This is a genomic window from Thermostichus sp. OS-CIW-20 (genome assembly GCF_054061455.1).
In genome coordinates, this window is sequence record NZ_JBSSEF010000019.1 from 1 (window position 1) to 49,587 (window position 49,587).

Genomic DNA, 49,587 nt, shown 5'->3' on the forward strand with positions numbered 1-49,587 from the left:
CGTCAGCATCGCGTAGTGACAACGGAAACGGACAGAATGCTATCGCTTCACCGCTGAGCAGTAATGCTCAGCAGTGTTCAGCGTAAATGTATCAGTTGCCTCAGCAGGAGCAGCCCTCAGGCCAGGACGGCTTGAGGGTGAGGTCAGAACAAATCATCTTCGTACTCGTCTGGCTCCGCCTCTTGCACTTCCACCGATTCCACCTCGACAACACGGCGGGAAGGACGACGAGGTTTTTCCTCAACGTAGCTCTCACCCTGGTCTTGAGGCAGACGGGGGGGACGACGGCGGGTGACTGTGCCTCGTTCTTCCTGCACATCCTCGGGATAGTCCTCGGCAGCCGAGCGGCGAGAGGGATCCGGCTCATCGTCCTCGGTGTTCCGACGGAAGCGGGTCTCTTGCTCCTCGTAATACTCCTCCGCTGCCGGGCGAGGGCGGGGGCGCACACGGGTATCGCTGGTCAGTTGGGGCCGCGGGCGACGAGCTGGCTCCTCGCTGCGTTCAGGAATGGAGCGGCTGGCGGAGGAGGTGTCGCGAATGCGGGATCCGCTAGGCCGCGTGGAAACGCTGCGCGTCTGGGCATAGCCATCGGGTGGATAGGTGCGGCTAAAGCCCCGGGGCCCCACGACCGGACGCACTCCACCCCCCTGCCGTACCTTTTCGTTCAAGAGGATCCGCAATCGGAAGGTTTCGAAGGCAAACCAGCCAGCTATCACCGCCAGCAGCACCTGGGCAAAAAACAGCAACGGGATGAGCCGCTGACCCTCCAGAAGCAAACTGATGGAATAGATCAGGCCCATCGTGGCGAAAATCACATCCGACTCTGCGGAAGCCTCTCGCTTGATGAACCGAACCGCAAAGATGGCCCCACTGGCAATTGCCACCAGCGCTGCCATCAAAAAATAGGGGCTTTGGGTGAGAAACATGCCAGGGATCCCTAAACTGCTGAAAACAGGAAGGCGTCAGGCCTTACCCATTTCGCAGCCGATCTTAACATCGATCCTCCCAGGGACAACCATCCCGGTTTTAGGGCAGGATCCCTCAAAGGAAGGGGATCGGTGCTAGGATGGCCTGTACATTCCAGTAGGCTTCATGCTGTATCTGGCGCGGGTAGACAAGAAAAGTCTTTTTGGCCAGGCGGAGCTGCAGCTCTTGGCCCAGCAAGCCGAGGGTGGGGTTTGGGCGCCGCTTCGCCAGCCAGAACGGGTTACCTCTAAGGAGGCAGCCTCCTACAACGTGGGGGTATTGCTGCTGGTTGAGCTTGCGGAAAATCGGCAGGTGCAGCGGGTGGAAGAGGCGGCGATGAAGTTGGTGGAGATGTTGCACAGCCTCTCGCAGGCCCGCAGCCTGGCCGACCTGGCGGAGATCGAAAGCTGGCGTCAATCTTTGACCCGGCAAAGTCAAGAGCTGAGCCGTCGCGAAGCGGAGATGGCCGCTCTCCAGGAGCAACTGCAACAGTGGGAGGCTCGGCTGCGCGAGAAGCTATCCTCCTAAACTGGGCTGAGATCAGGCCGTAGCTCGCGGGCACCTCGCAGATAGACGTGGTGCATCTCAGCCTGGGCCAGCGGGGTGTTCAGTTGGATCAAAACGCGGATACAACGGGGCAGAGCGCCGTTGACGTCCATTTGTTGCACGTCCAACAGAGGCACCAACTCCCAGCCGGGGCGGCGGCGGGCAAATTGGGCAGGAAAGGCCGCGTTGAGATCGGGGGTAACGGAGAAAATGACGCTCACCAACTCCGCCGGATTGATGGCGTTGCGATGTTCCAGGGCGTCCAGTAGCTCGTTCACCGCAGCGCCAATGGCCTCGGCAGTGTTTGCCGGAACGGTGATGGCCCCTCGGATTGCTCTGACCCGCCACCCCAATGGCTACACCCTCAAGCGCTTGAGCTCGTCCTGCTTCCAGAGAATTATACAGACTCGTCCCGACGGGATCCCATCCCGCTGCTGGATCTGGTTACGGGGCGGGCTGTAACAACTTCTCCAGGATCTGGTCGTGGCTGAGGCCGGAGTCCACCCAGGCCTCTCCTTCCTTGAGGCGGGCGGCAGCGGTCAAGATAAACAAGTTGCTCTTCGCTCCCAAAGCCTCGCTGGTGGTTTGCACACAGCCCAGATCCTGGCCGGTCAGCTGGCTAAACCAGGTGGCCAACAGCCCTGCCTCCAAAAAGCCCATCGGGCGCTTGAAGTGGGGGGGTGTGGCAGCGGCAAAGGGAGAGTTGCGGATCGACACCACCAGCACCCCCTGATTTTTGTAGGTCCAGTCGATGTCGATCAGCCCCCAGCCGTGGGTCTTCCAGGCTTGTTTGAGATTTTGTAAAAAGAGCCCCATCTCCAGCTCGGACAAAGGCTTCTGGTAGTAGTCGGAGAGCTCCTGGGCAAAGCGGCGGAAAAACTCTTTGCCCCACATACGGCCACAGTTGCGCAATACCAGGCGGGCGGCCTGCCCTGTCTCGTATTCCAAGCCGGTGTAGATGCCTCGTAGCAATGCTTCTGGAAGGGCCAAGAGCCGGTCGCCGTGGCGACTTTCCAGCAAACCGGACTCCAGATCGCCTTGCAGATAGGCGCTGGGCGCGTAATAGTTGGCCAAAACAGGCGTGTAGGGGTCAAAGTCGGCGAGGCTGCTGGGGATGGGGGGGGTGCTGGCCATAGGGGATCCCTGGGTTATCAGTATCGGTAAGTTACCAAAAGGCGGTGGGGAAGGTTCTAGGCGGATTTGAGGCCGTTTAAAGAGAGCAAAGCTGCCTGCACTTGGGTGATCCAGGGGCGGATGAACTCCAGTTCGCCGGGAGTTAGGTGATCCCTAAGCTCTTGCTGAAAAGTCCGATGGACTACCTCATAAACGCTCTGCAGCTCGTACAGGCGCACCTCCTCTTCCATCCACTCGATCAGCCGCTCCTTCAAGAGGTTTTCGTCCTGCAGCAACATGGCCAGGGCGCTCTGACGCAGCAACAGGAGCAGGTGCCGCCGGCACAGGTTTACCGTTTGCGGAGAAAGATTGGGCATCTCCTTTTGAAGGGTGTCTAGGGTGCGGCTCACCATCTGGCTCTCCCCTTCCCGTACGACCCGGTACACGTGCAGCCGCTTTGGCCAGCCGAGCACATAGGCTTTGAGCTGCTCCAGTTGCTCCGGCGTGAGGTAGCGGGCCTCGGCCTCAATTAGCATCTGCTCCAGTGGGCTCACCATCTCACTTCTCCAAAGTGTTGGTGGGTGCTCAGCGGGTGTCGGCGTTCAAAACAGGCTGAATAAATCGGCCAAAGTAATCGGTTCCTCTTCAGGCTGGGGCGGCAGCGCTGCCGAGAGGGATCCCAAGGAACGGGCCGCCAAAGCCAGGGGATCCCCCGTCCAGGGGATGGAGGCAAAATGCTCTCGCACCCGTACAAAAGGCATGGGCAGCGAGGGGTCTTGCAGAGGGCGGTTATCCCAATTCAGGCGAGCAAAAAAGCTCTGCACCGATTCTTCCAGAAAAACCTCTGCTGTCATGGCTTGGTCACTCCTTGACCGGAGCGCAACTTTTGGGCAATTTCGCTGGCGCTGGCCCCTTCGTTGAGCCAAAAGGCAGCCGCATCGATGCGATCTTTGCTGCCGAGCAAAAACTTACAGTAGCTTTCTCCCATGGAGTAGCACTGGATCTCGATGCAGTTGAGCTGCCGTTCCACCATGGCGCTGAAAAACCCGGCAAATAAGCCAGCGTAGAGATGGCAAACCGGCTTGCCCACATCCCCCAGGGTGCGGGCCACGGCGGAGTCAAAGAGGTTGATAAAAATAAACCCCTGCCGCCGGCTCTCGGTCTCCACCTCCCAGCGCCCCCAGCCTTGCGAGGTCAAGGGCCACCACCAGGTTTCCAAGAGGAACATCAGGTGGCTCTGCTTGGGTTTGCGCCGATACTCTTCCTCAAACCAGTGGGAGAAGTGGATTGCATCGTTGCGGCCCCACTCGCGGCCAATGGTGTACATCAAGGAGGCCGAGGCATCCCCCACTTCTTCTTCCAGGCCCTGTTGCAAACCTAGGATAAAATCCTCGCTTACCAAGACGTTGCGCGCGCCCGTCCAGTCTACTAGGGATCCCTGGGAGCGGTCGAAGCGAAAAAAATCCTCGCGGCTGTAGTGGTTATGCCGCTGGGCGACAGGTTGCAGGGCAAGCTCGATGGGGCCGGTTGACATGGCTAGAGGGGAGGAGGGTAAATTTTTTCACACTTCTTGCTGAATCATAGCCTTTTCGCCGGGGGCTTTGGCCAGAGCTGTCGATAGGTGCGCCAAAGAAACCCTTGCCGCCGGGAAGCCAGCGACGGCCAAGGGCTGCAGGGGTTTGGGTTTAGGAGGGAGGTCTGACTTTGACGAAGGCGATGGCGGAGCGCCACAGCAGCGATTCTTGTCCCTCAGCGTCGGCCAAACAAAGGCAGTCGGGATCCTGCCAGCGCAACTGGCCGACGAAGACATCGCCGGTATTGAGCTTAACCTCAACGATTTCCCGATCCCGGATCACCCGCTGCAGGCGACGCACGCTTGGGATCCCGGTGTTGAACTCGGTCACAGCAGCCCTCTTGGCCAGCGGAAGGACGGCATGTCGGCAAGCGCACTGCTCTCAGTATAGGGGATCCCTGCCGGCCCGCACCCTGACTTGAGGGCCTCTCCCCGGGACGCTCTCACCCTTTGACCCATTTTCTCTACCAGCGGGTACTATGAAGGCGGGGTGGCGCTCGGAGGAGACGGCGACTCTTGTCAGCCCGTCACGTTTTTTAAGCGAATCTACGGGTGTTCTCCCCGAAAAAAGCCAGCACAATGGGGCTGGGGTGATACAAGGGGCGGGTGTTACCCCAGGGGGCCGATCCAAGGTTAGGATCCCTTCCAACCTGCAATTTTGCCGCCGATTCGTCTTCAACCATCCAACCATCATCAGTGCAGGAGAGATCGTCATGGCAGTTGAGAAAGTGAACTCTTCTTCCAGCCTGGCCGAAGTGATCGACCGCATTTTGGACAAAGGGATCGTGGTCGATGCCTGGGTGCGGGTTTCTCTGGTGGGGATCGAGCTGTTGGCCATTGAAGCTCGCGTTGTCGTGGCTTCGGTGGAAACCTACCTGAAATACGCCGAGGCGGTGGGCCTGACGGCTACTGCTGCTGCCCCTGCCGTCTAAGTCTGGCCGTCTTCAGCCACTTGTAAAGAGGCGGCAGCTGCCTCCCGCAGCCGCTATGGCTTGGCAGTCCTGTCGAAGCAGGTGGCTAGTGAGGCAGGGACCAGGGTAGAGTCTCTGCCTCGCTTTGCTCAGTTCTGGCCAACTTTGACCGACCAACAGCCCGGCTATTCCCGCTCCCAGGTGGAGGACTTGTGCGGCCTGCCGGTTTGCATTGCCACGCAAGTGCCGAAGCCAGCTATCTGGGAGAAGGGAAAAAGGCCGTAGTGCCCCTGACCCACACAAAAGGGTAGTCAGCATTATGGCATTGAATTTATTGAGGTAGAGGAGGCGTACAGCTCGCAGGCAAGCTTCCTAGATGGAGATGGGCTACCTAGTTATGGTGAAAAACCCGACGGGTGGAGACCCTCTGGAAAGCGTGTCAAGCGGGGCCTGTACCAAACGGCAAAGGGGTGGTTGGTCAACGCTGAGGCAAATGCTGCCGCCAACCTGCTTAAGAAAGTCAGCAGAACCTTGGGGCTTTGCGTGAAGGAACTGTCTAGAGGCGCTTTGACAACGCCATTACGGGTTCTTTTGTGGACTGCGTAAGAATCCCCCGCCTTTAGGCGGTGGGAGTGTCAAAGTAAAAACCAACAGGAGAGAGGGAGCGCCATGAGTTTGCGGGAACAGTGGGCCATGGCCCACAACCAACGGGTGGCCCAGAATCAAAGTTTGTTCAGTCAATCCCGGCAGCAGCGTCTGGAGCAGCACCGAGCTCTGATAGCCGAGCTGGAGCAACGCCGCCGGGAACGACAAGAGGCAATCCGGCAACAGAGGGAGCAAACCCGTAGGCAACTGAAGAGCTTCAACCAGAGCCGGGCGGCGCAGCGGGCCTTGGACGAGCATTCTCGCATGGAGGCTGTGGCCCAGCGGGTCAAAGCGGTGGCGGAGCTTCTCTCCCGCATGGCTCAAGAGCGAGCCGCCCAATCGCAGGCCCAGCAGCAGGAGCTGCAGACTTTTCAAGCCAACTTGACAGCGACGGTGGGGAGATTGCTGAGCACCTGTGCACAGGCCCGGCAGACCATGGCCGGCCAAACTCGACAAGCTCGCCAGTCTTTTTATGCTGAGTTGCGGCAGCGGGTACAGGCTTTGCAGCAGCTCGCGCGGCAGGAGCTGGCTCAGGTCGCTCAGGATCAGCGGGCAGAGGCCCAGGCTCTGCGGCAAGCTTTGGCGGCTTTCCGCAGGGCGTTGCACGAGCAGGTCTGGGGGAATGGGATCCCAGAGGCCCAACCCATCATCCCTTCTGAGGGCTTGGAAGGTGAAAAGTCTGAGAGCTCGGCCAATGCCTCGAAAACGGTTTCGGCTGAGGTTTCCCTGCCAAAGCCTGTGGTTGCGGTCTCAGAAGAGGCGGCTCCTCCTCCCCCTCAGCCTGTGGTGACTCCGCCACCACCTGAACCTGCTCCAGTTCGGCCCGCGCCCCCGCAGGAGGCAAGTTCGGATCGCATCATGGCCTACGTCAACAACTATGTAACCAACCTGCAAGCGCAGGCTCCCGATCTAACTTTGCTGCAGGTGATCGGGGATCGGGAGCGGGTGCGGGATCTGCTGGCCCGCGGTGCGGTGGATCTGGGGGTGGATCCCTCCGAGATCCTGGCCACCTTGCGGCGTATGGTGTCAGCGACGGTTGCCATCTGATCCCGGCCTAACACCTGTGAGCGCAAGAAGACCGTTGCCGCTATAGTCGAGGCAAGAGCGTCAAGGCAATTGAGAGTTGGGTATTGCTATGGCCACGGTTCTGCAGGCGCGTCCCCGCCAGTTCGTAAACACTCCTTACATCGAGCGGATTACCCGCCGCGCTTTGCGCTATCTGCAATCGGGTTTTGCGGTGCATCTGCGGGGCCCTTCGGGCACGGGCAAGACTACCCTGGCGATGCATCTGGCTAGCCTGCTGGGCCGTCCCATCATGCTGATCTACGGCGACGATCGCTTCGATTCTTCCGACCTGATCGGGGGGCGCACCGGCTTTACCCATCGGCGGGTGGTGGACAACTTTATCCACTCGGTGGTGAAGACGGAGGAGGATGTGCAGCAGCGCTGGGTGGATGCCCGCCTCACCTTGGCCTGCCGCGAGGGGTTCACCCTCATCTACGACGAGTTCAACCGCTCCCGCCCGGAGGCCAACAACGCCCTCCTGAGCGCTTTGGAAGAGAGGCTGCTGGTGTTGCCGCCGGACAGCAACCGCTCGGAGTATCTGCGGGTGCATCCCCAGTTCCGGGCCATCTTCACCTCCAACCCAGAGGAATACACCGGAGTTCACAAGGCCCAGGATGCGCTGCTGGATCGGATGATCACCATCGATATCGGCGAGCCGGATATCGAGACCGAAAAGGAGATCCTCACCGCGCGCATCGGTCTCTCTGCCCCTGATGCGCTCAAGATCGTCCACATCGTCCGCGCTTTTCGCCGCAAATTGGATCTGACCCGCCACCCCAGCCTGCGCAGTTGTCTGATGATCGGACGCATTGTCAAGGAGCACGAGCTGGCGGTGAGCAAGGACAATGCCGATTTTCGCGCTCTGTGCGCCGACGTGCTGTTGCCCAGGGCCGGCAAGCGCTACGAGGAAGGAGCCCAGGTGCTCAACTATTTGCTGGATCAACTGCCCGGCTGATATTTGTATGCTTTCGCACACTTTGGAGGGAAATTCTCTGTGCCTATTACCTCTCAACCCCTGGCCACGGCAACGCATGGCTCCTCTCTGGCCGATGTCTTGGAGCGGGTTTTGGACAAGGGGATTGTCATCGCCGGGGATATCACCGTTTCGGTGGGCAATGTGGAGCTGCTCAATGTGCGCATTCGGCTGCTGATCGCTTCGGTGGACAAGGCCAAGGAGATTGGGATCAACTGGTGGGAATCGGATCCCTATCTCAGCAGCCAAGCCCGCGAGCTGCTGGAAACCAACCGCCAGTTACTGCAGCGGGTCAGCGAGCTGGAAAAGCAACTGGCCCAAGGCCTGCCCAAGGGAGGAAATGGTAAGGACTAACGCGCTGCCCCGCCAGCGGGGCCAGGGATCCCGGGCTAGACTGGCAGGTGGGGTGGTTTGATTGGGGTGATGCGCATGGCGGTCGGGATCGACCTTGAGCAGAAAAACAGGTGCCAGCTAAGGGGGGTAGCCTGGGCGGTGGGGGTGGCGCTGCTGCTGGCAATCCCCAGCCTGGCTTGGGGGCAAAACCCGCGTGCCCTCAGCATCAGCGCCGATGTCCAGGAGGCCAATGCCAACACGGGGGTGTTTGTAGCCACCGGCAATGTCACCCTCAGCTTTCCCGCCGAGCGCCTCACGGCCCGCGCCCAGAGAGCGGTGTACTACAGCCGGGAGCAGCGGATCGAGCTGGAGGGCCAGGTCACCATCCGCCAAGGGGAAAATCAGTTGCAAGCAGAAAAAGTCGTCTATCACATCGAAAAAGGCACCATCCAGGCCGTGCCAGCAGCAGGAGGCCAGGTGGAGTCCGTTTATGTGCTACCAGAACCCACTGCGAGCCCCTAGCTAAGGCTTAGATCCAGATCCTGCTGAGAGAAGTGCTGATACATTTACGCTGAACACTGCTGAACATCACTGTTCAACTATGCAGCGATAGCATTCTGCTTGTTTCCATTCGCGTTAGCGGGACGGAGTCCAAACAGAATGGCGGTATCCCGCAAAGCTTTGAGTAGAATACCCAAAGCGCAGTTTCCGTGTCGTCTTACTACCAATTTTCTGCTTTGCTTTGGCTACCATGTTGGCAGACTCGAAAGTAAACAGAAAGATCAACTGGTAGTAATCCGTACTGAACATATTATACATTATTTTCAGTATAGTTGAGCTTATTATTGACTAGAGTCATGCTCCTTCGCTGTCTGCTTCTGGAAGAAACGCCCACGAAAGGATTCGAACCTCCGACCCCTGGGACCGGAACCCAGTGCTCTAGTCCGCTGAGCTACGTGGGCAGTACGTGGACTCTATCCTACCCTCCAATTTCGCCTGCCTGCAAGTCTCGCAGGGGGGCAAAGCTACGGCGGTGCTGGGGGCTTGGCCCCAAGCGCTGCAGCGCCAGTCGGTGCTCCTGCGTGCCATAGCCGACGTTGGTGCGCCAGCCGTAGCCGGGGTACTGGTGATCCCAGCTCTGCATCAGGGTATCCCGCCAGACTTTGGCCACGATGGAAGCGGCGGCGATGGAGAGGCTAAGCTGATCCCCTTTGACCAGGGCCGTCTGCCGGGATCCCAGCTCTGCCAACGGCAACCCATCCAGCAGGATGTGCTCCACTTCCCCCACCTGCGCCAGAGCTCGTTGCATGGCCAGCAGCGTGGCCTGGCGAATGTTGAGCTGGTCGATCTCGGCGGCAGAGGCGCTGCCAATGCCTACGGCCAGGGCTACTTGGGCAATCCGCTCCGCCCAGTGGGCGCGCTGCGGCGGGCGCAGTTGTTTGCAGTCTCTCACCCCTGACAGCGCCTCCGGATCCAGATGGGCCGGCAAAATCACCGCCGCCGCCACCACCGGCCCCGCCAGGGCCCCCCGCCCCACCTCATCCACGCCTGCCACCCGCCGCATCCCCTGTTGCCACAGGGATCCCTCCCACTTCAGGCTGGGCTGCACCACCTTGTCCACACCCCCAACTCCGGAGCCAACCATCCTCTTGACCGAGCCAACCGACCAACGGCGAGGTTTGCTCCCGGGCTCAGCGGGCCGGCTAGCTGCTGCGGGAGCGCCGTCGTCTGGAGGCCGCCGGAGATTGCTGAGACGGGTCGATGACTACCTCCTGGGGCGTCACCGTTGCCGGCGGCTCCGCCATCGATGATACAGGCGGAGGAGTTTGCGGCTCGGAGGGTGCTGGCGGGGGAAGAGTATTTACCGGCTCCTGCTCCGGCAAAGCTGCGGCTTCAGGGGCAACCGTCTCCGCCGTGCCGTTGGCAGAAGTTGCACCGGCCTCCGCCTCTTCCGGGCTGGCCATCTTTACAGTGCCCGGCAGGGCCACCATAACCACCGTGTCGCGGCCCGAGGGCGGTGGCTGATCCAGAAGCAACAGCGGCGACAGCCCTAACTCTGAGTAGACCCGCTGTTGCAAGGGGGTCATCTCCACAGTAATGGCTTGCCGGGCTGGACGGCTTTCTGAGGACTCCACCCCACCGGCGCGAGCGGATCGCCCCGCGGTAGGCTGGTCTCTGTGGGAGCCCTGCTCTTCCCCATCTTCTCCCCGGCTGGGACGCCGGGATTCTTTGCGCTTCTGCTCCGCCCCGCCCCCTGCCGGCTGCAAGAGATCTTCCCCAGGCACCTCCAGACTGCCCCCTTCTGCCTCTCCGCTCCGGGAAACCGGGCGCTGGCCTACGCGGGGATCCACCCACTCGTCGCGGGAGCGTTTGCGCCCCACCTCAATTCGCGATTCCTCCAGATCCGGTCGCTGTTCTGGGGCAGTACGGGAGCGGCTCAGGGAGACACGGCCTTCGGTTCGCGACACCCCATTGCTCCCCAGCCGCAGGCCCGCCCGCTGCGAGTCGCCCTCCTGGAGCAGGCTTGGGCTGGAACCGTCCTCCCCCTCAGTGGGCAACGTTACCGGCAGGCCACTTTCGACCGTCAACAGCCGTCCTGGCTCAGCTCCTGGCAGGCGGGCCAGGATCCCTAGCCCCTCACAAGTAGGACAAGAGTGGCCGAAGATCTCGTAAAGGCTTTGCCCCTGCCGCTTGCGGGTGAGCTCCACCAGCCCCAATTCCGACAACTGAACCACCTGGGGGCGAGCTTTGTCGCTGGAGAGGGCCTTGTTGAAGTGCTCCAAAACCAGCAACTGGTCGCGGCGGGAATCCATGTCGATGAAATCCACCACGATCACGCCGGCAATGTTGCGCAGCCTCAGTTGACGGGCAATCTCGGTAGCCGCCTCACAGTTGGTCCACAGCACTGTCTCGCGAGAGGTGGCCGATTGGGTGAAAGAGCCAGAGTTGACATCGATCACCGTCAGGGCTTCGGTGGGCTCAATGACGATGTAGCCGCCGGAGGGGAGATCCACCCGGGGTCGCAGCGCCTGCCGGATGACTGCATTGACCCGGAAATACTCCAGGATGGGGGTGGGTTCGCGGTGGGCATCGACCACAACACCGGGCGGCATCTGGCCCTTGTTCCAACCTTGCAAATAGCTACGCACCCGCTTCGCCCCTGCCGGCGAGTCGGTAACGATGCGGTTGACGTCCTCCGAGTAGACATCCCGCAGCACTCGCTGGATAAAATCGTCATCTCGGCTGAGCAGCCCCGGACCCCGTGCCGCCTGATACTGCTGTTGAATATCCTCCCAGAGCTTTTTCAATTGCTCCAGGTCTTCGATCATCGCCTCTTCAGACACCCCCTCGGCCTCGGTGCGCACCAACAGGCCCATCTGGGGGGGTTTGATCAAAATAGCCAGCGACTTGAGGCGATTGCGTTCTTCCCGATCCTCGATGCGGCGGGACAGATGAACCCCTTTGCCGTAGGGTCGCAGCACCAAGTACCGCCCTGGAAAGGCCAGATCGCCGGTGAGGCGTGGCCCTTTGTTGCCGGTGGGCTCCTTCATAACCTGCACCAGCACCTTTTGCTGTGGCAGAACCAGCTCCGAGATGGAGGCATGGTTGCGCTTGAGGCGTAGCGGGCCTAGGTCGCTGACGTGAATAAACCCGTTGCGTTCGCCGGAGCCAATGTTGACAAAGGCAGCGTCGATGCTGGGCAGGACGTTCTCGACGATCCCGACGTAGACGTCTCCCACCTGGTAGGTGCCACTGGCAACGATCAGCTCTTGGACTTGGTCTTCGGCAAAAACAGCAGCGACGCGGTGTTGCTCATCAATTACAATCTGCCTGGGCATTAACGTTCCTCCCCGCCCCCAGGGCCTGCGGTTGTGGATTGAACCCTCCTTGCGGCGAGGCGCTGTCCTTTTGGCGGGATCCGCTCAAGTTTTTTTAGCCAGAATCGATTCATCATGAGGCTGTCCATTACCCTAAGCTCTGCTTTGACGGAGGATGACCGATTTGCTGGGCTTCCACTCCACCATTGATGAGGTGAGTCCAAGCTCATCGGATCCTTAGGATTGGGTGGGATTTGCATGGGGATTGATGGATAGGCTCAGGAGGCAAGATGACACCCCTCCGCCTCAGACATCCCAGAAGAGATTAGACGATGGTTCGTGGCAGAACCCCAATCGTGCCAGCCTAGATCCACAGAAAGACAGGGTTTGCACGCGGAAAGAAACACCTTCTCAGGAGAAAAAATATAGTGCTAGAGCCAGGCCACAGGGGCACACCTCTCTGTACCGCCTATCGACTGGGCCCTGTTGCGCCCGTTACCTGCCCTGGGTACTGAGTTAGGGTTGACACTCCCTCCGCCTGAAAGCGGGGGATTCTTACGCAGTCCACAGACGAACTCGTAAAGGCGTTGTCAAGCCGCCTCTGGACAGTTCCTTGGGGCAAAGTTCCAAGGTTCTGCTTACCTTTTCTGATCAGGTTGGTTGAGACGTTGACATCTCCTCGGCGCTTGCCACCGGTCGGGTTTTTCACCGTGATTAGGTGCTCGCCTGGAAACGGTACGCCTCATCAACAAGTATACTAACTCCCTGAGCACCATTGGCGAGCAACCGAAGTTGCTTGCGGGCTTTTCCGCACCGTACTAACTAAAGTACAGGGCCGCCAAGCTATCCTTCTGGGTCTCCATTTCAGAATCCGATCAAACTGTTGCCTGCTGCCTGCCCTGCCTTTGGCCAAGTTGATCCCGGCAAGCTCCGCAGCGGCAGAAGCCAGCAATAGACAACATAGCGCCTGTCGGATCCCCCCCTCCAGACAGGGGCAGAGCCCAGCCTTGGTCTCCTTTTTGTCCGGTCGATCCTGAGGCCGCTCCTCAGTCGGGATCGGAGGTGCCGTCTTGCCACAGCAGACGCAGCCGCCTGGCCATCTGTAGCGTCCAGCGGGGCAAGCCCAAGGACTCGGCCATTTGCACGAGTTGATTGGGCCGCAGGTAAGTGCCGTCGTTGCGGCAACTGCCGCGGTAGAGGAGGCGGGCGCTGCCGTCGGGGGCCAGGCCCTGAAACTCCAGGTAGTAGAGCAGGGGGCGAGCGTTGAAGCGACAGGGTTTGCCGGATTTGGTGGATTTTTCAATCCAAATTTCCCGCGCATCCAGGATCTGGGTAACCCAGGTCGGCCAGTCGGCTTCGGGCAACTCGCAGCTCACGCTGAGTTGATATTCGGCGGCGTAAACCGCTTCGGTAGCCGAGGGATCCCGCAGGCCGATCTCTTGAATGGCCTGGATGGGAATTTCGGGGGGCAGTTGCTCGGCCAGCAGGGCGCGCAGCTCCTCCGGGGTAAAGGGAGCCCCGGGGCGGGCCAGGAGTTCCAGATCGAGGATCTCCCCATAGCCTTCCTGGCCGATGGGCAGGGCGTTGGCGTTAGCCAGGCGGGGCATGGGGTGGTAACCGCCGCTAAAGGCCAGAGGCAGCCCCGCTCGCCGACAGGCCCGTTCCCACAGCCGCATCAGATCCAGGTGGCCCAGCCAGCGCAGATCCCCAGTTTTGCCGTAGGTGATGCGGAAGCGCTGGGCGGGCGGCTGCGGCTCCAGGGGATCTGGGGTGGGGGTGGGCCGGCTTTGCAGGGGTGGGACGGGCGGGGGCGGGATGACAATGTTGTGGCCAAAGCCGGGGCCGCAGATGCCGCAGGCGGAGCACTTCTCAAAGGAGCAGTCTTCCACCGTGATGGCTTCCAGGGCGCGGCGGTAGTCTTTCTGCAGCCATTTTTTGTCGATGCCGGTATCGATGTGATCCCAGGGCAAGGGATCCTCTAGGCCCAATTCGCGCATGGGGAGATGGGCGCAGAGGGCAACCGGATCGGCGCTGGGATCCACCGCTTCGCCGCAGTAGGCCTTGACCCAGGCGGCATAGGCGGCGTCGATGTTTTCCCACCAGGCGTCCAGGCCGGCGCCGGCCCGCCAGGCCTGCTCGATCATGCGGCCCAGGGAGCGATCCCCCTTGCCAATAAAGTCTTCCAGGATGCTGAAGCGGATGTCGGTGAAGTGGGCTTTGACCCCCCGCAGCCGCCGCAGCTCCTTTTGCAGCAAGGCCTGCTTGCGCTGCACGTCGGCGTAGTCCACCCGGTGCCACTGGAAGGGGGTGTGGGGCTTGGGGACAAAGTTGGAGACCGTGAGGGTAAACTCCACCTTCTTGTGACCCAAGGCCGCACATTCTCGCTGCAGCATCTCAACCGTGCGGGCAATCCCAATGACATCGGCGTCAGTCTCTCCCGGCAGGCCGATCATGAAATAGAGCTTGATCTTGTCCCAGCCCTCCTGGACGGCGGTGCGAATGCCGCGAATGAGGTCAACATCGCTAAGACCCTTGTTGATGATGTCCCGCAGCCGTTGCGTGCCGGCTTCTGGGGCAAAGGTCAGCCCCGAGCGGCGGGATCCCTTCATGATGGCGGCAATTTGCTCATCGAAGCGATCCACCCGCTGGCTGGGCAGCGAGAGGGCGACGTGCTCCCCCAGCAGGCGGTTGTGCAGCTCGGCCCCCACCGCCGGCAGGGAGAGGTAGTCGGAGCAACTGAGGGAAGAAAGGGAAAATTCGCTGTAGCCGGTTTTGCGCAGGCCCTGCACCACCGCCTCCACCACCGCTTGCGGATCCACATCGCGAGCCGGGCGGGTGAGCATGCCGGGTTGGCAAAAGCGACAGCCGCGGGTACAGCCGCGCCGCACTTCCATGACCAGGCGGTCGTGGACGGTTGCCACCAGCGGTACTAGGCCAATGGAGTACTGCGGTTGGGGCAGGGCCACGCGGCGGCGGATGCGCTCCGGCACGCCGGGCACGATGGGGCGGGGCGGGATCCCCTCGTAAAACTGGGGCACATACACCCCCGGCACCTGGGCCAGCTCCAAGAGCACCTCGCGGCGGGGCTTGGCTAGAGATTGAGCCAGCACCTGGCCGATCTCCGGCAGCACCTCTTCCCCATCCCCGAAGACAAAGAAATCGAAAAAGTCGGCAAAGGGCTCTGGGTTGGAGGTGGCGGTGGGCCCGCCGGCAAAGATCAGGGGACACTCTTGCGGGGTAAAGGGCTGGCGCTCCCACCATTTGAGGGGGATCCCGGCCAGATCCAGCATCTCTAAGATGTTGGTGCCCCCCAGCTCGTAGGCCAGGCTGAAGCCGATGATGTGGAAAGCGCGCAAGGGGCGGCGCGATTCTACGGCAAACAGCGGGATCTGCAACTGCCGCATCCGGGCCGCCAGATCCGGTCCCGGCAGGTAGGTGCGGTCGCACAACTGGTCTGGCTGGGCGTTGAGGATGTTGTAGAGGATGAGGTGGCCCAGGTTGGAGGCCCCCACCTCGTACAGCTCCGGGTAGCTCAGCACCCACCGCACCCGCCCCGACTCCCAGGGGCGGTGGGCGGCGCCGAACTCTTTCCCCAGGTAGCGGGCTGGCCGCTGGATCTCAGGCGTGAGCAGGCGATCCAGATCGATCGGGCCTAGATGGGCTTGCGTGGCAGCCAGAGAGAGCATGAGGATCCGAGCAAGAAGTGAACGCAGCTACTGATCTGACTCTAGCCGAACTTTCCCGGCAACCCAAACCCAAGACGGGGGTGGCGAGACCGTTCCATCTCCCCTCTCCCGGAGGGAGAGGGGTTGGGGGTGAGGGCGCACATCACTCCGGCAGCCGCTGCAAGGCTAGCGCCAACTGTTCGTACTCAGCCAGGTGGTTGTAGACCTGGGCCGAGATGCGCACCCAAAGCTGCCCGGCAAAGGGAAGGATGGGAACCTCGATGCGGTGCACCTGCCAGAGGTAGTCGTGCAGGCGGCGGGCCCGCTCCGCCAAAGGCAGCTCCGGGATCCACTGTTGCCAGAAGGGTGGCAGGGGCAGGGTGGCCATAAAGCCCAGCATCCGCTCCGGGGCAGGTGGGATCCCTTCCAATTGTTCCAAGAGCACCTGCCGCGCCTGCAGCAGCAGCGTGTGGTTGTGCTGGCGCAGCCTCTCCACCCCCAGCTCCTGGATAAAGGCCAGGGCTGCCGAGATGGCCAGCCAGGCGCTGGGATCGCGGGTGCCCACCCAGTCGAACTCGGCTGTGAACCCTTGCCCGTAGCCGTGGGAGATGGCCAGGGGATGGGTTTGGGCCTGGCGGTGGGGGGCCACCCACAGGAAGGCACAGCCCTTGGGGGCAAACAGCCACTTGTGGGCGTTGCCGGTGTACCAATCGGCTCCTAAGCTTTCCAACTCCAACGGGAGAACCCCCGGCGCATGGGCCCCGTCCACCAAGACTGGGATCCCGCGCTCTCGACAGAGGCCAATCAGCTCCGCCAAGGGGTAGACCAGAGCCGTGGGCGAGGTGAGGTGATCCAGCACCGCCAGCCGAGTCTGGGGGGTGAGAATGGCCGCAAACGCCGCCAAAACCTGCTCCGGCCCCGCAATCGGAAAGGGAACCTGGGCTTCCGCCAGCACCGCCCCCCAGCGTTCACAGACATAGCGCAACGCCTGGCGGACGGCCCCATAGCTGTGGCTGGTGTAGGCGATCTGATCCCCTGGCCGAAACGACAGGGAGCGCAGCACGGCATTGACGCCGCCGGTGGCATTTTCCACAAACACAAGGTTTTCAGGCTCAGCCCCAACAAACTGGGCCAGCTCTGCCGCCGCGGCCCGCAAAGCCCGCGGCAGCTCTTCCCCCATAAACTGTACCGGCTGGGCCTCTAGGCGCTCTTGCCAGGCTCGCTGGGCCTGCAGCACCGTTTTCGGGGTCGCGCCGTAGGAGCCGTGATTCAAAAAAATAGCCTGCGGATCCAGCCCCCACAACGAGCGGTCGCAAAGCGGTTTATCGACTGCCATGGGTTTGCCTTGGAAATAAGACCTGGCAAGCATGACCCAAAAAAGAAGAAAAAGAAATTGCTGGGATCTACAAAAACGAGATTGCCAGGCAGCGAGAAGATGTCAACCCCGATCCCAGACAGCAGCAAAGCTTTGGTCAGGTAGCGGAACTTGCAGGTTCCCGGAGAAGGTTGCTCTGAGTGGCCTTAGGAGCCGTCCTTGGATTCGGGGCCAAGATCCGCGATGGGAGCAATTTTGCTCAGCTTAATTTTGGGGTTGCTGCTGATAAATTGCTGCAAGGTCCACTCGTTTTTAAAGAGGAGAACCGGCCTATCTTGAATGTCTTTGACAATGAGGGTGTTAAACAGGCTGGGGAAATTCTGGAGGACTTCCCAGCCGTTTTCTACCCAGCGGGCCAGGGTGTAGGGCAGCATCTCCAGTCGGGTTTCAACATTGTATTCGTGTTCCAGGCGGTACTGCAGCACCTCAAACTGCAACTGGCCCACTGCCGCCACGATCGGATCCCGTTTCGACTCGTCGAGGGAATACATAATCTGCACCGCCCCTTCTTCCCGCAGCTCCGCCACCCCCTTCTGGAACTGTTTAAACTTGGAGGGGTTGGGATTTTTCAGATAGGCAAATAGCTCCGGCGAAAAGCTGGGGATCCCGGCGTAGCGCAACCTCGGGCCGGTGTAGATGGTATCCCCAATCCTGAAGATGCCGGGGTTGTTGAGGCCGATGACATCGCCAGGATAGGCTTCATCGATGGAGATGCGCTCTTGGGCGAACAATTTTTGGGGATAGGAGAGACGGATGGGGCGATTGAGGCGGGCATGGTTGACCACCATGTCCTTCTCGAACTTACCGGAGCAGATGCGTACAAAAGCAATGCGATCCCGGTGGCGGGGATCCATATTGGCCTGCAGCTTAAAGACAAAGCCGGTGAACTCAGGATGTTCGGGTGGGATCAGCCCTGCCGTGCTCTCGTGGGGCATTGGCGGCAGGGAGTACTCGATAAACGCATTGAGAAACAGCTCCACCCCAAAGTTGGTCATGGCGCTGCCGAAAAAGACGGGGGTTTGCTGGCCAGCATGAACCTGTTTGAGATCCAAGCTGGGCATGAGGCCATCCAATAACTCCAGCTCTTCTTTAAATTGGTAATAGAGATCCTTTTCAATCAGTTCTTCAATTTGCGGATCCCCGAGTTTAACGACGGTATCTTTGACCCGCAGCCGCCCCCCCGAGACTCGCTCAAAGAAGTGAAACTCCTGAGTCCGCCGGTCAAACAAAGCTGTGAAGCGCTCCCCTGAGCCAATCGGCCAGGTTACAGGATAGGGCTTGAGGCCCAGCTCCGTCTCGATTTCGTCCATCAGCTCGAGGGGATCCCGGCTGGGGCGATCCATCTTGTTGATGAAGGTAAAGATCGGCAACTTCCGCAGTTGACAGACTTCAAACAGCTTGCGGGTCTGGGGTTCTAGCCCTTTGCCGGCGTCTTCTAGCATCACAGCGTTATCAGCCGCCGCCAGGGTGCGGTAGGTGTCTTCGCTGAAGTCTTGGTGGCCGGGAGTATCGAGCAAGTTGAGGCGAATGTTGCGGTAGTCAAACTGCAACACAGTCGAGGTAATGGAAATGCCCCGTTGTCTTTCCAGCTCCATCCAGTCGGAGGTAACCCGCTTTTGGGCGCGACGGGCCTTCACCGCCCCTGCTTCTTGAATCGCCCCCCCGTACAACAGCAGCTTTTCCGTAAGGGTGGTCTTCCCGGCATCGGGGTGGGAAATAATGGCGAAGGTGCGCCGTTGCTGGATAGCTTTGGCCAAATCCACTGCTTTCATAAGAAGTAAGTGCTCCAATCAAAACCCGCTCGTCTCACAGCGCGCTGACGCTATGCGACCCTTAAAAAATAGCGATGGCACTCCCCTTGCTGCCCTGCTGCTGCTTCGCAGACGATGGAGAGCTTTAGCGAGGAGTAGAAAAGAGAGAGGCTGGGATGGCCGTCCGCTAGCGGGGGAGGGAGCACAGGTTGAAAAGCCGGGGAAGAGCACTAACCTACTCTGACCGTAGCACAGGACGTGGTTCTGCCGTTGCCTGGCACTCTAGGACAGAGATCCTTTGGAGCGGAATTCCCACCGAGCGGATCGGGATCAACGGGTCTCGTTCAACAGTTGCTTAGCAGTTGCTCAATGGTGGCGATGGTGAAGTTTTGGCTGACCACCAGCCGTTCCACGCGAATGCGGTGGGCCTGCAGCAGGCACTCTTGTTGCAATGCTTTGGGCAGTTGCTCCCAATGGTCCAGCAGGACTGCCAGCAAGATCTCGCCCGGCAAGAGGGATCCCAGCTTTTCCACACTCTCGGCAGACCATTTGAGGGTAAAGCCAGCGGGCAATTTTTTGGGAGACTTTTGGGTGGGAGCCATCTTAGCGCTCCCTCAGCATCGCCTCGAGGACTTCACGGTAGGCCTGAGCCAAGAGTCTTCTCCTGCCTCTGCCAGGCACCAGCCCCTGCTGTTGGTTTGCTGCGCCACCGTTTTGTAGAGAAGTCTCGGCCAGCCCTTGTCTTCAGCCCTCCTCCTGCCCCCTCAGAGGGAAGACAGGAAGCGGTGCAGCCGTTCCAGTCCTTTTTCAAGCGTGGCGCGGTCGGCGGCATAGGAGAGGCGGATGTAGGACTCTGCCCCGAAGGCCACCCCCGGCACGGCGGCCACGTGATGTTCTTTGAGCAGCCGTTGGCAAAACTCTACCGAACCCAAGCCGGTTTGGCCGATGTTGACAAACACATAAAATGCGCCCTCCGGCTCCGGGAAAGTCACCCCCGGCAAGGTGCGGATCCCTTGCACCATCAGATCCCGTCGCTGCCAGAATTCTTGGCGCATCTTCTCCACCGCTGCCGCCGAGAGGGGGCTGGTGAGAGCCTCCAGGGCGCCGTACTGGGCAAAGGTGCAGACGTTGGAGGTGCTGTGGCTTTGCAGGCTGATGGCCGCCTCGATGATGGGCTTAGGGCCCGCCAAGTAGCCAATCCGCCAGCCGGTCATGGCATAGGCTTTGGCGAAGCCGCTGCTGAGGATCAGTCGCGGCATCAAGTCAGGGCAAAGGGATCCCAGGCTGATGTGGCGGGCTTGGCCGTAAACCAGCTTTTCGTAGATCTCATCGCAGACCACATAGAGATGGGGAACCGAGAGGATCACCTCTGCCAAAGCTGCCAGCTCCTGCCGGTGATAGACAGCGCCGGTGGGGTTGGCCGGCGAGTTGAGGATGAGCAACTTGCTGCGGGGGGTGAGGGCCTGGCGCAGTTGGTCGGCGGTGAGCTTGAACCCCTGGCCCTCTTGCGTCTCCACCCGCACCACCTTGGCCCCGGCCAGAGCCACCATCTCGGGATAGCTAACCCAGTAGGGGACGGGCAGGATCACCTCGTCGGCGGGATCCAGGAGCACCATGGCCAGGTTAAACAGGGTTTGCTTGCCGCCGTTGCTAATCAGGATCTGGTCGGGGCTGTAGTCCAAGCCGTTTTCTCGGCGCAATTTGTCTGCCACCGCCTGGCGCAGGGTGGGGATCCCGGCAGTGGGGCCGTAGCGGGTTTTGCCCTCTTCCAGGGCGCGGATGGCGGCAGCCCGAATGTGCTCAGGGGTGTCGAAGTCCGGCTCGCCAGCGCTCAGGATACAGACATCCAGACCCTCTGCCCGCATGGCCTTGGCCAGAGCCGAAATCGACAGCGTTGCGGAAGGAGAGAGACGAGCAACCCGTTGGGACAAGCCGGCAGCAGACACCATCAGTTGGGGATCTGGGGTAGCAGGTTGGGTTAGTTTTAGGCAGTTAGGCCACCGCTGTCAAGAGGCGGCTGCCATCCACCAGCAGCAGCTTATGACCCTCCCGCTCCGCCAACAGATCCCAAAACTCGCCGGCGACGGCCCCCGGCAAGAACCCTTCCAGACGCAGCTGCAGGGGGGGGAATTGCTTGTTCCCCTGGGGCTTGCGCCGCACCGTCACCCAGATGAAGCCGTCGTGGGGCTCGACGATGCCGCGAATGTTAAAGCCCTCCTCTACATCCTCGGGGGCAGGCAGAAAGGGCTCGTCCAGATCTGGATCTTGCTCCTCCTCCGGCAAGGCCAGGATGCGGATAACGCTCAGGCCCAAAGTGCCGCCCGACCGCGGCTGCGGCTGCACGTAGTACCAGTAGGTGTGGCCGCTCTCGATGCAATAGGTGAAAGGGCGCAGCAGCTCCGCGCGGCCAGGGGTGGCCGGATACTCTACGCCATCGGCGGCAACCAGCGTCGCCTGAGCATAAGTCTGCGGGATCGATTTTAGGGATCCCTTGATCAAGCCCAGGGCGCGGAACTGGTAGGGGTAGGCAGGAGGGGGCAGTGGGTTCATCAGGAACAGGGGTAGAAGCTATGGGGGTAGGGTCTACAAGTTTATCCCATGGCGGTAGTCACCTTAGAGGTATAGGCGGCTGCTAATCCAGCAAAAATTGCACCCACTTCGGCGGCGGCGGCAGCGGACAGCGGAAATGCTCCATCACCAGAGCTGCCACCAAATGCACCGTGAAGACGTAGACCAGGGAGTTAAAGGCGATAAACCCTGCCACCACCACCTGAACCATCCAGGGTTCTGCCACCCAGTACACACCCAGCCTGGCCAGAGACACATCCAGCAGCCAGTTGGTCAAGCCGGTGAGTTGGATGGTGACGTAAGTCCAGAGGTTTTCCCCCACCAACAGCGAGGAGAGCAGCAACTGGAAAACGAGGCCGAAAGCGCTGAGGGCAGCGCCGCTGGCCACCGAGACATACCAGGAAAGGCGCCGCCGCCATAGGCGGGCACACCAGTAGCCCAGCAGGCCGTAGGGAATGACGTAGAGAATGCTGCGCGTGGGCCCCATCAGCACCGTCAGCAACAGAGCAGAGACCGCCAGCGCCATCGCCCCGGTGCGGGGATCCCAGCGCATCACCGCCAGCGCCACCGGAATGGGGAAAAACAGACGCATAAACGGGGCCAGCGGCGTGTAGCTCAAGATCCAGATCAAAGCAGCAGTGCTGGCTAAGAAAGCTGTCTCCACCACCCTTAGAGCCGGAGAGCGGGGAGGTGGCGGGGGCAAGGGAGGAAAATCCTGCTGCACAGGAGGCTGAGGGGACGCAGGCACAGCGAGAAAAAGAAAAGAAAACTGTTCCCAGCTTAGGTCAGCGGTTGTGGAGTTGGTTGCAGTTGGGGAGCAAGGGCTCGGCTACTTGACCTTGCCGCTCCGCAAGACTTACACAACGCTAAACAAAAACGAACTTTTGTCCAGCGTCGTTGCTTCCTTTCTACTTCCACGACCCATACCTCGTTGGTTGCCCAACCCCCCCTTAGTCCCCCCGTATACGGGGGGATGTAGGGGGGCAGAGGAGTCTTCACAGGCGTAACTTCCCGTCGTTCGCGGCAGCGGGCCGTAGGCCTTGAACACAGTTGGCTGGAAGGGAAGAACCTGTTCACCACAACCAACTGACAGCTCTAGAGCTTGCACTTGTACTCTAGCTGTCGCCGAAACTCATAGAACCCACAGTCAGCAATGCTGCCTACCAACTTGTGGTTCTTGAGCATCCCTGAAACGTAAGGACGCCGTCCCGCTGACGCGAACAGTTTTTCTCAGCAAAACCCTGACTGACTAGAGGCAGACCCGACCTCCCCCTGTGGCAGAGCTCTGGATCCTCTTCCCATCCCAGCCCACCTGCCAAACTTGGCCCGCTACTGCCACCTCATCCCCCAGGCGTAACTTGCGCCCTCGCCGGGTTTCCACCTCGCCGTTGACCCGCACCTGCCCCGCCTGGATGAGCTGCTTGGCCTGCCCGCCGGTGGGCACAACTCCCGTCAGCTTGAGAAATTGATCCAGTTTGATAAGGGGATCCCCTGCTGGAGGAGCTTGGGAAGGGGGAAGAGTCTCGGCCATAACCTCACCGTTCTGGCTTGGATGTTGGCTGATCCAACTTTTTAAGATCCAACTTTTTAATTTTGACGCTGCTGCTCTGCCGGGATGGGCGATCCCCTAGGGCTACGGGCTATCGGCAGCAGCCGAAGCGGTGGGCTCGCCTTCGGCAGACCAAAACTCATAGGCAGCCTGGGAGAGTTTGGCGATTAGCTCTTCGGCTTTGGGATCGTTGGGAGTTTCCCGCTTTACCCACACTGCTGCCACGTAGCGTCGCCCGTTGGGCAAATCGAGTATGCCGGCATCTCCCACCACCGACCTGAGAGTTCCCGTCTTGTGGGCAATGCGCACCTCTTGGCCCAAGTTGGGGCGAAAATAGGAGGGCCGCTGCGTGCGCCAGAGGATGTCCAAAAAGCGGTCGCGGCTGCGGCGGCTGAGCATTCGCCCCTGCTCCACCTGGCTGAGCAGCCAGACCATGTCGCGCGGGCTGCTGGTGTTGGTGCCCTCCAAATCCGGCAGCCACCAGGAAATTTGCGTGTGCTGCAGCCCCCACTGGCGAAACTTTTGGTTGAGGGCTTCCCGACCGCCGAGGCGATCGATGATGAGGTTGGCGGCGAAGTTGTCGCTGATGGTGCTCATGAGGGTAGCTGCCTCCAGAGCAGAGACCCGGGATCCGAGGGGACGGGTCTGCAATACGCCAGCTCCCCCGCCCCTGAGGTCTTCTCTCAAAGTCAGCCTCTCGTCCAGCCGCACCTGACCCGTTTCCACTGCCTGCAAAAAAGCCAGGAGAATCGGGATCTTGATGACGCTGGCGGCAGGAAAAACCTGATCCGGCCTCACCCCGGCAAAGGCGCCGCTTTCCACCTCCCAGAACAGGGCTCCTGCTGTCAGGCCCGGCTGATCGGCCAGAGCAGCCAAGCGCTCCTGCAAAGCGGGGATTTCCTGTCCTCTTAACAGGTCTGTGGGCAAGGTGGAGGGGAGCTCCTGCATCGCATCCTGTTCTGGCCGGGCAGGAGTGGTCGATTGCAGCAGTTGCGATAGGCCAGCCATCGTCAGGCCCAACATCAGGCTGAGGCCCAGGCCTCGCAGCAACACCTCCAACAGGGCCGGAGACCGCCTCAGGCGGCGAGGCTGGGCAGCTCGTTGGCGCATCCGGGCAATGGCTCTTTGGCGAGAGAGGCGCAGCGGTTGGGGGCGGGAAGCCAAGAGGGATCCCTCGGCAGCCGGAGCAGGCAGCAAGTGGCGAGAAGGGGAGGCAGCCTGAGTGAAGCGGCGCTGACGACGCACCGGATCCCGAGACCTTTCTCGAGCTAAGCTGCTGCCTTTCCCCTCCCCTGTCCTCGCCATAAGAACGACTGCCCCAACGAAGGTCTTGATGACCGATATCGCGACAATTTTACTGAACTTGCGCCGGCGAGCCCGGTTCAATTAAACCCACAGATCGGCGAACCTGGCCTGGGAAAGTTTGGCGAGGGAGAGCTTTGGAGCTTGGCCATCTCCGGCCCTCCACCCCTCCTGAGTCGGCAGTCGGGCTGCTTCGACCTCTTGGGAAGCCCCTCGAGAAGAAGATCGCGGAGAAACAGGGGCAACTCCTCAGGCAATCGCGACCTTGTTCTCCGAGGGTGAATCCGAAGCTCGGCCTGCTCCGTACTTGAGGTGGCTTGTTCTCCGACCGAGGAGCTTTTTCCATATTGTTGACGCTTTTGCTGGATTCGGCCTTGCGGCCTCGTTTTGTCTTCAAAACTTTTTGGGGCGTCTGCCTAGCTGCTGACTTGTTTCTCAGCGGCTGCGGGAGCAGCAACTCGGCGACCCCTGCGCCGGGAGCTGTAGTCTCTACGGCTACCTTGACCCTATCTCCTGCTGCCGAAGTACCGCCGGTAGCGGTGCCCAGCTCCGCCAGCGGCAGTGCTGTGGTCACTTTAAACCAAACCGCCCGTACCCTATCTGTTGAGCAGGTCTCCAGCTTCTTGGCCGGGGCCTACTACCTCAACATCCATACGCAAGCCAATCCTGCCGGCGAGTTGCGGGCCCAGGTGGTTTTCCCTCGCTAAACCTGAGAGGCGACTTCTCAGCCGCCTAGGCGGCGCGGAGCCCTGGGAGGGCACCTTTTATACCTGCTGGGCCGGGTGGACTGTCTCTTGCAGGGCCCCGCCGTCGGCAGGTTGTCTAAATAGCAGGGAAGTTGGCTGCCCAAGCCTCTGCCTGGGCGGCTCCTGTGCTCTAACTTTTGCGACCAGCGGAGGCGGTAGGGCTTGCCCGACGGGGATCCCTCTTTGGGGGGCGGCTCGGATCCGGGCCAAATTGGCTATCCTAGAGATGAGGGGGTTGGTCGATAACGGAGTTTCCCCATCGCGACACGTATCCCAAGTGAGATCCTCGACACCCCAAAGCCGAAGCTGGTGGGAGGCAACAATGGCTGACTACAACCGCGGCATTATGAGGTTCAAGGGGGCGGATAGCCCAATTGTGGTTCTGATCTCGGCCAGCATTGTGGCGGGGGTGGTCTCGGCCCTGATCTGGTGGGCGTTGCACTTCGCTTACGCGGCTTGAGATCCCAGGTTCCTTCTCGACGGACTGGAAGAGAGTCCGAGGTTGCGGTTGCTGGCGAGCAGTCGCTAGGTTGGAGCAGCGCAGTTTTGCAGCGCCTGCGGCAGTCCTTGCAGCGTTGGTACTGCCAGCAGGGTCGAGATCTGCCCTGGCGACGCACGCGGGATCCCTATGCCATTTGGGTGGCGGAGGTGATGCTGCAACAGACCCAGGTGGCAACCGTGATCCCCTACTTTCAGCGCTGGATGGAGGCTCTGCCCGGGATCCCAGAGTTGGCGACGGCTCCGCAGCAACAAGTGCTGAAACTGTGGGAAGGGCTGGGCTACTACCGGCGGGCGCTGAATCTGCACAGAGCTGCTCAAATCCTGATGCAGGAACACGGGGGCCAGTTTCCCAGGAATCTGGAGCAGGTGCTGGCGCTGCCGGGGATCGGGCGCACCACCGCTGGCGGCATTCTCAGCGCCGCCTTTGACCTGCCCCTGCCGATTTTGGAGGGCAACGTCAAGCGGGTGTTGGCCCGCCTGGTGGCTTTGCCCCAGCCGCCGGCCCGTTGTCTGCCCCTGTTGTGGCGGCTTTCGCAGCAGTTGCTGGATCCCGAGCAGCCGCGCACCTTTAACCAGGCCCTGATGGACTTGGGCGCGACCATCTGCCGGCCCCGGCAGCCTCGCTGTGGCCAATGTCCTTGGCAGGCCGATTGCGCTGCCTACAATCGAGGTCAACAGCAACACCTGCCTATGTCTGAGCCCCGTCCCTCGCGCCCTCACAAACAGATCGCGGTGGCCATCGTTTTGCGAGGGAAAGAGATCCTCATCGATCAGCGGCTGGAAAGCTCCATGCTCAGCGGCCTGTGGGAGTTCCCCGGCGGCAAAATCGAGCCGGGAGAAACCCCTGCGGAGTGTGTGGTGCGGGAGGTGAAAGAAGAAATCGGCATCGACATTGAGGTGGTGGCTCCGCTGGCCACCATCGAACATGCCTACACCCATTTCACCATCACCCTTATTGCTTTTATCTGCCGCTATTTGCGCGGAGAAGCTCAAGCCCTGCAATGCAGCGAAGTGCGCTGGGTCGAGCCGGCGGAGCTGTCGCAATTTCCCTTTCCGGCAGCCAACCAAAAGCTATTTCCCTACCTGTACGCTTGGCTGGAAGCGCGAGGGCATCTCTTATAATCCGCCAAACTGCTTAAATCCCTCCGGCTTTGCTCGCACAAGACATCCGATAGGATGATAGGTGTCCTGCTGAGGTGAGGCACGGATATGCTTGTCACTCTGGAAAAAGCTGGGGAGATTCTTGCCAAAGGATCCCATACGGCGATTACGACAACAGACGGCAAGATCGCGCTGGTGCCAAAAGGAAAAGAGAACCTTAAGCTGACGGCCGCCGAAGCCATTAACTTGATGTTCTACGTCGTCCGCTCTGCCGACCCCCCAGAAGCAGTGATGGCACAACTGCAAGAGGCCGTTGCCAAGGCGCAAGCCCCTGATCCCGCCGAAGAACGCGCCAGAAGATATCGAGAAATCCGCGGAACTTAGCAGAAGCCGGTCGAGTCGGTTGCTCCAGGGCTCTCTGGACTAACTCGAGTTCCAGAATCAGAGGCTGGCAGGGCTGAGGGGAACCAATTTCCCGTCCGTAGTCAACCCCAGCAGCATCGGCTCCTGTGGCTGGATGGCCTGGCCAGTGAGGGCGCAACGCTGGGGCCGCTGAGCCGTGGCGGGGAAACTGGCCTGAATATCCTCGGCGGTGAGGGTGGCAGCCTCTTGAGAGTGGCGCAAGACATAGCCCCAGAGAATTTCGCGGATCAAGGCCTGGTAGCCCTGGCCGCCGGCCAACGCCTTCAGTCGTTGCTTCAGTTCCCGCTCCAGACGAATGCTGGTCACCTCCATCTCGGTGGTGGGAGTGCGAGGGTGGGCGTGGGCATGCATGCAGGGATCCTCTCCAAAGGCTTATACTACTCCTGTAGCACAAGGTGAGCACTGAGAGCATTCTAGGTGTAGAGATTTTGCCGCAGGTTTTATGGTTGAGCCGATCCCACCTCGTCGCCGCGCCTTAGAGCACCTGCTGAACCGGTTGGGGTTCAAGGATCCCGCCTGGCTGGAGCAACTGCGCTGGGATCTGTTGGATCAAGCTTTGATTCACCCTTCTCTGGATGGCCAGCGCAACAACGACCGGCTGGAGTTCTTAGGGGATTCTGTCCTGCGCATTTTGGCCACTGAGTTCTTGTTCCAGTCCTATCCCCACTTGTCGGTGGGAGAGCTGACCGCAGTTCGCTCGGATCTGATCAGCGATGCCCACCTGGCGGAACTGGCGGATCTGCATGGCCTAGAGCGCTACCTTGAGGTGGGATCCAGCTCCCAAAACGACCTGGCCGGACGGGAGCGGCGCTTAGCCGATGCTTTTGAGGCGGTGTTGGGATCCCTATACCTGAGCTGGGGCATGCACACCCTGGCCCGGCTGCATCCTTGGCTGGATCCCTACTTTCGCCAACGGGTGGAGCAGTGGTTCCAGGATCCCACTCGGCGCAACCCGAAAGCCGCCCTGCAGGAACTGACCCAACGCCTATGGGGCACCTTGCCGGAATATCGTCTGGTGGCTGCCCGGGAACACCCGCCGCACTTCACCATGGAAGTTTGGGGCCACGGCCAATGTTGGGGCCGCGGCGAGGGGCGCTCCAAAAAGGCGGCAGAAATGGCCGCTGCGGCCCAAGCCTACGGGCACTTGCAGTCGCAGGAAATAAGGTAGGCGCCACTACGAGGCGCTCCATGGGTGGCAACCGCTGTGGTAGCCGGCCTCTGCTTCCGGCACCGCCAGCCCGCTTCTACGGGGAGTTCTCGCCTCATCTCGCCTGCAGCTGCAAGCTGGGATCTGCATTGCCCAGCTTTTTGGGGGTTAGGCTGACAAGGGGGCAGAGCAGCGGCAGCCTGAGAGAGATGAGAGCGTTGAACCTAAGCTAGACCTAGCCAACGGTGCAACAAGAGTATGGATCCAAAATTGGAACAGCGCGCCCGCGAGCTGCGCGCTCTGCTGCAGAAGGCCAGCATTGCCTACTACGTCCACGATGCCCCCATTCTGGAAGACAGCGTTTACGACCGCCTCTACCGCGAGCTGCAGGAGCTGGAGCGGGCCTACCCCGAGCTCATCACCCCCGACAGCCCCACCCAGCGGGTAGGGGAAAAGCCCGCCGAGCAGTTCCCCACCGTTTCCCACCGCATCCCCCTCTACAGTCTGGAAAACGCCTTCAACCTGGAAGAGCTAAAGGAATGGCAAGAGCGCCTGTGGCGGGTTCTGGGGCGCACCCCTGAGGAAGGGGAGCTGGAATATGTGTGCGAGCTGAAAATTGACGGCGCTGCCCTGGCTCTTACCTATGTGGATGGGCTGCTGCAGCGGGGGGCCACCCGCGGCGATGGACAGTCAGGTGAGGACATTACCCCCAATATCCGCGCCATCCCTTCTATTCCCCTGCGCTTGGCAACCGCCGCTCCCCCGCCGGTCCTGGAGGTGCGAGGAGAGGCCTATCTCCCCATTGCTGAGTTCGAGCGCATCAACCGGGAGCGATGCTCCGCCGGGGATCCCCCCTTTGCCAACCCGCGCAACTGCGCCGCCGGCACCTTGCGCCAGTTGGATAGCCGCGTGGTTGCCGCCCGCAAGCTCAGCTTCTTCGCCTATGCCCTCCACTGGCCGGAGGGGTGGCCAAGCGGGGATCCCCCCCAAACCCAGTGGGAGTGTCTGCAGCGGCTAAAAGACCTGGGATTGCCCGTCAATCCTCTGTCCCAGGTGTGCCGGGGCCTCGAGGAGGTGGTCCAGTTCTACGAGCGGTGGCGGCAGGCCCAGCTTCCCTATGCCTGTGACGGTGTGGTAGTGAAGCTCAACTCCCTGCGGCTGCAAGAGGAGGCCGGCTTTACGCAAAAATTCCCCCGCTGGGCCATTGCCCTCAAATACCCTGCCCAGGAAGTCCCCACCCGCATTCGCGCCATCGTGGCCAGCGTAGGCCGCACCGGAGCCGTCACGCCGGTGGCGGAGCTGGAGCCGGTTCTTCTGGCGGGCACCACCGTCAGCCGCGCCAGCCTGCACAATGCCGATCGCCTGGAAGAGCTGGATGTCCACATCGGCGACACCGCCATCGTGCGCAAGGCCGGGGAGATCATCCCTGAGGTGGTGGGGATCCTCAAGGAGCTGCGCCCCCCCGATGCCGTTCCCTACCGCCTGCCCAGCCACTGTCCCGAGTGCGGCACCCTTTTGGTTCGCCCTGCCGGCGAGGCGATAACCCGCTGCCCCAACCCAGCTTGTCCGGCCAAGATCAGGGGGCAACTGCAGCACTGGGCCAGCCGCGACGCCATGGATATCGAGGGCCTGGGGGAAAAGCGGGTGGCCCAGTTAGTAGAAAAGCTGGGGGTGCGCACCGTGGCCGATCTCTACCGCCTCACCCCGGAACACTTGGAGAGCCTGGAGGGGATGGGATCCCGTTCCAGCCAGAAGCTGGTGCAGGCCATCCAGCGCTCCCGTCAACAGCCCTGGGAGCGCGTGCTCTACGGGCTGGGGATCCCCCATGTGGGGGTGGTGACCGCCCAGATTTTGGCCCAGCATTTCCCCGCCCCAGAACTCTTGGCCCAGGCCAGGGCTGAAGACATCGCCCAAATCTACGGGATAGGGGCGGAAATTGCCGAGGCGGTGGTGGCCTGGTTTGCCGATCCCGCCCACCAGAAGTTGCTGCAGGAGCTGCGGGAGCTGGGGATCCCTGCCCTGCCCCGGCAAGCGGCCCCTGCCGTCTCCCAGGTTCTGGCTGGGAAGAAGTTTGTCATCACCGGCACCCTGCCTACTCTCTCCCGCCAGCAGGCCAAGGCTTGGATTGAAAGCCGCGGCGGCAAAGTGACCGCCAGCGTCAGCCGCCAAACCGACTATGTGGTGGTAGGGTCGGATCCCGGCTCCAAACTCAAGCAGGCCCAGGCTTTGGGGATCCCTCTCCTGAGCGAGGCGGAGCTGCTGGCGTTGGATCCGAAGTGATCTCCATCCTTGACGAGAAAAAATTTGGGAAGGCCGGCTTGTCCTCGCCCTGGCGATGGTTTATCATGCGATTCTGTGAGGAGTGGACGCCAGAGGGGGAAGAGGACGAAACACGGACAGTCCCTTCCCCTTTTTGGTGCTCAAGATCTACCCTGGTTCCGCTCCAGAGGGTATCCAACCGAACCAAAAAGCCCACTTGCTTCCGACGACCGTCTCTGCCAGAGTTAGGAACATTCCACTATCATGAGAGTAGCGGAGACGCATGTTTCCGTTCACTCCTCACACCATCCGCCGCTCGACGTCGAGTCGGGCGGTTTTCTTATCAACTTTCTATCCAATCGCCGCAGAGCTATCCTCTACAGCCGGCTTAGGAAGCCCACAAGCTGGAAGGAAGTGCTAGACTAGTAGGTCAGTAAGTTCTGTCCCTTCAGTATTCCTACGCCTCTGCGGCCGCGCCCCACGTTTAAGCAGCACCAGAGCGTCCTCTCTTTCCTGGAATTCGCCGAACACAATAGCCAAGAGCAAACAGCAACGAGGATCCCATGGCCAAGCATGACTCCCACCTGAGATGCTCCTTCTGTAATAAGTCCCAGGATCAAGTGCGTAAGTTGATTGCGGGGCCGGGGGTCTACATCTGCGACGAGTGTGTGGAGCTGTGCAACGAGATTTTGGAGGAGGAACTCTACGACGGCAATACCCCACCTGCCACAGCCCCTGCTGCCAGCCGTCGCGAAACCCCTAGAAAATCCTCTCGCAGCTTGCCTTCTCTGGCACAGTTGCCTAAGCCGCGCGAGATCATGCGCTACCTTGACCAGTACGTGATTGGCCAAGAGAAGGCCAAGAAGGTTCTGTCGGTGGCGGTTTACAACCACTACAAGCGGCTGGCTGCTAAGGCCAACCCCAACAGCCTCGGAGCTGCGGAGCTGGATGAGGTGGAACTGCAAAAGTCCAACATTTTGGTCATTGGCCCCACCGGCTCCGGCAAAACCCTGCTGGCCGAAACCCTGGCCCGCATGTTGGATGTGCCCTTTGCCGTTGCCGATGCCACTACCCTCACCGAAGCCGGCTACGTCGGCGAAGATGTGGAAAACATCCTGTTGCGCCTGCTGCAGGTGGCGGACATGGATGTGGAAGAAGCCCAGCGCGGCATCATCTACATCGACGAAATCGACAAAATTGCCCGCAAGAGCGAAAACCCTTCCATTACCCGCGACGTTTCCGGCGAAGGGGTGCAGCAGGCTTTGTTGAAGATGCTGGAGGGAACTATTGCCAACGTGCCTCCGCAGGGAGGGCGCAAGCACCCCTACCAAGACTGCATTCAAATCGACACTTCCAACATTCTCTTCATCTGTGGGGGCGCTTTTGTCGGCCTGGAGAAGGTGATCGAGCAGCGCATTGGCAAAAAGTCGATGGGCTTTATCAAGCCAGGGGAGCAGCTAGCAGTTACCCGTGAGCAACGCCTGGCCGATGCCCTCAAGGCGCTGGAGCCGGAGGATTTGATCAAGTACGGCATGATCCCAGAATTCATAGGGCGGCTGCCGGTGGTGGCTACCCTGGATCCCCTGGACGAGAAGGCCCTCGAGGCCATCTTGACGCAGCCTAAAAATGCCATCCTCAAGCAGGCCCAGAAGCTGTTGCGCATGGACGGGGTGGAGCTAGAGTTCGAGCCGGCTGCCATTTCTGCCATTGCCAAGGAAGCCTACCGTCGCAAAACGGGGGCGCGGGCGCTGCGGGCCATTGTGGAAGAGCTAATGCTGGACGTGATGTACGAGGTTCCCTCTCGCCGGGATATCAAATACGTGCGCATCACGGCCGAGATGGTGGAGCGCCGTTCCACGCACGAGCTGATCCCTCACCCTTCCACCCTGCCTAAACCTGAGTCTGCCTAGGGTCACAGCCCTGCTGGATCCCGCTGCGTCGGCATATGATCAGTGTTTGGTCTTGCAAGGAAGGGCAAGGGGGCGCATGGGGCGGGCGGATCGCGAGTATGCGGTGATCGGTCTGGGACGCTTCGGCACGAGCTTGGCCCTCACGCTGATGGAGCGAGGGCACAATGTTTTGGGGATCGACCGCAGCCGGGAGATTGTGCAGCGTCTGGCGGATCAGCTAACGCAGGTGGTGGCGCTGGATTCCAGCGATGAGGATGCCCTGCGGGCGGTGGATATTCTCTCCTTCGACACCGTGGTGGTGGCCATCGGCAGCGATTTCGAGAGCAATCTGTTGACGACGGTGGCCCTCAAGAGTTTGGGGGTGCGCAACGTGGTTTGCAAGGCTTCGACAGAGCGGCAACGCTCGATTCTCTTGCGGGTGGGAGCGGATCGGGTGGTGTTGCCGGAGCAGGAGGCGGGGCGACGTTTGGCTCAGGTGCTGACGGCACCAGGGATCCTAGATCAATTGGAGCTGGAGCCGGGTTACAGCATCACCGAGCTGGAGGTGCCGGAGGCGCTGGTGGGCCATACGCTGGCGGAGTCGGACTTGCGTCGCCGCTTCGGCATCACAGTTTTGGTGGTGAAGCGAAAACAATCGTTGGTGGTTTCTCCCCCGGCAGATTACCTGCTGGAGAAGGGGGATCTGCTGGTGGTGCTGGGGGCCAATACCAACATCTCGCGGCTGAACGAGATGTAACGGGGGATCCGATGAGAGAGGGCTGCGTCCCGCCGCCGCAACCCGAGGGGGCTGAGGGATGGGTGTCTCCCCGATCTTCAGGAACCCCTCGCCCGACGCTGCCTCAGTCCTCTTGGATCCCGGCCAGTCGCTTACACCGGCTCTTTTTTGGGGACAGGCGTCGCCCGCTGCCGCCGCCCCTGCGCCTGGTCGCGGGGTTGGGCCTGCTGGCGGTGGTGGGGACTTTGCTACTGATGCTGCCGGGAATTGGGCGCGGGGATCCCTTGAGCTGGAATGAGGCGCTGTTTACGGCCATGTCCGCCCTGAGCGTAACGGGTCTCTCGACGATTGTGGCGGCGGAGGATCTCACTTTGTTCGGCCAGATCGTGTTGCTGCTGTTGATCCAAATTGGCGGGGTCGGCTTCATGGTGCTGGCGGTGGTGGTCTTTCAACTGCTCGGGCGGCGCATTTCCCTGCTCAACCGCTTGGCGCTGTGCAACTCGCTGGGCCTGATCGATCCGGGGGCTATTCTCGAATTGACGCGGCGGGTGTTGATCGGGGTCACCCTGATTGAGCTGGGCGGAGCTTTGCTGCTCTGGGTGCACTGGCGGGATCTCTACGGGCCGGAGCGAGCAGTTTTTCTGGCGATTTTTCACGCGGTCTCGGCCTTTTGCAATGCGGGGTTTGATCTATTTGGCGCCGAAGGGATCCCTACGGATGGCCTGTCGCTGGCGATCTTGGCGGCTCTGATTTTTATCGGCGGCTTGGGCATCCCGGTTTTGTCGGATCTGCTAACTTGGCCCCGGGGCCACCGCCCCTCTCTGCACACCCGCATCACCCTGGTCGTGGTGGTGGTCTTGCTCTGCACGGGCGGACTGGGGATGTTCTTGGCCGAGAGCTTGCCCCAGGGATCCTTGCAGGAGGTAAGCTGGCCCCGCCGCTTGGGCCTGACATTTTTTCAATCGGTTTCGGCCCGTACCGCCGGGTTCGCCGGGATCCCCATTGAGGATTTGACCCCGGCAAGTCAGTTGTTGCTGATGGCTCTCATGTTTATCGGGGCAGCTCCGGCTTCCATGGGGGGTGGCATCACCACCGGCACCTTGGCAGTGTTGGTGTTGGCCTTGTGGGGCTATGCCCGCGGTTTGCCCAGCGCCCAGATTGCGGGGCGCAGTTTGGATCCCTCGATGGTGCGCAAGGCAGCAGCGGTGTTGACCGTCTCTCTGTTCGTGGTGCTATTGGCAACTTGGCTGATCTTAATTACCCACCACCACAGCAGGCTGGATCCGGTGCTCTTCGAGGTCATCTCCGCTTTTGCTACCTGTGGCCTCTCGACGGGGTTCACGGGGGAGCTGAATTTGTTCGGCCAACTGATTATCGTTTTGGTGATGTTCTGGGGCCGGCTGGGGGCGTTAACCATTGTCCTGGCTTTGGCCCAGCAGCAACCGCGTCAGTTGGTGATCTACCCGGAAGAGCCAATTTTAATCGGGTAATCTCCTGACCAGAGGACAAGGAAATCCAAAGGGGGAGAGCAGAGGTTGGAGGTGGTTCCCCAGCTCACAGCCCCGCCGGGAAATCTCCAGCTTCCCTCGGAGGCAGCCCCGAGGTTTCCCCCAAGCGGCCTCCGCTAGACTGAGTAACAGGTAACCTCAGCTACACCCTCGTTGTCCCTTGCGTATTGGGAGCTTTCCGTGTCCAAGTTCCTCCTAATCGGTTCTACCGAACCTTTCAGCGGCAAGTCGGCGGCTGTCTTGGGTTTGGCCAAGCATCTGCAGCAACAAGGAGTGAAAATTACTTATGGGAAGCCGCTCGGATCTTGCGCCCGGGAGGATGGATCCCCGGAAGGGATAGACCCGGATATGCGCTTTGTAGCGGAGACGCTGCGGCTGACCCAGATGCCACCCATGCTTTTCCAGCTCGACGAAGAGGCGTTGCTGACCCATATCCAGCAGTCTCCGGGGGAGCCAGATCCCGCGCGCTCTGTCGCCCCTCTGCTGAAGTTTGCCACGGGATCCGCTGCGGATTTGATCCTGCTAGAGGGCCCGGCCGATCTCTACGAGGGCGAGTTGTTCGGCCTCTCCCTGGCCAAAATGGCCCAAGCCCTGGATGCTCAGGTACTGCTGATCAGCCGCTACCATTCCCCTTTGGCGGTCGATTCTCTTCTCTTTGCCCACCGCCAACTGGGATCCCATTTGGCCGGCGTGCTGCTCAACGATGTGCCACCCGACCAGATGGAGCCGGCAAAGACCATCGTTCGACCCTTTCTGGAGGCGCAAGGGATCCCGGTTTTGGGCATTTTGCCCTCCCACCGCATTTTGCGCAGCATCAGCGTTGGGGAGCTGGCGCGGCAACTGGAGGCTGAGGTGCTCTGCTGCCCGGATCGGATGGACTTGATGGTCGAAGACATCGCGGTGGGGGCGATGAATGTCAACTCCGCCTTGAAGTACTTCCGCAAGCTGGAGCACAAGGCGGTGATCACCGGCGGCGACCGCACCGATATTCAACTGGCCGCCCTGGAAACCTCCACCCTCTGCCTAATCTTGACCGGCAAGCTGCCTCTGGATCCCCGCATCCGGGCGCGGGCCGAAGAACTGGAAGTGCCGATCCTCTCCGTGGATCTGGATACCTTCACCACCATCAATCGCATCGAGCGGGTTTTCGGCCAGATCCGCCTGCACGAGGAGGTTAAGGTTCGCTGCATCCAGGAGTTAATGTCAGCAAACTTTGACTTTTCCCGCCTTTATGCCCATCTGGGCCTGACACAATCCCTAGCGTCGGCAGCAGGTGCATAAAAAAGTTATCTAGGGCTTCTCTACATCTAGCCCTTAGTAAGGCATATGTTCAGATGAGAAACACTATCTGTAACCAAGGGGGAACAGATTTTCTCTACCGTCCTGATTTCTAGTGTCTGGCGCTTGCTCCCGTTTGCAATGATTTCTGCAAGAAAACGCAGAGATCGTTTGCCATTTGCGGCTACCCACCGGCTTCAAGAGATATCATGCAAGTATTCATCACCTCAACACACCACTCCTCCCCCAGCTTTTCTGGGGGTTTTTATTCGCGCTGTTTGGCCAAATAACTCGGCTTCTGATGCCTCTACAGGCTTATGCTGCCGGTAGCGCGAAAAGATACTTTTCCAGCCACGACGGCGCCGACAGGCCCTCCAGGGGGTAGAATGCAGTTGCCGGTGTCGGCTAGGGATCCCATCATGGCCAAGAGCTTACGTCCGGGCAACCGCCAAGTAGCACCTCCCCCACGGCTGGCCGATTGCCCTCCTAGTGGCATTTTTACCGACGGGGGCTGTTCCCCCAATCCAGGGCCAGGGGGATGGGCGGTGGTGGTGGTTGAGGATGACCAGATTGTGGATGAGTTTTACGGAGGGGATCCCGCCAGCACCAACAACCGTATGGAATTGACCGGCCTCATTCGGGCTTTGCAATATTGTCGCGACACCCAGAGCAACAGCATAGACACCATCTACAGCGATTCCCACCTTTGCGTACAGACCTACAACGATTGGATGGAGCGCTGGGCAGCGCAGGGGTGGCGGCGGCGCACGGGGGAAAACTTGGATCTGGTGCAGGAGCTGTATCAACTCAAGCAGCAGTGCCCGCAGGTGCGGGTGGCCTGGATCCCGGCCCATCGGGGTCTGCGCTGGAACGAATATGTGGATGAGCTGGTCGCCCGCGCCCGACCCAAGTAGCTGATTTATTTCGATACTTCGGTGAAGGCCTGGGATCACAGACAGGGGCTAAGTCCATCGCCTATGCTCAAGAGGACGGCTCGTTGCAGGTGGGGTATGCAGGCCCAACTTTATCGTCGCTCTCGTCCGCTCTCCCTGACGTTGATGGCGGTGGGGAGCTCTTGGCTTTTGGGATCCTGTCAGCTCAGGGCACCCCAGGTGCAGTTGCCTGGCGATGTTCTGCCCGAGACGGCGCTGGTTCCCCAATCGGCACCTCTGGTGCTGGCCCTTTCTACCAAACCGGAAGAGTCGCTCCGCACCCACCCTGACCTTTTGGCCCGTTGGGAAAGCTGGACGGCAGAAGCTTGGGCCAGCACTGGCCAGGAGTTTTCTCGGGAAGAGATGCAAGCTTGGGCCGGGGATCACTTTACGCTGGCGGTGGTGATCCCCAATTTGGTGCCAGGGGCGGCGGAGCCGGTGCCTGGGATCCTGTGGGGAGCCAGCACCCGCAACGCTGATTTGTCTGGGCAATTCTTGGCCCAGGTGCGGCAACAGGCAGCAGCAGAAGGGGCCAACTTCGAGCAGCGCCAGGAGCAGGGGGTCACCCTCTATGTGCAAACCAACGGGGAGCCGGGCGAGCGGTGGGTGACTGCTGAGTTTGGCAACCGTTTTGTGGCGGTGGCCAACGACCCAAGGGTGATGCAGCAGGCGATTGCTGTGTATCGCGGCGAAGCAGAGCCGATTGGCCGCTCCGAAAGTTTCCGCACCGCCGTTGGCGATCTCTACCAGAAGCCGGGCACCCTGGCTTTTGCCTACTTCAATTTCCAGGCCCTCCACGACGACCCCACATCCTTTAAAGATTGGATGCCGGATCTAGATCCGGAAGAGCTGGGATCCCTGCAGCCGCTGCGCTCTCTGGCCATGGCCGCCCACTGGCGGGAGCAGGGCCTGCAGATGCGCATGCTCACCCAACTGGATCCCCAAACCCCGCTGCTGGGCAAGTGGCAAACCGCCCGGGGCGAGCTGATCCGGCGGCTGCCCGGCAGTGCCCTGGCGGTGATCACCACCCAGCAGGTGGCCCAGCGCTGGCAAGCGGTTGTCTCTGAACTGGAAAAGGATCCCCAGGCCAAAGAGTTGCTGGATGAGCTGCGGGCCGAGTTCCGGGCCAATACCCGCCTGGATTTGGATCAAGACCTGATGGCTTGGCTGGACGGGGAGATGGCCCTGCTGGTGGCGCCCGATGCCCAGGCCCACCCCTTCTTGCAGGGCATGGGGGCGGCTTTGCTCGTCGAGAGCAGCCAAAAAGATAAGGCCAACGCAGCTCTGGCCCAGTTGGATCGGCTGGCCCAAGAGTCGGGCGCGCGAGTAACAGAAGCCGAGGGCCAGGTCACCTGGGCGGATCCCTTGTTTAAACGTCCGCTCTTGGTGCGGTCTTGGGAAGGCAACTACCTGATGGTTACCACCAGCACGGCGGCGCTGCAAACCCTTGCCCAACGCCAGGGCAATTGGATCCCTCAAACCGAGCCGCTGAAGACCCTCTACGAGCAGTTGCCCAAGCCCAACTACGGCTACTTTTTGCTCAACTGGCGCGGCATCCGCACAGTGCTAGAAGCCGCTTTGCCGGGTGGGCTGGCAAGCTTGGAGCCGGAGGCCCGCGAGCTACTGACCCGTATCGATGGGTTGGGGATCACCAGCTACCCCGTCGGAGATCACGCCCTTGGACTGGAGCTGCTGGTCACGGTGCCGCCCAAGCCACAGCCGTAAGAGAGGGGCCGGCGGTGAGGGCTACAACCGGATCAGACCGTAGGTGAGGGCGTAGCGCACCAGCTCGGTGCGGCTGCTGGTGCCCGTCTTGTTGAGGAGGCGGGTGACGTATTTTTCCACGTTGCGCACGCTGGTTTGCAGTTGTTTGGCAATTTCTTTGTTCATCAGACCCTCTGCTACCTTCTCCAACACCTGCTGTTCCCGTGGTGTCAGCTCCACCTTAATCGGTGGGGGTAAAGGAGTTGGGGTGGGGGGCTGAGAGGGAATGGTCGGGGGGAGAGTTCGCTCCGATAGCAGGGCGCGAATCGAGGCCAGCTCGCGGGCCACTACCTCCGAGGGGCTGGCCGCGCGGGAGCGCTCGATGAGATTGGAGACAATGGCCACCAGCTCCTCCGGGTCGAATGGCTTGGGCAAGTAGGCATCGACGCCGGCCCGGTAGCCCTGGATGCGGTCGGCGGTCATCCCCTTGGCGGTGAGGAAGACCACGGGCAGGTGGCTGTAGGGATCGAGTTTTCGCACTTGCGCCAAAAATTGGTAGCCGTCCATGCCCGGCATCATGATGTCGGAAATAATCAACTGTGGCTGCGTCGTGCTGAGCAGTTGCAGGGCTTGCTGGGCATTGGCAGCCGGGATCACCTCAAAGCCGCTGTCTTCTAGATAGGCTTGCACTGCTTCCCGCAAGCCTGGCTCGTCATCCACCAACAAGATGCGGGCCCGTGCCGAGGCAGGTTCGGATTTGGCTTGAGCGGAGGGGGCCATTGTGCAGCTCCTGGATAGCTTTCAAGATTTTGGCTGGAAGAGACATACCTGCTCCATTTAAGCCCTACTGGGCCGTGAGCAATCTGAGGCGGAAGCAGGAGCCCTGGGGGGAGCTTTCCACCTCGAGATCTCCTCCCATTTGGGCGGCCAAGTCGCGGCTGATGGCCAACCCCAGCCCCTGCCCCGGCTTGGAGGGATCGGCGCGAAAAAACGGATCGAAGATCCGCTCCAGGTTCTCAGGATGGATGCCGGGGCCGTTGTCGCAGACGGCGATCCACACCTCCTGGCAAGAGGAGGCGCTTGAGCCTCTCGCTTCCTCGGCGGGCTTGACCTCTACCCTGAGCTGGATATCGCCGGGGGGCGGGGTGTACTTGCAGGCGTTGTCGATTAAGTTATCCAACACCTGGCGCAGGGCGCGGGGATCTGCCAGTACCGGCGGCAGGAAAGGGGGAAGAACGGCCTGAAAGCGATGTCCCTGCGCTTCCGCCAGGGCCTGATAAATAGGGCTCCACTCCCGCAGCAGGTCGGCCAAGGAGAGGGGCCGAAGTTGGAGAGGAGCCGGGATCCCGTCCAAGCGCTCCAGCTCCGCCAGCAGATCCTGCAGATGCTTGCACTCCTGTTCAATGCTCAGGCCAATCCAGTGGTTGCGATCGTCGGGGGGCAGACGCTTTTGCAACAACTTGGCCAGCGTGCTCAGGGCGGTTAGAGGATTGCGCATCTCGTGGAGCAAGGTGGAGAGCTGCTGGGCAGATAGAGTGATCCCCCCGCCAGGCCTGGGATCCCCGCCCCCACAGACGGGCTCAGGCTCTGGGTGAGGTTCGGCAACTTTTTTCGCTCTCGGCATGGATCCCCTCTTTCAACTCTCCTGGAGCAAGCAAATCGATCCTAGCCCCATCCTCCCTGGGATTTGCCACTTCAGACCGGCTCCAGGCCGGCGGACTAGAGCTGGCGGGGTAAGTAGATATTGAGAATTTCCCCTTGCCGAGCCCGATGGCGCACAGTGAGATAGCCCCCCAAAGCTCGGAACAGGGTTCGGGCTACTGGCAGGCTGAGGCTAATGGCCCCGGTATCTGGCTGCACCACCAACAACTGGCCAATTGGCTGAGGGGACTTAAGTTCCAGGCTAGGGGTGTCGCTCCCCTCGGGGGTGTTTACCTGGAACTGCAGCTTCACCAGCTCGCCAGCGCTGAGCAATTGGGCGCGGATGCGGCTGCCAGCGGGAGTACTACGGGCTAGGCGGTCGATAATTCCAAATAGCACCGCCTCCAGGGCTTTGGGATCGCTGACCACATCGGGCAGCTCGGCAGGGATCTCCAACTCCAAGCGGGATCCCCGCCGTTCCACCTGTTCCTGCCAGCGGGGCAGGTTTTGCCGCACCAAGTCCACCAGCGCAATCGGCTCCAGTTGCAACCGACGTCCCTCGCCTGGCGTGGCAGCGGGCATGACCGTTTCTGTGGCCTGGAAAAACAGACCGAAACGGTTGATTTGCTCGGTGCACTCGCGGTCGATCTTCTCCACGTATTCCCGCACCCGCGGTGGCAGGTCGCGCCGCTTCAGGATGAGGCTGACCAAGGTGCGGATGGTGCTGAGGGGCGTCTGGATCTCGTGGATGAGAGCCCGCAACAACTCCGCCTCCGAGAGGCTGCCCGCTTGCTCTGGCTCGGCTTGGGGAGCGGAGGAGCGGCCGTGGGCGGGAGGCTCAGGCGCCGGCGAGGAAGCGGAAGATGAAGAAGCCGGGATCTGCCTTGCTGCTGGTGGCGGTGGAGGCACAGCGGCAGCCTCCTGTTCTGCCCTGGCAGGGGGCAGGCGGGCGGGCGGGGATCCAAACTCGGCCAGGTTACCCAGCAGAAGGAAGCTGCTGAAGCGGGCCAACACCCGTACATGCGGCTGCATCAGGGGATAGTGGCGGGCCAACTCCTGCCAAGCGGCCAGCCGGTCTGGCCTGCCCTGTTGAACCCGTTGCTCCAGGCTCTGCCAGGCTCGTCGGATCACCTCCGGCTCAAAAGAGACCATCATCCCCCTCTGCCGGGTGTGGGGATGGTGACCCTGGGCAGCTACTGCCGAAAAAACAGGGGTGAGCAGCAACAGAAAAGGCTCCTCCACCAGTGGATCCCGCGGCAGGAGAGGGATCACCGTCTGCCCAGGGGTGAGGATTGACTCAGGGGAAAAATCCGGGCTGAACAACCAGGGGGGTTCCCGTGCCGGCTCCCAAGAGTGGCGGGGAAGATGCAGCGCATCCATGGGCAGCGGCAGTTGGGGTAAGGGATCCTGCACCACCCAAGGGGGCCACCAGGAGACCGGCCCCCCGATCACCACGCCAAACTGTCCAACCTCTTGCCATAGCTGGAGCAGGGCTGCCACCGTCTGCTGCCAAGAGCGCTCTCCCGCCCCCGGCAACCATTCTGGCAAGGGTAGAGCGGCCCACAAGGCTTCCATCAAGGACAGAAATCGGCGGCTGTTCACGGATCCCTTTGATCCCACCCTTCCCCTGTAGGCTAGCGGTTGTGGAGCTTCTAGGACAGCGGAAAACCTCACCTTCTCCAGGGCGGATCCCCGTCTTGCTCACCCAATCCGTCCATCTGGCAGAGTCGCCCCGCGCAGGTTGGCTCCCGCGAGGTTGGCGGTGCTGAGGTCGGCGCGGGTGAGGATGGCCTCGCGGAGATCGGCATTTTCCAGGTTGGTGCGGCCCAGATAGGCATCCACCAGGCTGGCCGATCTCAGGTCGGCCCCGGCCAGGTTAGCCCGACTCAGATCCGTCCGCGCCAGCTTGGCCGAGCGCAGGCAGGCGGCGGAAAGATCGGCTCCCGCCAGATCTGCCTCGCTGAGGTTGGCTTCCGCCAAGTTGACCTGGCTGAGCATGGCTTCCTTCAAGTTGGCCCGCCCCATCTGCACCCCCTGTAGGTCCCCGCCCAGAAAGGAAGCTCCCCTCAGGTCGGCGTTGCTGAGGAGGGCCCCGCGCAAACAGGCCCGCTGTAGGTTGGCTCCCTGTAAGTGGGCTCCGATTAAACTGGCCTCTTTGAGATTGGCCCCCCTTAGGTCGGCCCGCGTCAAATCCGCTCCCGCCAGGTTGGCCCCGCTCAGGTCGGCGCGGCTGAGATTGGCGCTGCGCAGCATGGCTGCCCGGCGACTCTCGAAACGGAGATTGGCCCCCCGCAGGCAAGCCCCCCCCAGGTTGGCGCTGGTGAGGTTGGCCCAGCGCAGATCCGCCTCTAGCAAGTTGGCGTCGATCAACAGAGCCAGCGTCAAGTTAGCCCCGTGCAAGTCCGCCCCTTGCAACGTGGTGCCGTGCAAATGCGCATCTCTGAGATCTGCCTCGCTCAGGTCAGCCTGGCTGAGGTTGGCCCCACTGAGATTCGCTCCCACCAAGTTGGCCTTCTGCAGCTTGGCCCGCCCCAGGTAGGCAAAGATCAAGTTGATACCATGCAGGTCGGCCTGAGAAAGGTCTATCCCGATCAAATCCGCTCGGCTCAGATCCAGAGCGGCCAGGTTCTCGCCTGCAAAGTTAACCCGTCCTGCCCGGTACAGTCGGAGCAGATCTTTGGCATCCATTGGCATCCATAGAATCCATGGAAGAGAGCTGATCCCGCGCTCATGGCCATTCTAAAGCGAGACACTGCACTGGAGCGCCAGCATTATCGGCTCTAGGGAAGGCAAAGGACTTGGCCTCGCCGGCGCGACCAAAAAAGTAGGGTGGCCGCCAGGGTAACAGCAGAGCGGTTGGACAGCGCCTTTGAAGGTTCGTTTCGGGACTCCGAAGAATCTCTGCCCTCAAGGGTGAGGAGGGTCAGGGCTTTCGCGCCCGGCGCTGTCTTGGATGTTGGCAGCGGCGAAGCGGCATCCCTCACCCCCCACCCCTCTCCCACTGGGAGAGGGGGGCTGCTCCTACAGCTACAGCTCTCTCTGACTTCAGGCGAGTTGACGGGATCCCAGAATGGCGGGCTTGGTTTTCAAACCAGGCCAAATAGACGGCGCTCTGCCTCCTCCATGCGGGCCAAGAAAGCGGCGAACTTGGTGGAGATCTCCTCGACTTCCTGCAAAAAGGCGCGCAACGTCTGGTACTTGAGAACTAAGGCTTCTTCTAGGGGACGGCTCTGGAACTGTTCGTCCAAGGCCTGGCCCAGCTCGCTCAGGGCATTTTCAATGGCGGTTTTGATCGCGCCAATGCTGCGCCGCACCAAGCGCATCACTTCCTGCTCCAACTGGGGCTTTTGGCGGGCCAGCTCGCTGGTGGCCAGCACCTGCCGCAGAGCGGCATAGGGATCCCCCACCTGAAGCGGCATCTCGGCCATCTCTCCTGGCTGTCCCGCATTGCCGGCGGGCCGCAGCAAACCCCACTCCGACTGCTCCAGCCTACTCAAGATCCCTCTGAACAGGGCAGCGGATCCCTCTACGTCTTTCAGAAGGCCACGCAGCACCTGGTGTTTGAGGCTCAGGTATTGGTCCGGATCCTCGTCCTGCAGCCCTTCGTCCAGGGCGTTGCCCAACTCGCTCAGGGTGTTCTCGATGGTGGCCATCAGGGATCCGGCGCTACGGTGCAGCAGTTGGCGGCAGGGTTCTGGAAGCTCTGACGCCAGAACGGCAGGAGCAGAAAAAGCAGGGGGCTCGGCTGTCGCTTCCCCCTCGTTCGGGCTTTCGGACTCCAGCCAAGTGATGCGGCTGGACTCCGTCCCGCCAGTGCCGACGGCATTTTCCCCATTGAGCCAATCGAGATCGGCGGCGAGAGTCTCGGCAGCTAGCCCCCCACCGGCCATTGTTTCTTGGGACACGTAAACGTAGAGAGGCTGCAGCATCTGCAGCACGGCGTTAGCTGCTTGGCTATCCTGCTCCGGCTCCTGGAGCTGCTGCACCGCCTGTTGCAGCCGCGCTTCCAGCTCCTGCGGGGAGTTGCAGGCGTCGTAAAGGGCTCTGAGCAGCTCGTCGAGACTGTAGCGCCGTAGGGCCGCCAACCCTTGCACCGTGGGCTCTAGCCTGTGGTGCAAAGCCGTGAACAAAACCAGCTTGGCCCGCAAGGGACTTGTCTGCTGCATCACCCCCGCCCGCAACTCGAACGGGTCGTAGTCTTGCTTGTGCAGTTGTAGGCCGCCGTATCTCACAGGTAAGCTGGGCGCAGGCGCCACCCAAGCCGGCAGATCCCCAGATGAAGCAGTCAGAGGGCTGCCGGGATCCGATTGAGACTGGTGATAGAGGAGCTCGAGCTTGCTCAGCAGCAGTTTGGCGACGCGGGCGTATTCAGCCTTCTTGTTGATTTGGCTGATGGCGTCGCGAAAACGCCGGACTAGGTCCTCCAGGGTCGCATGCTCGCGGTAGAGCTGCTCCAGCAGAGCCTTTAGCTCCTCCCCGCTCAGCTTGACAGCGTCGTTTGTCCAAGTGTGGGTGCAGGTGAAGTAAACCAGCTTTTTTACCCGGTCTGCGTACTCGCCCTGCTGCACCTCTTGGACGATAAGGTGAAGGGGATCCGAGAGAGCCATAGGAGCTGCTCAGTGGGAGTTTTAGGCCTTGGGGTTAAAAGGCCGTTTCTGGAGGAGCATGGTCAAGAGGTCCTACCATCATCATGTAAGGAAGCGGCGAAGGCAATCAACCAGGGCCAAAGGCTCTATCCGCCTCAATCCTCTTGCCAGTCTAGGTCGGAATCGGTTAGGATGCGATGGCTCTGCTTACGGCAGGTCAGGTGGTGCCCCTCCCCCCTTCGCTTGAGACCTGGGCAAGCTGGGGCAGAGTTTGCCGCTTGCGCTTCCTGGAGTTCATGTAAAAGCTGTAGGTAAAACCCCCGCCGCTCCCAGTCCAGCTCCCGCAGCCCACAGCCCGGCTCCCGATCGTGCAAGCAATCGCGAAACTGACAGGTGCCCAGCCGCTCCCGCACTTCCGGAAAGCAACGTATTAGCTGCTGAGGGGAAACCGGCGGGATCCCTTCGCCGGCATTGAACCCCGGAGAGTCGGCAATCCAACCCCCCTCTGGCAGAGGGAACAGCTCCACATGGCGGGTGGTGTGCCGCCCCTGGCGCAACTTCTCTGACACCGCTTGGGTGGTCAGCTGAACAGCCGGCAAGAGTCGGTTGAGCAAGCTTGACTTGCCTACCCCTGAGGCGCCAGCCACCACCGAAATCTGATCCCGACAGCGGCGGCGCAGCTCGGGGATCCCTGCCTCAGTAAGGGCACTGACCAATAGAGGCTCATACCCCCACCGCTGCAGACGCTGTCGCCAGCTCTCTGCCACCGCCGCCTCTACACAATCGCACTTGTTGAACACCACCTGAACTCGCAGGTGGCTGGCCTCGGCCTGCACCAGCAGACGGCTGAGGGCGTTGGGCTCGGGCTCCGGCTCGGCCAGGGCCATCACCACCAAGACTTGGGTTATGTTGGCGATGGCCGGTCGAGGCAACTGAGTTCGCCGCGGCAGAATGGCCTCAATTGCCCCCCGCTCCGGCCAGAGAGAGTCGGCAGCCGGCGGTAAGCTAACCTCCACCCAGTCCCCCACCATCACCGACTGCCCCATTTTTTTGAGCTTGGCCCGAGCAGTGCAGAGAAGCTCCGCCGGCATCGGCTTTTGGGCCGGGAAATGCGCCTCGATCTCAGGAAAAAGGGCAGCCAGCTCGGGATCGATGCGCACGCGATAAAAGTTGGCCTGGGCGGCGCGCACCCAGCCAGTGCAAGTGGATCCCTGCCCCTCCTCTTGGACGGCGCTCCGGTGGCTCATGCCAAATTCCCACGGCGTACCCAGAGGATGTGGTGTCCCTCGGGCGCCGCTTGTTGCCCTTCAATGTAATGCCCCGCCATCGTCAGGCTCTTGGGCACCTGCTCCAGAGGCTCTCCTGCATCCAGCCACAGCTCCAGCACCTCCCCCGGCGCCATGCGTTCTAGGCGCAACTTGGCGCGCACGTAGTTGAGCGGGCAGGGGATCCCGCGTTGATCCAGAACCAGCTTCACCTCGTGGGGGGGAATTGCCTCTGCCGTCATTCTTCTTCTCGCTCTCGGTTGCCGGGCATTTGGGCCAGCCCCCGCAACAGCCCGCCCAAGAAACCGTCCCGCTTGTTGATGCGTTCCCCATGCAACTCGGCCAGGCGCATAAGCAGTTCCCGCTCTTCCGAGCTGATGCGGGTGGGAATCTCCACTACCAGGGTGATTTTGTGGTCGCCCCGCAACATCGGATTGCCAAGGCGAGGTACCCCCTTGCCCTCCAGAGTTAGCACCGTACCCGGCTGGGAACCCGCCGGAATGGTCAGCTCCGCCTCTTCCTCCAGGCCCGCCTTCGAGTCCACCGTGGGCACCAAGACTTTAGCCCCCAAAATGGCCTGCAGATAGCTTACCCGCACCTGCGAGAAGATGGTGAGACCATCCCGCTGGAAGTCGGGATCCGGCTCGACGAAGAGGTAAACGTAGAGATCCCCAGGTGGGCCACCGCGCCGACCGGCATCCCCCTCGCCAGAAACCCGCAGACGGGTGCCGCTGTCCACGCCGGCAGGGATGTTGATGCGCAGCTTCTTGGTGGTCTGGGCGAGGCCCTCGCCATTGCAGTTATAGCAGGGCTCTTCCAGCACCCGGCCGGCACCGCCGCAGGTGGGGCAGATCGAGACCTGGGTAAAGTTGCCAAAGGGGGTGCGGGTGGCCCGCCGCACCTGACCAGCGCCGCCACAGGTGGGGCAGACTTTCACATCTGTGCCGGGCTTGGCCCCGCTGCCCCCACAGACCGGGCAGACCTCCAAGTGGCTGATGCGAATTTGCTTTTCGCCGCCGAAGATGGCCTCGAGAAACTCCAATTTCAGGTCAAAGCGCAGGTCATCCCCGCGTACCGGCCCTTGGCGGCTGCGGCTGTAGCCAACTCCCCCTCCCGCAAAGTTGGTGAAGAAGCTCTCGAAAAGGTCGGCGAAGCCACCGATTCCGGCGAAATCCTGGAACCCGCTGGCGGCAGCCGCCGCACCGCTCAGCCCAGCTTCCCCAAAGCGGTCGTAGCGAGCCCTCAGCTCGTCGTCCGAGAGCACCTCATAGGCGCGGTTGATTTCCTTGAAGCGATCCTCAGCCCCTGGCTCTTTGTTGACGTCAGGGTGATACTTGCGGGCCAGCCGACGATAGGCGCGCTTAATCTCTTCCTTGGAGCTATCACGGCTAACCCCCAAGATTTCGTAGTAGTCACGAGCCATAGAAGCGCTTCAGAGAACAAGGATCGAATGACGCCGGAAACACAGCTTGCCGGATGGCCCAGGCAATGCCCCTCTGCCATGCCCCAGAGCTGAGCAAAAGCCTTCGCCGAGTATCCTCAGCGAGTGCCATAGATCTCACTCCCCATCTCTAGGAGCACAGCCCGCAGCTCTTCCATTGCATTCCGTAAAGTCGCTAAGTCTACGTTATCATTTGCCAGCAGCGCCCTCAATGTGCCCGCCGCCTGGGCCCCCCTCTGGAGGCAGATCTCGCTAAGGCGACTGCCGTGCTCCTGCAGGGTCTTCTCGTAGTTGTAGAGCAGGCTGTCCGCTTGGTTGCGGGCTTCCACCAACTGCCGCCGGCGCCGATCTTCTTCGGCGTAGGCCTCGGCTTCCCGACGCATCCGCTCGATCTCGCTGCTGCTCAAGCCGCCGTGGTTGGTGATCTTGATGCTCTGCTCGATCCCCGTCCCCTTCTCGCGGGCGGAGACTTTCAAAATGCCGTTGGCATCGATATCAAAGGAGACTTCGATCTGGGGCACCCCGCGGGGAGCTGGCGGGATCCCGGTTAGTTGAAAGCGGCCCAAGGTCTTGTTGTCCTTGGCCATAGCTCGCTCTCCCTGCAAGACGTGGATTTCCACCATTGTCTGGCCGTCGGTGGCGGTGGAGAAAATTTGGGTTTTGCTGGTGGGAATGGTGGTGTTGCGCTCGATGATGCGGGTGAATACCCCGCCCAAGGTCTCCACGCCAATGGAGAGGGGAATCACATCCAACAGCAGCAGGTCTTTCACTTCTCCGCCTACCACCCCTGCCTGGATGGCTGCGCCAAGGGCTACTGCCTCGTCGGGGTTGACGGAGCGATCCGGGTTTTTTTTGAAGATTTGCCGAATCTTCTCCTGAACAGCGGGAATGCGAGTAGAGCCACCCACCAGCAGCACGCGGTCGATATCCTCAGGGGAGAGGCCGGCATCCCGCAAAGCTTGCTCGGTGGGCTCAACAGTAGCCTCCACCAGATCCTGCACCAACTCCTCGAACTTGGCGCGGGTCAGCTCCACTTCCAGGTGTTTGGGCCCGGAGTCGTCGGCGGTGATAAAGGGCAGGTTGATGAGCGTAACCTGGGTGCTGGACAGCTCGATTTTGGCCTTCTCCGCCGCCTCCCGCATCCGCTGCAAGGCCATGCGATCCCGGGAGAGGTCGATCCCTTCCGTCTCCAAAAACTGGCGGTTGAGCCAATCGACAATTCTCTGGTCAAAGTCATCCCCGCCCAGGTGGTTGTTGCCGGCGGTGGCTTGTACCTCGAACACGCCGCTGCCCAGTTGCAGCACCGAGACGTCGAAGGTGCCGCCACCCAGGTCGAAAACCAAGATGCGCAGATCTTGATCTTGTTTGTCCAGCCCGTAGGCCAGGGCGGCTGCCGTCGGTTCGTTGATGATGCGCAACACCTCCAGTCCGGCAATGGTGCCCGCGTCTTTGGTGGCCTGGCGCTGGGCATCGGTAAAGTAGGCGGGGACGGTGATCACCGCCTGAGTCACCGGCTCCCCCAGATAAGCCTCCGCGTCGGCCTTCAGCTTTTGCAGGATCATTGCGGAGATCTCCTGGGGCGTGTAGGCGCGATCCTGCACCACCACCTCCACCATGTTGTCCCGGCCAGGGATCACCTTGTAGGGGACTCGCTTGCGCTCTTCTTCAGTTTCGGCGAAGGTGCGGCCAATGAAGCGTTTGATGCTGAAGATGGTGTTTTCGGCGTTGGTAACCGCCTGACGCTTGGCCAGTTGGCCCACCAGGCGGACGTTGTTCTTGGCAAAGCCGACGATGCTGGGGGTGGTGCGCCCTCCTTCGGCGTTGGTGATCACCACGGGCTTGCCCCCTTCCAAAACCGCCACGCAACTGTTGGTGGTTCCCAGGTCAATCCCGATGACTTTGCCCATACCCCTCTCTCCCCGTGCGTCAAATCCCAACCCAGGACAATTCCACGGATCTCATAAGAGCATTTTGCCCAGAATCCCGCAGAAACCTTCAGGCGGCGCTTCCGCCTCCGTAGCTTTACTGTAGCCTTTTTGAGGCTATCCCGGCTTTGTTTGTCAAGGTTCAAGTGAGCAAGTTTGGTTAGCTAATCCGCCGTTCGCGCTAGCGGGACGTAGTCCTGGAAGCCCCGCTCTGTACCCCCCTATATCCCAGCCCCCCAGTCCCCCAGCCCCCCAGTCCCCCAGCCCCCCAGTCCCCCCGTATACGGGGGGATATAGGGGGGCGGGCCGGCCAGAGTCAGGATGAGAGGCGGGAGCGTTCAACAGGTACAAT

General features: G+C 61.1%; 46 protein-coding genes and 1 tRNA gene. 18 read left to right on the plus strand and 29 right to left on the minus strand.

All coding sequences use genetic code 11. From position 1 onward, the window contains the following. Positions 1 to 143: 143 nt before the first annotated feature. Positions 144 to 926, minus strand: coding sequence for a Ycf66 family protein (locus ACVWXC_RS08095; protein WP_457392065.1), 783 nt, complete (start codon positions 924 to 926; stop codon positions 144 to 146). A gap of 166 nt (positions 927 to 1,092) precedes the next feature. Between ACVWXC_RS08095 and ACVWXC_RS08100 the strand changes: the two genes are divergently transcribed. Further along, a complete protein-coding gene (locus ACVWXC_RS08100; protein WP_011429724.1) occupies positions 1,093 to 1,494 on the plus strand; it encodes a hypothetical protein in 402 nt (133 codons plus the stop codon). Here the strand turns inward: ACVWXC_RS08100 and aroH are convergent. From aroH to ACVWXC_RS08130, 6 genes are all read right to left on the minus strand, one after another. After that, positions 1,491 to 1,865 (minus strand): chorismate mutase, encoded by a 375-nt coding sequence (gene aroH, locus ACVWXC_RS08105; RefSeq protein WP_011429723.1) that lies wholly within the window; start codon positions 1,863 to 1,865, stop codon positions 1,491 to 1,493. The two genes, ACVWXC_RS08100 and aroH, sit on opposite strands and share 4 nt — an antisense overlap. A gap of 91 nt (positions 1,866 to 1,956) precedes the next feature. After that, on the minus strand, positions 1,957 to 2,646 hold the full coding sequence (locus tag ACVWXC_RS08110; RefSeq protein WP_011429722.1) for a V4R domain-containing protein: 690 nt from the start codon (positions 2,644 to 2,646) through the stop codon (positions 1,957 to 1,959). A 56-nt stretch (positions 2,647 to 2,702) separates the two neighbouring features. Next, positions 2,703 to 3,182 carry a globin family protein gene (locus tag ACVWXC_RS08115; RefSeq protein ID WP_011429721.1) on the minus strand — a complete coding sequence of 160 codons (480 nt, stop codon included), beginning with the start codon at positions 3,180 to 3,182 and terminating at the stop codon, positions 2,703 to 2,705. A gap of 45 nt (positions 3,183 to 3,227) precedes the next feature. Further along, positions 3,228 to 3,479, minus strand: a complete 252-nt coding sequence (locus ACVWXC_RS08120) for a hypothetical protein (RefSeq protein WP_011429720.1) — start codon at positions 3,477 to 3,479, stop codon at positions 3,228 to 3,230. Then, the gene (locus tag ACVWXC_RS08125) at positions 3,476 to 4,159 is read right to left on the minus strand and encodes a V4R domain-containing protein (protein ID WP_011429719.1); all 684 of its coding nucleotides are present in this window, start codon (positions 4,157 to 4,159) and stop codon (positions 3,476 to 3,478) included. The genes ACVWXC_RS08120 and ACVWXC_RS08125 overlap by 4 nt, the downstream gene beginning before the upstream one ends. 151 nt (positions 4,160 to 4,310) lie before the next feature. Then, the gene (locus ACVWXC_RS08130; RefSeq protein WP_011429718.1) at positions 4,311 to 4,529 is read right to left on the minus strand and encodes an Hfq-related RNA-binding protein; all 219 of its coding nucleotides are present in this window, start codon (positions 4,527 to 4,529) and stop codon (positions 4,311 to 4,313) included. Between the two features lie 382 nt (positions 4,530 to 4,911). On the opposite strand from ACVWXC_RS08130, the gene gvpA reads away from it, so the two are divergent. From gvpA to ACVWXC_RS08155, 5 genes are all read left to right on the plus strand, one after another. Further along, positions 4,912 to 5,130 (plus strand): gas vesicle structural protein GvpA, encoded by a 219-nt coding sequence (gene gvpA / locus ACVWXC_RS08135; RefSeq protein ID WP_011429717.1) that lies wholly within the window; start codon positions 4,912 to 4,914, stop codon positions 5,128 to 5,130. Between the two features lie 648 nt (positions 5,131 to 5,778). Continuing rightward, complete coding sequence (gene gvpC, locus ACVWXC_RS08140) at positions 5,779 to 6,801, plus strand: gas vesicle protein GvpC (RefSeq protein ID WP_099812338.1); 1,023 nt, start codon at positions 5,779 to 5,781, stop codon at positions 6,799 to 6,801. Positions 6,802 to 6,889: 88 nt separating this feature from the next. Continuing rightward, on the plus strand, positions 6,890 to 7,774 hold the full coding sequence (gene gvpN / locus ACVWXC_RS08145; protein ID WP_011429714.1) for a gas vesicle protein GvpN: 885 nt from the start codon (positions 6,890 to 6,892) through the stop codon (positions 7,772 to 7,774). A 39-nt stretch (positions 7,775 to 7,813) separates the two neighbouring features. After that, entirely contained in the window at positions 7,814 to 8,146 is a 333-nt protein-coding gene (locus ACVWXC_RS08150; RefSeq protein WP_011429713.1) for a gas vesicle protein, read from the plus strand. 69 nt (positions 8,147 to 8,215) lie between these two features. Beyond that, positions 8,216 to 8,647: an LptA/OstA family protein gene (locus tag ACVWXC_RS08155; protein ID WP_457392057.1), complete on the plus strand. Its 432-nt coding sequence runs from the start codon at positions 8,216 to 8,218 to the stop codon at positions 8,645 to 8,647. Positions 8,648 to 9,013: 366 nt separating this feature from the next. Here the strand turns inward: ACVWXC_RS08155 and ACVWXC_RS08160 are convergent. The 12 genes from ACVWXC_RS08160 to ACVWXC_RS08215 form a co-directional block, all read right to left on the minus strand. After that, positions 9,014 to 9,087: transfer RNA gene (locus ACVWXC_RS08160), tRNA-Arg, on the minus strand. 17 nt (positions 9,088 to 9,104) lie between these two features. Further along, entirely contained in the window at positions 9,105 to 9,770 is a 666-nt protein-coding gene (locus tag ACVWXC_RS08165) for a ribonuclease HII (protein ID WP_011429711.1), read from the minus strand. Positions 9,771 to 9,828: 58 nt separating this feature from the next. After that, entirely contained in the window at positions 9,829 to 11,964 is a 2,136-nt protein-coding gene (locus ACVWXC_RS08170) for an Rne/Rng family ribonuclease (RefSeq protein WP_414388410.1), read from the minus strand. A 1,025-nt stretch (positions 11,965 to 12,989) separates the two neighbouring features. Then, entirely contained in the window at positions 12,990 to 15,629 is a 2,640-nt protein-coding gene (locus tag ACVWXC_RS08175) for a TIGR03960 family B12-binding radical SAM protein (RefSeq protein WP_457392054.1), read from the minus strand. A gap of 142 nt (positions 15,630 to 15,771) precedes the next feature. After that, positions 15,772 to 16,944, minus strand: coding sequence for an aminotransferase class V-fold PLP-dependent enzyme (locus ACVWXC_RS08180; RefSeq protein ID WP_041438899.1), 1,173 nt, complete (start codon positions 16,942 to 16,944; stop codon positions 15,772 to 15,774). Between the two features lie 185 nt (positions 16,945 to 17,129). Further along, entirely contained in the window at positions 17,130 to 18,755 is a 1,626-nt protein-coding gene (locus ACVWXC_RS08185) for a peptide chain release factor 3 (protein ID WP_099812341.1), read from the minus strand. 323 nt (positions 18,756 to 19,078) lie between these two features. Continuing rightward, positions 19,079 to 19,336: a hypothetical protein gene (locus ACVWXC_RS08190; protein WP_011429706.1), complete on the minus strand. Its 258-nt coding sequence runs from the start codon at positions 19,334 to 19,336 to the stop codon at positions 19,079 to 19,081. Positions 19,337 to 19,498: 162 nt separating this feature from the next. Next, positions 19,499 to 20,683 carry a pyridoxal phosphate-dependent aminotransferase gene (locus tag ACVWXC_RS08195; RefSeq protein ID WP_457392049.1) on the minus strand — a complete coding sequence of 395 codons (1,185 nt, stop codon included), beginning with the start codon at positions 20,681 to 20,683 and terminating at the stop codon, positions 19,499 to 19,501. Positions 20,684 to 20,726: 43 nt separating this feature from the next. Further along, entirely contained in the window at positions 20,727 to 21,284 is a 558-nt protein-coding gene (locus ACVWXC_RS08200; RefSeq protein WP_011429704.1) for a hypothetical protein, read from the minus strand. Between the two features lie 82 nt (positions 21,285 to 21,366). Next, the gene (locus tag ACVWXC_RS08205; RefSeq protein ID WP_240527718.1) at positions 21,367 to 22,005 is read right to left on the minus strand and encodes a DUF2232 domain-containing protein; all 639 of its coding nucleotides are present in this window, start codon (positions 22,003 to 22,005) and stop codon (positions 21,367 to 21,369) included. A gap of 546 nt (positions 22,006 to 22,551) precedes the next feature. Further along, positions 22,552 to 22,833 carry an RNA-binding S4 domain-containing protein gene (locus tag ACVWXC_RS08210; protein WP_011429702.1) on the minus strand — a complete coding sequence of 94 codons (282 nt, stop codon included), beginning with the start codon at positions 22,831 to 22,833 and terminating at the stop codon, positions 22,552 to 22,554. 102 nt (positions 22,834 to 22,935) lie between these two features. Further along, on the minus strand, positions 22,936 to 24,156 hold the full coding sequence (locus tag ACVWXC_RS08215; protein WP_049749719.1) for a serine hydrolase: 1,221 nt from the start codon (positions 24,154 to 24,156) through the stop codon (positions 22,936 to 22,938). A 371-nt stretch (positions 24,157 to 24,527) separates the two neighbouring features. On the opposite strand from ACVWXC_RS08215, the gene ACVWXC_RS08220 reads away from it, so the two are divergent. The 4 genes from ACVWXC_RS08220 to ACVWXC_RS08235 all read left to right on the plus strand — a co-directional run bounded on the left by ACVWXC_RS08220 (position 24,528) and on the right by ACVWXC_RS08235 (position 26,885). Further along, positions 24,528 to 24,860, plus strand: a complete 333-nt coding sequence (locus ACVWXC_RS08220) for a CHRD domain-containing protein (protein ID WP_011429700.1) — start codon at positions 24,528 to 24,530, stop codon at positions 24,858 to 24,860. A 361-nt stretch (positions 24,861 to 25,221) separates the two neighbouring features. Further along, on the plus strand, positions 25,222 to 25,359 hold the full coding sequence (locus ACVWXC_RS08225) for a hypothetical protein (protein ID WP_041438154.1): 138 nt from the start codon (positions 25,222 to 25,224) through the stop codon (positions 25,357 to 25,359). An 86-nt stretch (positions 25,360 to 25,445) separates the two neighbouring features. Next, positions 25,446 to 26,522 carry an A/G-specific adenine glycosylase gene (mutY, locus tag ACVWXC_RS08230; RefSeq protein ID WP_457392043.1) on the plus strand — a complete coding sequence of 359 codons (1,077 nt, stop codon included), beginning with the start codon at positions 25,446 to 25,448 and terminating at the stop codon, positions 26,520 to 26,522. A gap of 87 nt (positions 26,523 to 26,609) precedes the next feature. Then, a complete protein-coding gene (locus tag ACVWXC_RS08235) occupies positions 26,610 to 26,885 on the plus strand; it encodes a hypothetical protein (RefSeq protein WP_041438897.1) in 276 nt (91 codons plus the stop codon). Positions 26,886 to 26,942: 57 nt separating this feature from the next. Here the strand turns inward: ACVWXC_RS08235 and ACVWXC_RS08240 are convergent, their stop codons facing one another. Beyond that, positions 26,943 to 27,275 carry a hypothetical protein gene (locus ACVWXC_RS08240; protein ID WP_011429695.1) on the minus strand — a complete coding sequence of 111 codons (333 nt, stop codon included), beginning with the start codon at positions 27,273 to 27,275 and terminating at the stop codon, positions 26,943 to 26,945. A gap of 91 nt (positions 27,276 to 27,366) precedes the next feature. On the opposite strand from ACVWXC_RS08240, the gene rnc reads away from it, so the two are divergent. From rnc to ACVWXC_RS08280, 8 genes are all read left to right on the plus strand, one after another. After that, positions 27,367 to 28,092 (plus strand): ribonuclease III, encoded by a 726-nt coding sequence (gene rnc, locus ACVWXC_RS08245; RefSeq protein WP_011429694.1) that lies wholly within the window; start codon positions 27,367 to 27,369, stop codon positions 28,090 to 28,092. A 237-nt stretch (positions 28,093 to 28,329) separates the two neighbouring features. Continuing rightward, positions 28,330 to 30,351 (plus strand): NAD-dependent DNA ligase LigA, encoded by a 2,022-nt coding sequence (ligA, locus tag ACVWXC_RS08250; RefSeq protein ID WP_011429693.1) that lies wholly within the window; start codon positions 28,330 to 28,332, stop codon positions 30,349 to 30,351. Between the two features lie 542 nt (positions 30,352 to 30,893). Beyond that, on the plus strand, positions 30,894 to 32,240 hold the full coding sequence (clpX, locus tag ACVWXC_RS08255) for an ATP-dependent protease ATP-binding subunit ClpX (protein ID WP_011429692.1): 1,347 nt from the start codon (positions 30,894 to 30,896) through the stop codon (positions 32,238 to 32,240). Positions 32,241 to 32,316: 76 nt separating this feature from the next. After that, a complete protein-coding gene (locus tag ACVWXC_RS08260) occupies positions 32,317 to 32,976 on the plus strand; it encodes a potassium channel family protein (RefSeq protein ID WP_011429691.1) in 660 nt (219 codons plus the stop codon). Between the two features lie 11 nt (positions 32,977 to 32,987). Beyond that, positions 32,988 to 34,445 carry a TrkH family potassium uptake protein gene (locus ACVWXC_RS08265; protein WP_099812346.1) on the plus strand — a complete coding sequence of 486 codons (1,458 nt, stop codon included), beginning with the start codon at positions 32,988 to 32,990 and terminating at the stop codon, positions 34,443 to 34,445. Positions 34,446 to 34,643: 198 nt separating this feature from the next. Further along, positions 34,644 to 35,744: a phosphotransacetylase family protein gene (locus ACVWXC_RS08270; protein ID WP_099835615.1), complete on the plus strand. Its 1,101-nt coding sequence runs from the start codon at positions 34,644 to 34,646 to the stop codon at positions 35,742 to 35,744. Between the two features lie 383 nt (positions 35,745 to 36,127). Beyond that, positions 36,128 to 36,655 carry a ribonuclease H family protein gene (locus ACVWXC_RS08275; protein ID WP_457410468.1) on the plus strand — a complete coding sequence of 176 codons (528 nt, stop codon included), beginning with the start codon at positions 36,128 to 36,130 and terminating at the stop codon, positions 36,653 to 36,655. 96 nt (positions 36,656 to 36,751) lie between these two features. Then, positions 36,752 to 38,398 carry a DUF3352 domain-containing protein gene (locus ACVWXC_RS08280; protein ID WP_457392033.1) on the plus strand — a complete coding sequence of 549 codons (1,647 nt, stop codon included), beginning with the start codon at positions 36,752 to 36,754 and terminating at the stop codon, positions 38,396 to 38,398. 21 nt (positions 38,399 to 38,419) lie between these two features. Here the strand turns inward: ACVWXC_RS08280 and ACVWXC_RS08285 are convergent, their stop codons facing one another. From ACVWXC_RS08285 to dnaK, 9 genes are all read right to left on the minus strand, one after another. Beyond that, positions 38,420 to 39,157, minus strand: a complete 738-nt coding sequence (locus tag ACVWXC_RS08285; protein ID WP_414390766.1) for a response regulator transcription factor — start codon at positions 39,155 to 39,157, stop codon at positions 38,420 to 38,422. Positions 39,158 to 39,221: 64 nt separating this feature from the next. Then, positions 39,222 to 40,001 carry a sensor histidine kinase gene (locus ACVWXC_RS08290; RefSeq protein WP_011429685.1) on the minus strand — a complete coding sequence of 260 codons (780 nt, stop codon included), beginning with the start codon at positions 39,999 to 40,001 and terminating at the stop codon, positions 39,222 to 39,224. A 95-nt stretch (positions 40,002 to 40,096) separates the two neighbouring features. Beyond that, positions 40,097 to 41,620 carry a sensor histidine kinase gene (locus ACVWXC_RS08295; RefSeq protein WP_240527721.1) on the minus strand — a complete coding sequence of 508 codons (1,524 nt, stop codon included), beginning with the start codon at positions 41,618 to 41,620 and terminating at the stop codon, positions 40,097 to 40,099. Between the two features lie 99 nt (positions 41,621 to 41,719). After that, on the minus strand, positions 41,720 to 42,706 hold the full coding sequence (locus ACVWXC_RS08300; protein ID WP_168173637.1) for a pentapeptide repeat-containing protein: 987 nt from the start codon (positions 42,704 to 42,706) through the stop codon (positions 41,720 to 41,722). 398 nt (positions 42,707 to 43,104) lie between these two features. Beyond that, positions 43,105 to 44,625 carry a hypothetical protein gene (locus ACVWXC_RS08305; RefSeq protein WP_457392028.1) on the minus strand — a complete coding sequence of 507 codons (1,521 nt, stop codon included), beginning with the start codon at positions 44,623 to 44,625 and terminating at the stop codon, positions 43,105 to 43,107. Between the two features lie 134 nt (positions 44,626 to 44,759). Continuing rightward, a complete protein-coding gene (rsgA, locus tag ACVWXC_RS08310) occupies positions 44,760 to 45,851 on the minus strand; it encodes a ribosome small subunit-dependent GTPase A (RefSeq protein ID WP_457392025.1) in 1,092 nt (363 codons plus the stop codon). Continuing rightward, positions 45,848 to 46,111, minus strand: coding sequence for a sulfurtransferase TusA family protein (locus ACVWXC_RS08315; RefSeq protein ID WP_011429679.1), 264 nt, complete (start codon positions 46,109 to 46,111; stop codon positions 45,848 to 45,850). Before ACVWXC_RS08315 ends, rsgA begins: the two co-directional genes overlap by 4 nt. Further along, positions 46,108 to 47,292, minus strand: a complete 1,185-nt coding sequence (gene dnaJ, locus ACVWXC_RS08320) for a molecular chaperone DnaJ (protein ID WP_011429678.1) — start codon at positions 47,290 to 47,292, stop codon at positions 46,108 to 46,110. Before dnaJ ends, ACVWXC_RS08315 begins: the two co-directional genes overlap by 4 nt. 116 nt (positions 47,293 to 47,408) lie before the next feature. Beyond that, positions 47,409 to 49,217 (minus strand): molecular chaperone DnaK, encoded by a 1,809-nt coding sequence (gene dnaK, locus ACVWXC_RS08325; RefSeq protein ID WP_011429677.1) that lies wholly within the window; start codon positions 49,215 to 49,217, stop codon positions 47,409 to 47,411. Between the last annotated feature and the right edge of the window lie 370 nt (positions 49,218 to 49,587).

What these genes read in the sequence shown, in the direction of transcription:
- ACVWXC_RS08200 (WP_011429704.1), bottom strand. Translation starts at nt 21,284, where the DNA reads ATGAACCCACTGCCCCCTCCTGCCTACCCCTACCAGTTCCGCGCCCTG.
- ACVWXC_RS08275 (WP_457410468.1), top strand. Translation starts at nt 36,128, where the DNA reads ATGCAGTTGCCGGTGTCGGCTAGGGATCCCATCATGGCCAAGAGCTTA.
- ACVWXC_RS08300 (WP_168173637.1), bottom strand. Translation starts at nt 42,706, where the DNA reads ATGGATGCCAAAGATCTGCTCCGACTGTACCGGGCAGGACGGGTTAAC.
- ACVWXC_RS08155 (WP_457392057.1), top strand. Translation starts at nt 8,216, where the DNA reads ATGCGCATGGCGGTCGGGATCGACCTTGAGCAGAAAAACAGGTGCCAG.
- ACVWXC_RS08265 (WP_099812346.1), top strand. Translation starts at nt 32,988, where the DNA reads ATGAGAGAGGGCTGCGTCCCGCCGCCGCAACCCGAGGGGGCTGAGGGA.
- rnc (WP_011429694.1), top strand. Translation starts at nt 27,367, where the DNA reads ATGGTTGAGCCGATCCCACCTCGTCGCCGCGCCTTAGAGCACCTGCTG.
- gvpN (WP_011429714.1), top strand. Translation starts at nt 6,890, where the DNA reads ATGGCCACGGTTCTGCAGGCGCGTCCCCGCCAGTTCGTAAACACTCCT.
- ACVWXC_RS08120 (WP_011429720.1), bottom strand. Translation starts at nt 3,479, where the DNA reads ATGACAGCAGAGGTTTTTCTGGAAGAATCGGTGCAGAGCTTTTTTGCT.
- ACVWXC_RS08100 (WP_011429724.1), top strand. Translation starts at nt 1,093, where the DNA reads ATGCTGTATCTGGCGCGGGTAGACAAGAAAAGTCTTTTTGGCCAGGCG.
- ACVWXC_RS08285 (WP_414390766.1), bottom strand. Translation starts at nt 39,157, where the DNA reads ATGGCCCCCTCCGCTCAAGCCAAATCCGAACCTGCCTCGGCACGGGCC.
- ACVWXC_RS08115 (WP_011429721.1), bottom strand. Translation starts at nt 3,182, where the DNA reads ATGGTGAGCCCACTGGAGCAGATGCTAATTGAGGCCGAGGCCCGCTAC.
- ACVWXC_RS08290 (WP_011429685.1), bottom strand. Translation starts at nt 40,001, where the DNA reads ATGCCGAGAGCGAAAAAAGTTGCCGAACCTCACCCAGAGCCTGAGCCC.
- ACVWXC_RS08185 (WP_099812341.1), bottom strand. Translation starts at nt 18,755, where the DNA reads ATGAAAGCAGTGGATTTGGCCAAAGCTATCCAGCAACGGCGCACCTTC.
- dnaJ (WP_011429678.1), bottom strand. Translation starts at nt 47,292, where the DNA reads ATGGCTCGTGACTACTACGAAATCTTGGGGGTTAGCCGTGATAGCTCC.
- ACVWXC_RS08260 (WP_011429691.1), top strand. Translation starts at nt 32,317, where the DNA reads ATGGGGCGGGCGGATCGCGAGTATGCGGTGATCGGTCTGGGACGCTTC.
- ACVWXC_RS08225 (WP_041438154.1), top strand. Translation starts at nt 25,222, where the DNA reads ATGGCTGACTACAACCGCGGCATTATGAGGTTCAAGGGGGCGGATAGC.
- ACVWXC_RS08210 (WP_011429702.1), bottom strand. Translation starts at nt 22,833, where the DNA reads ATGGCCGAGACTCTTCCCCCTTCCCAAGCTCCTCCAGCAGGGGATCCC.
- dnaK (WP_011429677.1), bottom strand. Translation starts at nt 49,217, where the DNA reads ATGGGCAAAGTCATCGGGATTGACCTGGGAACCACCAACAGTTGCGTG.
- ACVWXC_RS08280 (WP_457392033.1), top strand. Translation starts at nt 36,752, where the DNA reads ATGCAGGCCCAACTTTATCGTCGCTCTCGTCCGCTCTCCCTGACGTTG.
- ACVWXC_RS08165 (WP_011429711.1), bottom strand. Translation starts at nt 9,770, where the DNA reads ATGGTTGGCTCCGGAGTTGGGGGTGTGGACAAGGTGGTGCAGCCCAGC.
- ACVWXC_RS08175 (WP_457392054.1), bottom strand. Translation starts at nt 15,629, where the DNA reads ATGCTCTCTCTGGCTGCCACGCAAGCCCATCTAGGCCCGATCGATCTG.
- ACVWXC_RS08110 (WP_011429722.1), bottom strand. Translation starts at nt 2,646, where the DNA reads ATGGCCAGCACCCCCCCCATCCCCAGCAGCCTCGCCGACTTTGACCCC.
- ACVWXC_RS08190 (WP_011429706.1), bottom strand. Translation starts at nt 19,336, where the DNA reads ATGGCTCCCACCCAAAAGTCTCCCAAAAAATTGCCCGCTGGCTTTACC.
- ACVWXC_RS08240 (WP_011429695.1), bottom strand. Translation starts at nt 27,275, where the DNA reads ATGCATGCCCACGCCCACCCTCGCACTCCCACCACCGAGATGGAGGTG.
- clpX (WP_011429692.1), top strand. Translation starts at nt 30,894, where the DNA reads ATGGCCAAGCATGACTCCCACCTGAGATGCTCCTTCTGTAATAAGTCC.
- ligA (WP_011429693.1), top strand. Translation starts at nt 28,330, where the DNA reads ATGGATCCAAAATTGGAACAGCGCGCCCGCGAGCTGCGCGCTCTGCTG.
- gvpC (WP_099812338.1), top strand. Translation starts at nt 5,779, where the DNA reads ATGAGTTTGCGGGAACAGTGGGCCATGGCCCACAACCAACGGGTGGCC.
- rsgA (WP_457392025.1), bottom strand. Translation starts at nt 45,851, where the DNA reads ATGAGCCACCGGAGCGCCGTCCAAGAGGAGGGGCAGGGATCCACTTGC.
- ACVWXC_RS08235 (WP_041438897.1), top strand. Translation starts at nt 26,610, where the DNA reads ATGCTTGTCACTCTGGAAAAAGCTGGGGAGATTCTTGCCAAAGGATCC.
- gvpA (WP_011429717.1), top strand. Translation starts at nt 4,912, where the DNA reads ATGGCAGTTGAGAAAGTGAACTCTTCTTCCAGCCTGGCCGAAGTGATC.
- ACVWXC_RS08125 (WP_011429719.1), bottom strand. Translation starts at nt 4,159, where the DNA reads ATGTCAACCGGCCCCATCGAGCTTGCCCTGCAACCTGTCGCCCAGCGG.
- ACVWXC_RS08195 (WP_457392049.1), bottom strand. Translation starts at nt 20,683, where the DNA reads ATGGTGTCTGCTGCCGGCTTGTCCCAACGGGTTGCTCGTCTCTCTCCT.
- ACVWXC_RS08315 (WP_011429679.1), bottom strand. Translation starts at nt 46,111, where the DNA reads ATGACGGCAGAGGCAATTCCCCCCCACGAGGTGAAGCTGGTTCTGGAT.
- ACVWXC_RS08180 (WP_041438899.1), bottom strand. Translation starts at nt 16,944, where the DNA reads ATGGCAGTCGATAAACCGCTTTGCGACCGCTCGTTGTGGGGGCTGGAT.
- ACVWXC_RS08215 (WP_049749719.1), bottom strand. Translation starts at nt 24,156, where the DNA reads ATGGCGAGGACAGGGGAGGGGAAAGGCAGCAGCTTAGCTCGAGAAAGG.
- ACVWXC_RS08095 (WP_457392065.1), bottom strand. Translation starts at nt 926, where the DNA reads ATGTTTCTCACCCAAAGCCCCTATTTTTTGATGGCAGCGCTGGTGGCA.
- ACVWXC_RS08170 (WP_414388410.1), bottom strand. Translation starts at nt 11,964, where the DNA reads ATGCCCAGGCAGATTGTAATTGATGAGCAACACCGCGTCGCTGCTGTT.
- ACVWXC_RS08305 (WP_457392028.1), bottom strand. Translation starts at nt 44,625, where the DNA reads ATGGCTCTCTCGGATCCCCTTCACCTTATCGTCCAAGAGGTGCAGCAG.